The 57,417-nt window shown below is 65.0% G+C and carries 56 protein-coding genes and 1 tRNA gene (2 of these 57 only partly in view); 36 read left to right on the plus strand and 21 right to left on the minus strand.

Translation table 11 applies throughout. The annotated features are described in order from the left end of the window. From R4P47_RS17790 to R4P47_RS17835, 10 genes are all read left to right on the plus strand, one after another. Window positions 1-1,466: the 3' portion of a carboxylesterase/lipase family protein gene (locus tag R4P47_RS17790; RefSeq protein ID WP_269595602.1), read on the plus strand. The gene continues 112 nt to the left of window position 1, outside the view; 1,466 of the gene's 1,578 nt are visible here — the last part of the coding sequence; its start codon lies beyond the left edge, outside the window; it ends in the stop codon at window positions 1,464-1,466. Window positions 1,467-1,674: 208 nt separating this feature from the next. Then, the gene (locus tag R4P47_RS17795) at window positions 1,675-3,189 is read left to right on the plus strand and encodes an ATP-dependent DNA ligase (RefSeq protein WP_317785325.1); all 1,515 of its coding nucleotides are present in this window, start codon (window positions 1,675-1,677) and stop codon (window positions 3,187-3,189) included. Window positions 3,190-3,293: 104 nt separating this feature from the next. Beyond that, window positions 3,294-4,133 carry a nitrilase-related carbon-nitrogen hydrolase gene (locus tag R4P47_RS17800; protein WP_197477958.1) on the plus strand — a complete coding sequence of 280 codons (840 nt, stop codon included), beginning with the start codon at window positions 3,294-3,296 and terminating at the stop codon, window positions 4,131-4,133. Continuing rightward, entirely contained in the window at window positions 4,133-5,554 is a 1,422-nt protein-coding gene (hydA, locus tag R4P47_RS17805; protein ID WP_149408067.1) for a dihydropyrimidinase, read from the plus strand. Before R4P47_RS17800 ends, hydA begins: the two co-directional genes overlap by 1 nt. A 3-nt stretch (window positions 5,555-5,557) precedes the next feature. Continuing rightward, a complete protein-coding gene (locus R4P47_RS17810) occupies window positions 5,558-6,589 on the plus strand; it encodes a TIGR03842 family LLM class F420-dependent oxidoreductase (RefSeq protein WP_149408066.1) in 1,032 nt (343 codons plus the stop codon). Beyond that, entirely contained in the window at window positions 6,586-7,521 is a 936-nt protein-coding gene (locus R4P47_RS17815; RefSeq protein WP_317785326.1) for an ABC transporter permease, read from the plus strand. The genes R4P47_RS17810 and R4P47_RS17815 overlap by 4 nt, the downstream gene beginning before the upstream one ends. After that, a complete protein-coding gene (locus tag R4P47_RS17820) occupies window positions 7,518-8,297 on the plus strand; it encodes an ABC transporter ATP-binding protein (RefSeq protein WP_149408064.1) in 780 nt (259 codons plus the stop codon). Before R4P47_RS17815 ends, R4P47_RS17820 begins: the two co-directional genes overlap by 4 nt. After that, window positions 8,294-9,052, plus strand: coding sequence for an ABC transporter permease (locus tag R4P47_RS17825; RefSeq protein ID WP_149408063.1), 759 nt, complete (start codon window positions 8,294-8,296; stop codon window positions 9,050-9,052). Before R4P47_RS17820 ends, R4P47_RS17825 begins: the two co-directional genes overlap by 4 nt. Continuing rightward, window positions 9,049-10,185 (plus strand): ABC transporter substrate-binding protein, encoded by a 1,137-nt coding sequence (locus R4P47_RS17830; protein ID WP_317785327.1) that lies wholly within the window; start codon window positions 9,049-9,051, stop codon window positions 10,183-10,185. Before R4P47_RS17825 ends, R4P47_RS17830 begins: the two co-directional genes overlap by 4 nt. Then, complete coding sequence (locus tag R4P47_RS17835; RefSeq protein WP_149408062.1) at window positions 10,186-11,496, plus strand: aspartate aminotransferase family protein; 1,311 nt, start codon at window positions 10,186-10,188, stop codon at window positions 11,494-11,496. Here the strand turns inward: R4P47_RS17835 and R4P47_RS17840 are convergent, their stop codons facing one another. The 3 genes from R4P47_RS17840 to R4P47_RS17850 form a co-directional block, all read right to left on the minus strand. After that, complete coding sequence (locus tag R4P47_RS17840; RefSeq protein ID WP_149408061.1) at window positions 11,497-12,879, minus strand: FAD-binding oxidoreductase; 1,383 nt, start codon at window positions 12,877-12,879, stop codon at window positions 11,497-11,499. A 90-nt stretch (window positions 12,880-12,969) separates the two neighbouring features. After that, complete coding sequence (locus tag R4P47_RS17845) at window positions 12,970-13,506, minus strand: DUF3558 domain-containing protein (protein WP_317549861.1); 537 nt, start codon at window positions 13,504-13,506, stop codon at window positions 12,970-12,972. 4 nt (window positions 13,507-13,510) lie between these two features. Continuing rightward, window positions 13,511-14,026 (minus strand): DUF3558 domain-containing protein, encoded by a 516-nt coding sequence (locus R4P47_RS17850; RefSeq protein WP_269595613.1) that lies wholly within the window; start codon window positions 14,024-14,026, stop codon window positions 13,511-13,513. A 192-nt stretch (window positions 14,027-14,218) separates the two neighbouring features. Between R4P47_RS17850 and R4P47_RS17855 the strand changes: the two genes are divergently transcribed. Continuing rightward, a complete protein-coding gene (locus R4P47_RS17855; RefSeq protein WP_068048371.1) occupies window positions 14,219-14,530 on the plus strand; it encodes a hypothetical protein in 312 nt (103 codons plus the stop codon). Window positions 14,531-14,554: 24 nt separating this feature from the next. Here the strand turns inward: R4P47_RS17855 and R4P47_RS17860 are convergent, their stop codons facing one another. Next, entirely contained in the window at window positions 14,555-15,199 is a 645-nt protein-coding gene (locus R4P47_RS17860; RefSeq protein WP_149408058.1) for a Type 1 glutamine amidotransferase-like domain-containing protein, read from the minus strand. Continuing rightward, window positions 15,196-15,645, minus strand: coding sequence for an HIT family protein (locus R4P47_RS17865; protein WP_394855348.1), 450 nt, complete (start codon window positions 15,643-15,645; stop codon window positions 15,196-15,198). Before R4P47_RS17865 ends, R4P47_RS17860 begins: the two co-directional genes overlap by 4 nt. Window positions 15,646-15,890: 245 nt before the next feature. Between R4P47_RS17865 and R4P47_RS17870 the strand changes: the two genes are divergently transcribed. From R4P47_RS17870 to R4P47_RS17880, 3 genes are read left to right on the plus strand one after another with little or no spacing between them, the layout of a single operon-like run. Further along, a complete protein-coding gene (locus R4P47_RS17870) occupies window positions 15,891-17,009 on the plus strand; it encodes a Re/Si-specific NAD(P)(+) transhydrogenase subunit alpha (protein ID WP_068048363.1) in 1,119 nt (372 codons plus the stop codon). After that, window positions 17,009-17,332: an NAD(P) transhydrogenase subunit alpha gene (locus tag R4P47_RS17875; RefSeq protein WP_068048360.1), complete on the plus strand. Its 324-nt coding sequence runs from the start codon at window positions 17,009-17,011 to the stop codon at window positions 17,330-17,332. The genes R4P47_RS17870 and R4P47_RS17875 overlap by 1 nt, the downstream gene beginning before the upstream one ends. Beyond that, window positions 17,332-18,753, plus strand: coding sequence for an NAD(P)(+) transhydrogenase (Re/Si-specific) subunit beta (locus R4P47_RS17880; protein ID WP_149408056.1), 1,422 nt, complete (start codon window positions 17,332-17,334; stop codon window positions 18,751-18,753). Before R4P47_RS17875 ends, R4P47_RS17880 begins: the two co-directional genes overlap by 1 nt. Before the next feature lie 43 nt (window positions 18,754-18,796). On the opposite strand, the gene R4P47_RS17885 is transcribed toward R4P47_RS17880, so the two are convergent. Then, window positions 18,797-19,510: a hypothetical protein gene (locus R4P47_RS17885; RefSeq protein WP_317534193.1), complete on the minus strand. Its 714-nt coding sequence runs from the start codon at window positions 19,508-19,510 to the stop codon at window positions 18,797-18,799. A 593-nt stretch (window positions 19,511-20,103) separates the two neighbouring features. Here R4P47_RS17885 and R4P47_RS17890 point away from each other — a divergent pair. Both R4P47_RS17890 and R4P47_RS17895 read left to right on the plus strand, forming a co-directional pair. Further along, window positions 20,104-20,418, plus strand: coding sequence for a hypothetical protein (locus R4P47_RS17890; RefSeq protein ID WP_149408054.1), 315 nt, complete (start codon window positions 20,104-20,106; stop codon window positions 20,416-20,418). A 114-nt stretch (window positions 20,419-20,532) separates the two neighbouring features. Next, window positions 20,533-21,558 carry a phosphotransferase family protein gene (locus R4P47_RS17895; protein WP_094669475.1) on the plus strand — a complete coding sequence of 342 codons (1,026 nt, stop codon included), beginning with the start codon at window positions 20,533-20,535 and terminating at the stop codon, window positions 21,556-21,558. 4 nt (window positions 21,559-21,562) lie between these two features. On the opposite strand, the gene R4P47_RS17900 is transcribed toward R4P47_RS17895, so the two are convergent. Further along, a complete protein-coding gene (locus tag R4P47_RS17900) occupies window positions 21,563-22,036 on the minus strand; it encodes an acyl-CoA thioesterase (RefSeq protein WP_149408053.1) in 474 nt (157 codons plus the stop codon). A gap of 10 nt (window positions 22,037-22,046) precedes the next feature. Continuing rightward, window positions 22,047-23,264, minus strand: coding sequence for a benzoate/H(+) symporter BenE family transporter (locus R4P47_RS17905; RefSeq protein WP_317785328.1), 1,218 nt, complete (start codon window positions 23,262-23,264; stop codon window positions 22,047-22,049). 182 nt (window positions 23,265-23,446) lie between these two features. On the opposite strand from R4P47_RS17905, the gene R4P47_RS17910 reads away from it, so the two are divergent. Beyond that, window positions 23,447-24,190 carry a GntR family transcriptional regulator gene (locus tag R4P47_RS17910; protein ID WP_170945949.1) on the plus strand — a complete coding sequence of 248 codons (744 nt, stop codon included), beginning with the start codon at window positions 23,447-23,449 and terminating at the stop codon, window positions 24,188-24,190. 2 nt (window positions 24,191-24,192) lie between these two features. Here R4P47_RS17910 and R4P47_RS17915 read toward each other — a convergent pair whose 3' ends face one another. Then, entirely contained in the window at window positions 24,193-24,654 is a 462-nt protein-coding gene (locus tag R4P47_RS17915) for a PTS glucose transporter subunit IIA (RefSeq protein WP_149408051.1), read from the minus strand. Continuing rightward, window positions 24,651-24,881 carry a PTS glucose/sucrose transporter subunit IIB gene (locus tag R4P47_RS17920; RefSeq protein WP_317785329.1) on the minus strand — a complete coding sequence of 77 codons (231 nt, stop codon included), beginning with the start codon at window positions 24,879-24,881 and terminating at the stop codon, window positions 24,651-24,653. Before R4P47_RS17920 ends, R4P47_RS17915 begins: the two co-directional genes overlap by 4 nt. A 175-nt stretch (window positions 24,882-25,056) precedes the next feature. Here R4P47_RS17920 and R4P47_RS17925 point away from each other — a divergent pair, with 175 nt between their 5' ends. From R4P47_RS17925 to nagB, 3 genes are read left to right on the plus strand one after another with little or no spacing between them, the layout of a single operon-like run. Further along, the gene (locus R4P47_RS17925; protein ID WP_068048343.1) at window positions 25,057-26,304 is read left to right on the plus strand and encodes a PTS transporter subunit EIIC; all 1,248 of its coding nucleotides are present in this window, start codon (window positions 25,057-25,059) and stop codon (window positions 26,302-26,304) included. Next, window positions 26,301-27,485: an N-acetylglucosamine-6-phosphate deacetylase gene (locus R4P47_RS17930; protein ID WP_317534195.1), complete on the plus strand. Its 1,185-nt coding sequence runs from the start codon at window positions 26,301-26,303 to the stop codon at window positions 27,483-27,485. Before R4P47_RS17925 ends, R4P47_RS17930 begins: the two co-directional genes overlap by 4 nt. Beyond that, window positions 27,486-28,331, plus strand: a complete 846-nt coding sequence (nagB, locus tag R4P47_RS17935) for a glucosamine-6-phosphate deaminase (protein ID WP_317534196.1) — start codon at window positions 27,486-27,488, stop codon at window positions 28,329-28,331. It begins immediately after the preceding gene. A 1-nt stretch (window position 28,332) separates the two neighbouring features. On the opposite strand, the gene R4P47_RS17940 is transcribed toward nagB, so the two are convergent. The 3 genes from R4P47_RS17940 to R4P47_RS17950 all read right to left on the minus strand — a co-directional run bounded on the left by R4P47_RS17940 (window position 28,333) and on the right by R4P47_RS17950 (window position 30,896). Then, entirely contained in the window at window positions 28,333-29,160 is an 828-nt protein-coding gene (locus R4P47_RS17940) for a shikimate 5-dehydrogenase (protein ID WP_094669477.1), read from the minus strand. Between the two features lie 10 nt (window positions 29,161-29,170). Then, window positions 29,171-29,893, minus strand: a complete 723-nt coding sequence (locus tag R4P47_RS17945) for an HNH endonuclease family protein (RefSeq protein WP_317785330.1) — start codon at window positions 29,891-29,893, stop codon at window positions 29,171-29,173. Window positions 29,894-29,990: 97 nt separating this feature from the next. Beyond that, complete coding sequence (locus tag R4P47_RS17950) at window positions 29,991-30,896, minus strand: NADP-dependent oxidoreductase (protein ID WP_317785331.1); 906 nt, start codon at window positions 30,894-30,896, stop codon at window positions 29,991-29,993. Window positions 30,897-30,975: 79 nt separating this feature from the next. On the opposite strand from R4P47_RS17950, the gene R4P47_RS17955 reads away from it, so the two are divergent. The 7 genes from R4P47_RS17955 (at window position 30,976) to R4P47_RS17985 (ending at window position 40,025) form a co-directional block, all read left to right on the plus strand. Next, window positions 30,976-33,807, plus strand: a complete 2,832-nt coding sequence (locus R4P47_RS17955) for a DEAD/DEAH box helicase (protein ID WP_317785332.1) — start codon at window positions 30,976-30,978, stop codon at window positions 33,805-33,807. Beyond that, a complete protein-coding gene (locus tag R4P47_RS17960; RefSeq protein ID WP_317534199.1) occupies window positions 33,807-34,559 on the plus strand; it encodes an SWIM zinc finger family protein in 753 nt (250 codons plus the stop codon). The genes R4P47_RS17955 and R4P47_RS17960 overlap by 1 nt, the downstream gene beginning before the upstream one ends. Before the next feature lie 77 nt (window positions 34,560-34,636). Continuing rightward, window positions 34,637-36,145: a CoA-acylating methylmalonate-semialdehyde dehydrogenase gene (locus tag R4P47_RS17965; RefSeq protein WP_317785333.1), complete on the plus strand. Its 1,509-nt coding sequence runs from the start codon at window positions 34,637-34,639 to the stop codon at window positions 36,143-36,145. A gap of 7 nt (window positions 36,146-36,152) precedes the next feature. Beyond that, window positions 36,153-37,292, plus strand: coding sequence for an isobutyryl-CoA dehydrogenase (locus R4P47_RS17970; RefSeq protein WP_269595634.1), 1,140 nt, complete (start codon window positions 36,153-36,155; stop codon window positions 37,290-37,292). Next, complete coding sequence (locus tag R4P47_RS17975; RefSeq protein ID WP_317549848.1) at window positions 37,289-38,347, plus strand: enoyl-CoA hydratase/isomerase family protein; 1,059 nt, start codon at window positions 37,289-37,291, stop codon at window positions 38,345-38,347. Before R4P47_RS17970 ends, R4P47_RS17975 begins: the two co-directional genes overlap by 4 nt. Next, window positions 38,344-39,252 (plus strand): 3-hydroxyisobutyrate dehydrogenase, encoded by a 909-nt coding sequence (gene mmsB, locus R4P47_RS17980; protein WP_317534202.1) that lies wholly within the window; start codon window positions 38,344-38,346, stop codon window positions 39,250-39,252. Before R4P47_RS17975 ends, mmsB begins: the two co-directional genes overlap by 4 nt. Then, window positions 39,249-40,025 carry an enoyl-CoA hydratase gene (locus R4P47_RS17985; RefSeq protein ID WP_149408040.1) on the plus strand — a complete coding sequence of 259 codons (777 nt, stop codon included), beginning with the start codon at window positions 39,249-39,251 and terminating at the stop codon, window positions 40,023-40,025. The genes mmsB and R4P47_RS17985 overlap by 4 nt, the downstream gene beginning before the upstream one ends. An 11-nt stretch (window positions 40,026-40,036) precedes the next feature. Here R4P47_RS17985 and R4P47_RS17990 read toward each other — a convergent pair whose 3' ends face one another. From R4P47_RS17990 to R4P47_RS18025, 8 genes are all read right to left on the minus strand, one after another. After that, on the minus strand, window positions 40,037-40,861 hold the full coding sequence (locus R4P47_RS17990; RefSeq protein WP_317785334.1) for a hypothetical protein: 825 nt from the start codon (window positions 40,859-40,861) through the stop codon (window positions 40,037-40,039). A gap of 102 nt (window positions 40,862-40,963) precedes the next feature. Beyond that, complete coding sequence (locus tag R4P47_RS17995; protein WP_317785335.1) at window positions 40,964-41,497, minus strand: MarR family transcriptional regulator; 534 nt, start codon at window positions 41,495-41,497, stop codon at window positions 40,964-40,966. 35 nt (window positions 41,498-41,532) lie between these two features. Beyond that, on the minus strand, window positions 41,533-42,876 hold the full coding sequence (locus tag R4P47_RS18000) for a DUF2254 domain-containing protein (RefSeq protein ID WP_317785336.1): 1,344 nt from the start codon (window positions 42,874-42,876) through the stop codon (window positions 41,533-41,535). A gap of 71 nt (window positions 42,877-42,947) precedes the next feature. Beyond that, complete coding sequence (locus R4P47_RS18005; RefSeq protein WP_317785337.1) at window positions 42,948-43,535, minus strand: class I SAM-dependent methyltransferase; 588 nt, start codon at window positions 43,533-43,535, stop codon at window positions 42,948-42,950. A 14-nt stretch (window positions 43,536-43,549) separates the two neighbouring features. Beyond that, complete coding sequence (locus R4P47_RS18010; protein WP_317785338.1) at window positions 43,550-44,434, minus strand: hypothetical protein; 885 nt, start codon at window positions 44,432-44,434, stop codon at window positions 43,550-43,552. Window positions 44,435-44,494: 60 nt separating this feature from the next. After that, window positions 44,495-44,567 (minus strand) — tRNA-Arg (locus tag R4P47_RS18015). A 68-nt stretch (window positions 44,568-44,635) separates the two neighbouring features. After that, window positions 44,636-45,358 carry a DUF305 domain-containing protein gene (locus R4P47_RS18020; RefSeq protein ID WP_317534205.1) on the minus strand — a complete coding sequence of 241 codons (723 nt, stop codon included), beginning with the start codon at window positions 45,356-45,358 and terminating at the stop codon, window positions 44,636-44,638. Then, on the minus strand, window positions 45,358-46,239 hold the full coding sequence (locus tag R4P47_RS18025) for a DUF3105 domain-containing protein (protein ID WP_068048298.1): 882 nt from the start codon (window positions 46,237-46,239) through the stop codon (window positions 45,358-45,360). Before R4P47_RS18025 ends, R4P47_RS18020 begins: the two co-directional genes overlap by 1 nt. 231 nt (window positions 46,240-46,470) lie before the next feature. On the opposite strand from R4P47_RS18025, the gene argS reads away from it, so the two are divergent. The 9 genes from argS to R4P47_RS18070 form a co-directional block, all read left to right on the plus strand. Further along, window positions 46,471-48,123: an arginine--tRNA ligase gene (gene argS, locus R4P47_RS18030; RefSeq protein ID WP_317785339.1), complete on the plus strand. Its 1,653-nt coding sequence runs from the start codon at window positions 46,471-46,473 to the stop codon at window positions 48,121-48,123. Then, window positions 48,120-49,541: a diaminopimelate decarboxylase gene (gene lysA / locus R4P47_RS18035; RefSeq protein ID WP_317785340.1), complete on the plus strand. Its 1,422-nt coding sequence runs from the start codon at window positions 48,120-48,122 to the stop codon at window positions 49,539-49,541. Before argS ends, lysA begins: the two co-directional genes overlap by 4 nt. Beyond that, window positions 49,538-50,839, plus strand: coding sequence for a homoserine dehydrogenase (locus R4P47_RS18040; protein WP_317785341.1), 1,302 nt, complete (start codon window positions 49,538-49,540; stop codon window positions 50,837-50,839). The genes lysA and R4P47_RS18040 overlap by 4 nt, the downstream gene beginning before the upstream one ends. Then, entirely contained in the window at window positions 50,836-51,903 is a 1,068-nt protein-coding gene (gene thrC, locus R4P47_RS18045; RefSeq protein ID WP_317785342.1) for a threonine synthase, read from the plus strand. Before R4P47_RS18040 ends, thrC begins: the two co-directional genes overlap by 4 nt. A 19-nt stretch (window positions 51,904-51,922) precedes the next feature. Continuing rightward, window positions 51,923-52,855 (plus strand): homoserine kinase, encoded by a 933-nt coding sequence (thrB, locus tag R4P47_RS18050; RefSeq protein ID WP_300516037.1) that lies wholly within the window; start codon window positions 51,923-51,925, stop codon window positions 52,853-52,855. Between the two features lie 371 nt (window positions 52,856-53,226). Beyond that, window positions 53,227-55,290, plus strand: coding sequence for a transcription termination factor Rho (gene rho / locus R4P47_RS18055; RefSeq protein ID WP_411567351.1), 2,064 nt, complete (start codon window positions 53,227-53,229; stop codon window positions 55,288-55,290). Between the two features lie 198 nt (window positions 55,291-55,488). After that, the gene (gene rpmE, locus R4P47_RS18060; RefSeq protein ID WP_008715081.1) at window positions 55,489-55,722 is read left to right on the plus strand and encodes a 50S ribosomal protein L31; all 234 of its coding nucleotides are present in this window, start codon (window positions 55,489-55,491) and stop codon (window positions 55,720-55,722) included. A gap of 97 nt (window positions 55,723-55,819) precedes the next feature. Beyond that, on the plus strand, window positions 55,820-56,896 hold the full coding sequence (prfA, locus tag R4P47_RS18065; RefSeq protein WP_068048269.1) for a peptide chain release factor 1: 1,077 nt from the start codon (window positions 55,820-55,822) through the stop codon (window positions 56,894-56,896). 106 nt (window positions 56,897-57,002) lie between these two features. Then, window positions 57,003-57,417: the 5' portion of an SHOCT domain-containing protein gene (locus R4P47_RS18070; RefSeq protein WP_317785344.1), read on the plus strand. Its footprint extends 404 nt past the window's final position; only the first 415 of its 819 coding nucleotides appear in the window; its start codon is at window positions 57,003-57,005; its stop codon lies off the right edge, out of view.

Raw genomic sequence — 57,417 nt, forward strand, 5'->3', positions numbered from 1 at the left:
GGAGGGGTATTCCCTACGCGACGCCGCCGGTGGGCAAGCTCCGGTTCCGTGCGCCGCGTCCGTTGCAGCCCTGGTCGGGAGTGCTCGACGGCCTCGAGTTCGGTGCGATGGCTCCGCAGGGTCGCGACAGTCCGGTGCCGATCGATCCGTCGCTGTCGATTTCCGAGGACTGTCTCACGCTCAACATCTGGGCTCCCCGTCCCGGCGCGGAACTGCGGCCGGTGCTGGTCTGGATCCACGGCGGTGCGTACTCGCTCGGATCGTCCGCCCAGCGGGTCTACGACGGGAGGAACCTCAGCGAGAACGGCGACGTGGTGGTGGTGACCATCAATTTCCGGCTGGGCCCGTTCGGGTTCCTCGACCTTTCCTCGTTCTCCACCGACGAGCACACGTTCGAGACCAATTTGGGGCTGCGAGATCAGATTGCCGCACTGCAGTGGGTCCGCGAGTGCATCTCTGCGTTCGGCGGTGATCCCGATCAGGTGACGGTGTTCGGTGAATCCTCTGGGGGAGCGTCGGTCACCACGTTGATGACTTCTCCCAAGGCCGAGGGGCTGTTCCAGCGCGCTATCGTGCAGAGCGCGCCTGCGACCTCGGTGTACGGCCCCGACCGCGGAGCCGCGGTGGCGTCGAGATTCCTCGAATTGGTGGGCGTCGACCGGAAAGACATCGGCGAATTGTTCGACATGCATTTCACCAGGCTGGTCACCGCCGGCGACACGCTCTGTTACGAGATCCCGACGACAGTTCCTGGGACACTTGGTCTTTCGCCGGTCGTCGACGGCGATATCGTTCCGCGTTATCCCGTGGCTGCCTTCCAGAAGGGGCTCTCGCACAAGATCCCGTTGATCATCGGCACCAACCACGACGAGCCCTCGATCTTCCGATTCATGAAGTCTCCGTTGATGCCGATCACCTCGGACACCGTCTCCGAGATGTTCCGCGCCATCGCGCACGACCACGCGGATCTGCCGGCCTATCGTGTCGCCGAAATCATGGCGGCGTATCCGGACAGGGACAAACCCGCTGGAGCACAAGCTATTTCGCGGGACGCAGGATTTCTCATGCCCAGTCTGTGGATCGCCGACGCGCACAGCAGGCATTCGCCGACATGGATGTACCGATTCGATCATGCGACGCCGATGCTCAAGGCCGCACGGGTGGGAGCGGGACATGCGACCGAGCTGCCGTACGTCTTCGGCAACTTCGGAACGCTCAACCGAGACCCCACCTTCTGGCTCGGTGGCCGAAAGCCCGCGATGGCGGTGTCCGCGCGGATGCAGAGACGCTGGCTCGCTTTCGCGCGGTACGGTGTCCCCGCCGCGCTCGATGCGTCCAAGCATTGGGCTCCGTACACCGAGAAGACGCGCTGGACGCTGGTAATCGATGCATCCGACACTCTCGTCGACGACCCCGACGGCGACATGCGCGCGGCGTGGGGCGACCGCGTTCTCGGGTTCAGCTGACACGTCGTCCATGCAACGGAGTCGTTCCGCAGGCTCCACTCCTGCGCGTTCTGTCGCACGGACGTGGCTGACATGAATCGAACGTAACAGCAAGAACAGTGGTCGCTCGAGTCACACCGGTAACAATTGGATGTCAGCGCGCGGGAGTGGAGCCTGCGGAATGACCTGATCAGGCGGGTCTGTCGGTGGGGGCGGTTATGTTCGATGTGTGTTGATGTCGAGGATCGTCGAAACGTCCCGTGCAGTGTCGGCGACGCGTTCGCGCAAGATCAAGATCGGGCAGATCGCTGCCCTGCTCGCCGAGGCCGAGACCGACGACATCGAGCCCGCTGTGTCGTGGCTTTCGGGGGAATTGCCGCAGGGGCGGATAGGAGTCGGCTGGCGCACCCTGGCCGATCTCGACGTGGCGGCCGCTGCCGACTCGACGCTGACGGTTGCCGAGGTAGACGAGGCGATATCTTCGGTCGCGGCGACGTCGGGGGCCGGTTCTGCTGCTCGGCGGGTAGCGATACTGACCGACCTGTTCTCGCGCAGCACAGCCGAGGAGCGTCGGTTTTTGATCCGGCTCGTCACCGGCGAGCTGCGTCAGGGCGCGCTCGAAGGAATCATGGTCGACGCTGTTGCCGCGGCCACGAACCTGCCGCAGGCACCGGTGCGTCGCGCATTCATGCTCTCGGGTCGTTTGACTGCGACGGCCAATGCCGCCATCAGCGGTGGCGTCGACGCGCTCGATGCATTCCGGCTCGAGGTCGGTCGCCCGGTCCGTCCGATGCTTGCCTCTCCCGCGGAGTCTCTACACGCTGCCTGGGAACAGTTGTCCGGCGACCTCACCGTCGAATACAAGCTCGATGGTGCGCGAATTCAGGTGCACCGCTCCGGAACCGACGTGAGCATCTACACGCGAACCCTGCGCGACATCACTGCGAGTGTGCCCGAGTTGGTGGAACTGGTTCTCGCGCTGCCGTGCGATTCGGTGGTCCTGGACGGGGAGACCCTCGCGCTCGACGACAGCGGACGGCCGAGACCGTTCCAGGAAACGATGAGTCGGTTCGGTGCGGAGAGTGCACACGAGCTGCTGCTGCAGCCCTACTTCTTCGACTGCCTGCACCTCGACGGCGCGGACCTGCTCGATGCCCCGCTGGAGCAGCGCCTCGCCGCACTGGACCGGGTAGCGCCAGGGCACCGAATTCCGAGTGTAGTTCGGCCCGATGCGGACGCAGCAGCGGCCCACTTCGACGCTGCACTCGACGCCGGGCACGAAGGAGTCATGCTCAAAGCGCTCGGTGCGACGTACGCCGCAGGCCGCCGCGGAAAGAGCTGGCAGAAGGTCAAACCCGAACACACCCTCGACCTCGTCGTCCTCGGAGCCGAGTGGGGATACGGGCGTCGCACCGGTTACCTGTCCAACCTGCACCTCGGAGCTCGCGATCCCGACGGCGGTGACCCGATCATGGTCGGTAAGACATTCAAGGGCCTGACCGACGTTCTGTTGCAGTGGCAGACCGAGGAATTCCCGAAACACGAGCGCGAGCGCGACGAGCACACGGTGTACCTGCGTCCCGAGCTGATCGTCGAAATCGAACTCGACGGTGTGCAGGTCAGCCCGCGCTACCCGGGCGGCGTGGCCCTGCGATTCGCGCGAGTACTGCGGTATCGCCCCGACAAGGACCTCGCCACCGCGGACTCCATCGACGCCGTGCGCGCACTCCTTCCACACTCGTGAAAACAGTCCCGACGATTAATACATACGAAACCGGCCGAACGACCCCGTAACACGGCGCAAAATATTCTCGAGGGTGCAAGCCAGCGAGAGATGGAGTGCCAATGATGTCCACAGTTCGAGCTGCTCTGGTCCAAAGCAAGTGGACCGGTGACAAAGAATCGATGATCGCGGCACACGAGGGGTTTGCTCGGTCCGCCGCCGAGCAGGGCGCGAAAGTCGTCTGCTTCCAAGAACTTTTCTACGGTCCGTACTTCTGCCAATTGCAGGACGCGAAATTCTACGAATATGCCGAATCGGTACCTGGGCCTACCGTCGACCGTTTCGCCGCGTTGGCCAAAGAACTCGGCATCGTGATGATTCTGCCCGTGTACGAGCAGGAACAGCCCGGACTTCTGTACAACACCGCTGCCGTGGTGGACGCCGACGGCACCTATCTCGGCAAGTATCGAAAACACCACATCCCCCACGTGAACGGATTCTGGGAGAAGTTCTACTTTCGCCCCGGCAATCTGGGGTGGCCGGTGTTCGACACCGCGGTCGGGCGTATCGGTGTCTACATCTGCTACGACAGGCATTTTCCGGAAGGTTGGCGGGCGCTCGGTCTTGCCGGTGCCGAAATCGTCTTCAATCCGTCGGCCACCTCGCGTGGATTGTCGAACTATCTGTGGAAGCTCGAACAGCCCGCTTCGGCCGTCGCCAACGAGTACTACGTGGGCGCGATCAATCGAGTCGGAATCGAATCCGAATACGGTGACGACGATTTCTACGGGACCAGCTATTTCGTGGACCCCGAAGGCAAATTCGTCGGCGAAGTGGCGTCGGATACGGAACCCGAAATAATCGTGCGTGACCTCGACATGGACCTGCTCAAGGTGGTACGCGACCGGTGGGCCTTCTATCGTGACCGCAGGCCCGACGCATACGGACCGCTGGTGCAACCCTGATGGCCACCACCTTCGTGCACGGCGGAACCGTGGTATCCACCACCGGCGCACAGGAATTGGATGTGCTCATCGACGGTGAGAGCATCGTCGCCGTGCTGGCACCAGGATCGGTCTCCCTGGCCGCGGACCTGAAGACCTCGGCGGACGTCGTCGTCGACGCGACCGGCAAATACGTCATTCCCGGTGGGGTCGACGGACACACGCACATGGAGATGCCGTTCGGCGGTACGTTCGCCTCCGACACCTTCGAAACCGGAACGCGCGCAGCCGCATGGGGCGGCACGACGACGATCGTGGACTTCGCGATTCAGACACCCGGTCAGCGCGTCCAGGACACTCTCGCGCAATGGCACGACAAGGCCGCGGGGCAATGCGCTGTCGATTACGGCTTCCATCAGATCATCGGCGATGTCACCGACGATTCGCTGAAAGCCATGAGCGAGTTGGTATCCGAGGGCGTCACCAGCTTCAAGCTGTTCATGGCCTATCCGGGCGTGTTCTACTCCGACGACGGCAAAATCCTGCGCGCGATGCAGTCCGCCGCCGAAACGGGTGCACTGCTGATGATGCACGCGGAGAACGGCATCGCGATCGATGTACTCGTCGCTCAATCGATCGCGCGTGGAGACACGGCCCCGTACTTCCACGGCACGTCGCGGCCGTGGCAGCTCGAGGAGGAGGCGACGCATCGAGCCATCATGTTGGCCGACGTCACCGGTGCACCGCTCTACGTCGTGCACGTCTCGGCCAAGCAGGCTCTGGAACAGATCGCGCAGGCCCGGGGTAACGGGCAGAACGTGTTTGCCGAGACATGTCCGCAGTACCTCTATCTCTCGCTCGAGGAACAACTCGGTGCACCGGGCTTCGAAGGTGCCAAATGGGTCTGCTCGACGCCACTGCGGTCGCGAGCCGAGGGACATCAAGACGAGTTGTGGCGGTACCTGCGCACCGGTGACGTGTCGACCGTCAGTACCGATCATTGCCCGTTCTGTATGAAGGACCAGAAGGAGATGGGTGTCGGCGATTTCTCCAGGATTCCCAACGGGATCGGTTCGGTGGAACACCGCATCGATCTGATGTTCCAGGGAGTCAAGAGCGGCAAGATCACGCTCGAGAAGTGGGTCGATGTCTGCTGCACCACTCCGGCCAGGATGTTCGGGATGTATCCGAGGAAAGGCGTCATCACTCCGGGTGCCGACGCGGACATCGTGATCTACGATCCGAACGGACACACCAGCATCGGCGTCGACAAGACCCACCACATGAACATGGACTATTCGGCGTACGAGGGTTTCGAGATCGACGGGCATGTCGATACCGTGATCTCGCGTGGCCGGATCATCGTCGACGGTGGATCCTATTCCGGCACTGCGGGACACGGCCGATTCGTCCGACGCGACCTGTCTCAGAATCTGATCTGAGCCATGGACATCGGGGTAGTGCTCCAGTGCAATCCGCCGGCGTCACGTGTTGTCGACCTGGCCAGACAGGCAGAGACACATGGTTTCTCGCATGTGTGGACGTTCGATTCGCACCTGCTGTGGCAGGAACCGTACGTCATCTACAGCCAAATTCTGGCCGCGACGAGGCGGGTGACCGTCGGCCCGATGGTCACCAATCCCGCCACCCGCGACTGGACGGTGACGGCATCGACGTTCGCGACGCTCAACGACATGTTCGGCAATCGGACCGTCTGCGGCATCGGCCGCGGTGATTCGGCCGTCCGTGCCCTCGGCGGCAAGCCGACAACCCTTGCAACGCTGCGGGAATCGATAGAGGTGATCCGTAACCTGGCCAACGGGCGGAGCGCCCGGGTCGGTGAGACGACGGTGCAGTTCCCGTGGGCGGAGCGGTCCCGGCTCGAGGTATGGGTTGCGGCGTACGGACCCAAAGCCCTCGAGCTTACCGGTCAGGTGGCGGACGGGTTCATTCTGCAGCTGGCCGATCCCGATATCGCGGCCTGGACGATCGGTCGGGTCCGCGCTGCGGCCGAGCAGGCGGGTCGCGACCCGGATTCGATCTCGATCTGCGTTGCAGCTCCCGCCTACGTGACCGACGGTACCGACGCAGGGCTCGAACACGCCCGAGATCAGTGTCGTTGGTTCGGCGGGATGGTCGGCAACCACGTCGCCGATATCGTCTCGCGATACGGCGGCGATGGCGGTGGTGTTCCGCAGGCTCTCACCGACTACATCGCAGCGCGCAAAGGGTACGACTACAACGAGCACGGTCGAGCAGGAAACTCGCACGCAGAATTCGTTCCGAACGAAGTGATCGACAGGTTCTGCCTACTGGGCACCCCGGCCGATCACATCGCCAAGCTGAAAGAGCTGGAAACACTCGGCGTCGACCAGTTCTCGGTGTACCTGCAGCACGACGCCAAGGCCGCGACACTCGAGGCCTACGGAGAGAGCATCATTCCGCAGATCCGCCCGAGCGTGACGGCAACGTCGTGACGAGTCTGCTCGATCAGGCTGCGGTGGTGGCACCCACTTCCGCCGGTGCGAATCGAGGAGTGCGGCGTCCGGTGATGGCAATGGTGGCCGTCGGCTCGTTGCTGGCGGTCTGGGAGCTGGTGAAAGTGCTCGTCCCCGAGAACGGGGTGAGTGTCGCCGGAGTGCGGGTGCTGCCGCGCACCGACGACGGTGCACTACCGCACGTGTGGTCGGTGTTGGCGGCGCTGACCGAGCCCGAGGTGAACGTCGCCGGCGCTCGCAGTGTCGGTGCCGCGATCGTGTCCAGTGGCCTGTTCACGTTCGGGCTCGCCGTACTCGGGTTCGCGCTGGGGACGGTGGTCGGGCTGTTGCTGGCCGTGACGATGCAACGGTTCGTGTGGGTCGAGCGGTCCGTGTTGCCGTATGTGATTGTCTCGCAGACGGTTCCGCTGATCGCGTTGGCACCGCTCGTCGCGGGCTGGGGCGGGAAGATCGCCATCGGCGGTTACGCCTGGCAGGCGTGGATGAGCATCACAGTCATCGCGTCGTATCTCGCGTTCTTCCCGGTGGCGGTGGGAATGCTGCGCGGCCTGCGTGCACCCGATCGGGCAGCACTCGATCTGATGCACAGTTACGCGGCCGGATGGTGGAGCACCCTCGTTCGACTTCGCCTGCCCGCCTCTGTGCCGCATCTGATTCCGGCGCTGCGTCTGGCTGCTGCCGCCGCCGTGATCGGTGCCGTGGTCGCCGAAATCTCCACCGGAACGACCGGCGGTATCGGTAGGCAGATCATCGTGTTCTCGCAGCAGGCAACTGGAGACGCGTCCCGCCTGTACGCCGCTGTTCTCGGCGCAGCGGTGCTCGGGTTGGTGGTGACCGCACTGGTATCGCTGCTCGATATCGCGCTCGGCCGTTATGCGGGCCGCTCGCCCGGTCGAAAGGATCGGTCATGACCGAGCATGCGGTACTCGTCGAGGGCGTGGGGAAGACGTTCGACGGGGGAGTGACTGCGCTGGAGGATGTATCGCTCGCGATCGCCCCCGGTGAATTCGTCTCGCTGATCGGGCCTTCGGGGTGCGGTAAGTCGACGTTGCTCCGCATCGTGGCCGATCTCGAGCAACCGACGTCCGGTTCGGTATCGGTGTTCGGCCTGTCTGCTCGCCGAGCCCGCGTCGAACAGAAGTACGGCATCGCCTTTCAACAGGCAGGGCTGCTCGATTGGCGCACAGTGCAATCGAACGTCGCATTGCCGCTGGAACTGCACAAGGTTCCCAAACGCCAGCGGGCAGAACGGGTTCGCGAGTTGCTGAACCTCGTCGGACTCACCGATTTCGCAGAGAAATTTCCCAGCCAGCTGTCCGGTGGGATGCAGCAACGAGTGGCGATCGCACGGGCGCTGGCTCGAACGCCGGGACTGTTGTTGATGGACGAACCGTTCGGGGCCCTGGACGAGATGACCCGTGAGAAGATGCAGAACGACCTACTCCGCATCGCCGAGGAGTCCAGCGCAGCAGTGGTGTTCGTGACCCACTCGATTCCCGAAGCGGTGTACCTGTCCGATCGGGTGGTTGTCATGTCCCCTCGGCCGGGACGGATCGTCGACGCACTCACGATCGACAGTTTCGATGCGAACGGGGATCCACGCGAATCGGCGGAGTTCTTCGCGTCCATCACCGCGGTTCGTGACGCATTGCACGGCCGTGCGGTTCGCAGTGCGGATCTGCGATGAAGCTCTGGCTGCCACCGGTGGTGTTCGGCGCGGCGGCGCTCGCACTGTGGCAGTTGCTCACGGTCGTCGCGGGGGTTCCGTCGTTCCTGCTGCCGTCGCCGAGCGCCATCGCCGAGCAATTCGTGCGCAACCTCGGCAACATCGGATCGGCAAGTCTGGCAACGGGAACCAATGCTCTCGTGGGGTTGATTGCAGGTTCGGTCCTGGGTCTCCTCGCAGCAATGGCCGCGGTTCGCCTGCGGATCGTCGACGAACTGCTCACCCCGTTGGCGGCGGGTGCCGCAGCCGTTCCCATCGTCGCTCTTGCGCCGGTGTTCAACTCGATGTTCTCCTCGACCACCGACCTACCGCGGCGACTCGTGGTGACCATCGTCGTGTTCTTCCCGGTATTCGTCAGCGCGGCAAAAGGACTGCGGCAGGTCTCGGCTGTGCACCACGACCTGATGACGTCGTATGCCGTCGGCGGTTGGCAGTTCACCCGCATCGTTCGCCTCCCATCCGCCGTTCCGCACATCTTCACCGGGTTGCGGGTTGCCGCTCCCAATGCTGTCATTGCTGCCATCATCTGCGAGTACTTCGGTGGACTGCAGAACGGTTTGGGGTCGCGGATCACCTCCGCCGCGGCGAACACGGCCTACCCCCGGGCGTGGGCCTACGTGATGGGTGCCATCGCAGTCGGTTTGCTCTTCTTCGTGGTTGTTCTGTTGCTCGAGAAACTCGTGTCCCGGCGTCGTCCCCAGGAAAGATGGATATGAACATCACTCGAACCCCCCGACCCCTTCTCGCCGTCGTCATGGCTCTGGCGGTGGTCGCCTCGGCCTGCAGCACCACCACGACCGACACCGACACCGCGGCCGACGGGAACACCACGATCAAGCTGCAACTGCAGTGGTTCAAACAGGGCCAGTTCGCGGGCTACCTCGCCGCCGTCGATCAGGGTTTCTATGCGGAACAGGGGCTGGACGTCGAAATCCTCGACGGTGGAACGGATATCGTTCCGCAAACCGTGCTCGCCCAGGGGCAGGCCGATTACGCCGTCGCGTGGGTACCCAAGGCGCTCGCATCCCGTGAGGCCGGAGCCGGCATCACCGACGTGGCCCAGATCTATCAGAAGTCGGGCACATTGCAGGTCTCGTTCAAGGATCAGAACATCGCCACACCGGCCGACCTCCAGGGCAAGACCGTCGGAAACTGGGGCTACGGCAACGAATTCGAGCTGTTCGCCGGTATGACCAAGGCCGGGGTCAGTCCCTCCGACGTGACGTTGGTGCAGCAGCAGTTCGACATGAACGGCCTTCTGTCCGGAGATATCGCCGCAGCCCAGGCGATGTCCTACAACGAGTACGCCCAGTTGCTCGAGACCGTGAACCCCGCAACCGGTGCGCTCTACACCGAGGACGATTTCACGTCGCTGAACTGGAACGACGACGGCGTCGCGATGCTGCAGGACGCGATCTGGGCCAATACCGACAAGCTCTCCGACGAGGCGTACCGGGAGCAGACCGTCAAATTCTTGGCGGCATCGTTGAAGGGCTGGATATTCTGCCGCGACAACGTCGAGACGTGCCGCGACATCACCGTCGCTGCGGGCTCGACACTCGGCGCGAGTCATCAGTTGTGGCAGGTCAACGAAGTCAACAAACTGATCTGGCCGTCCGCGGACGGGATCGGAATGATCGACGAGGCGGCCTGGCAGCAGACGGTCGACATCGCGAAGTCCACCCGGAATGCCGAGGGATCGACCGTGCTGACGGCCGACCCCGACGCCGAGGCGTACACCAACGAGTACGTCACCGAGGCTTTGGATTTGTTGAAGGCCGACGGTGTGGACGTGACCGGAGAGTCGTACGCTCCGATTGAGGTCACACTGGAGGAAGGCGGCAAGTAGATGGATCACGTGTTCTACTCCTGGTCGGCGCAGGCCGAACTGAATCCGATCACCGTCGAGGGTGCGGAGGGATCGTGGTTCTGGGACGACAAGGGCAAGCGATACCTGGACTTCTCGTCACAGTTGGTCAACGTCAACCTCGGACATCAACACCCTGACGTCGTCGCCGCCATCGTCGAACAGGCCCAAGTTCTGACGACCATCTCTCCGACCGTGGCCAACAACAAGCGCAGTGAACTCGCGGCGTTGATCGCCGAACGTGCGCCGGGTGATCTCGACCGAGTGTTCTTCACGACCGGTGGCGCAGAAGCCGTCGAGCACGCGGTGCGACTGGCGCGACAGCACACCGGACGCACGAAGATGCTTGCGGCGTACCGCTCGTACCACGGTGGAACCGGAGTTGCGATCGGTCTCACCGGTGAGCCGAGGCGTTGGGGCACCGAACCCACCAACGTCGATGTCGTCCGGTTCTTCGGGCCGTATCCCTACCGGTCACCATGGGGGACAACGACTCCCGAGGACGAAACGGCCGCAGCACTGGCACACCTCGAACAGGTCATCGTGCTCGAGGGTGCGCAGAACATCGCCGGACTGATCCTCGAATCGGTCATCGGCACCAACGGTGTGCTGATCCCGCCGCCCGGATATCTGGCCGGCGTTCGGGCGCTGTGCGACAAGTACGGAATCGTCTACATCGCCGACGAAGTGATGGTCGGGTTCGGGCGAATCGGCGAATGGTTCGCATGCCAGGCCTGGGATGTGACACCGGATCTGATCACGTTCGCCAAGGGCGTCAACTCCGGGTACGTGCCTCTGGGCGGGGTGGTCATCTCGGAGAAGATCGCCTCGCAGTTCGATCACAAGCCCTATCCCGGCGGGTTGACCTATTCCGGTCACGTGCTCGGGTGCGCGGCCGGCGTGGCATCCATCGGAGTGTTCGAGCGCGACAAGATTCTTCCGCACGTGCGTCACGTCGGCGAGGACGTACTCGGGGCGGGCCTGTCGAAGCTGGCCGAATCTCATCCGAGCGTGGGCGAGGTGCGCGGCAAGGGATTCTTCTGGGCAGTCGAATTGGTCAAGGACGGCCAGACGAGGGAACCGTTGGTGCCGTTCGCCGCGTCGGGCAAGGACGCGGCGGCCATGGGCACGGTGACCGCAGCGGCGAAGTCCCGCGGTCTGTGGCCCTTCGTATCGGGCAATCGCCTCCAGATCGCGCCGCCGCTGACGACGTCCGAGGACGAGATTCGTCAGGGACTGGAAATCCTCGACGAGGTGTTGACGGTGGCGGACGGGTTCACCGTCGACGGGTGATCACAGCACCGCACCGGGGTTGAGGATGCCCGCTGGATCGAGGGCAGTCTTGATCCTGCGGGTGAGTTCCATGACGTCCTCACCGACCTGATCGGGCAGCCAGGCCTTCTTGAGGCGACCGACGCCGTGTTCGCCGGTGATGGTGCCGCCCAACGAAATCGCCAGATCCATGATCGCGCCGAAGGCGATGTTGGCGCGCCGTGTCATGTCGGCGTCCTCGGGGTCGAAGACGATCAAGGGGTGGGTGTTGCCGTCACCGGCGTGGGCGATGACCGCCACCAGCACATCGTATTTCGTGGACAGCTCGGCGATTCCGTCGACGAGGGCCGGAAGTGCGGGCAGTGGAACGCCGACGTCCTCGAGCAGCAGGCTGCCGAGTCGCTCGACCGCGGGAATGGCGAATCGCCGTGCGGCAGCGAAGGCCTCACCCTCGTCGGGGTCGTCGGTGGTGAAGACATCCGATGCGCCGGCCTCGGTGCACGCGGCCGCCATGATCTCGATCTCGCGACCTCGGTCGGCGCCGGGGGAGTCGGACCGAGCAATGAGCATCGCTGCCGCCTCGCGATCGAGTCCCATGTTCATGGCATCTTCGACGGCACCGATGGACGCGCGGTCCATGAACTCGAGCATCGACGGCCGCAGGTTCCGGGTGATGGCCAGAATTGCGGCGGTCGCGTCGTGCACCGACGCGAACGACGCGACCACCGTACTGGCGGGAGGTTGCGCCGGGATCAGTCGAAGAGTGATCTCGGTGATGATGCCCAGCGTGCCCTCGGAGCCGACGAACAGCTTCGCAAGGGACAGGCCCGCAACATCTTTCAGGCGTGGCCCACCCAGTCGGACGGCGGTACCGTCGGCCAGGACGACCTCGAGACCGAGAACGTAATCGGTGGTGACGCCGTACTTCACACAGCACAGGCCGCCCGCATTGGTGGCCGCATTGCCTCCGATGGAACACATCTCGAACGAGGACGGGTCCGGTGGGTACCAGAGGCCGTGTTCTGCGACGGCCTTCTTGACCTCGACGTTGAGCAGCCCGGGTTGTACGACGGCGATGCGGGTCACCGGGTCGACGGCGATCTCACGCATCAACTCGGTGGTGAGCACGATTCCGCCGTCCACGGCGGTGGCACCACCGGACAGGCCCGACCCGGCGCCGCGTGGGACGACCGCCACGTTGTGCTCCGTGGCCCACCGCATGACGGCACGAACGTCCTCGGTGGATTGTGCGCGCACGACGGCCAGTGGGGTGCCGGCGTCGGGATCCTTCGCCCAGTCGCGGCGGTAGCCCTCGGTGATGTCCGGGTCGGTGACCACCGCGCCGGGTGACAGCAGGGATTCGAGCTCGCTCAGGCGGGCATCTGTATCGGTCGTCACCGACATCTCGGTCTCCTCACATCGAAATTGTGACCGTCGCCACTCGAGTGTGTCACGGCCGCGTGTGCGGTGGAGTCGGGGCCGGTCGGCGCTCGGTCACTGATTGCGTTGCAGCGTCAGTTCTGCGAGTTCGGTGGCGGCGGCGCACGGGTCGGCCGGACTGGCGCCTCGGTACTGCACCCACCAGGTGATGACACCCGAGTACGCCGCGCTGATTCCGCACGACGACGGATCGTCCGGCCGTCGTGACAGGAACGCCGTGGTGCCGGCAACGGCGACGTCTTCGGTCGCGTAGCCGAGCCGATCGGCCAGGTCTCGCTCGCGCGAGAGTGCATCGTCCTCGAACCAGGCGAAAGTCACATCGATGAGTCCGCCGCCGCCGATGCCGGTCCACATGCACACTGCACCGTAGAAGTACTGCTCGACGAGGTCGGCACCCACTGTTTCGGCGATGGTGGGATCGGGGACGGCGATGCACTCCTCGAGCAGCTTGTCGAACTGCCCACTGCCGCCGGATCGAGCGGGCACGGCCGTACCGGTCACGGTGGTGGTGCATCCGGTACCGACGGCCGCAGTGACGAGGACAGCGGCGACGACGCGGCGGGTGGAATCGGCGGAGCGGAATGTCGAAATCGGGCTACTTCGCCTTCGAGATCGTGATTCTGGCCAGATCCTCGACGACGTCGCAGGAATCGCGGGGGCCGTCGACCACGAAGTTGACGGACCAGTGCACGAAGCCGTCCCCGTTCTCGACTCCGGCCTCGCACGACGCTCCCGACGCCGCGGCGGTGAATCCAGGGTGACCGTCCACATCGATGCGCTCGATGGTGCGACCGACGGCCTCGGCCACGGAACTCTCTCGGTCGATGGGGCTGCCGCGGTACCAGGTGAACATCGCGTACGCGCCGCTCGTGGATTCCCAGCGGCAACGAATGGCGTTCTCGGACACCGCCGTCAGGTCGGATACGGCCGTGAGTTCCTGCACTTCTGCGTCGTCCATCGAGCCGCATTCACCGACGAAGAGTTCTTCGGTGATGGGTCGGTCGGCCGTCTCGGACGTATCCGGACCGGCCTCGGTGGCCGGCGTGTTCGAGCATCCGAACAGCCCGCATGCGACCGCAGCGATCAAGGCTGCAACGGCTCGGGTGCGCACGAACTCGGACTTTACCCACCCCGTCGGGGAGAGGGTGAGCGTTTGATGGAAGTGAGTCACATCAGTAACACCAGCCTCAGGCGTTACCAGATCGATGCGTCGTCGACACGTAAATTTGTAGTTCGCCACGCTAGCGTCCAGCGCAGCGAACCTCGCACTCCACGCGGTGCGAGTCGACAAGGAGGCTGCACCATGATCGATCCCGGAAGTGACTCCTGGAACTACGTGGCCGCGATGTTCTCGTACGAATTTCTCGGGGGCGGAATCGAATACGACACCATCGAGCGCATTCACCGAGGCGAGATCGACGAGTGGGTTCAGGCGTTGACACAGTCGGGGCTCTTCGATCGAGCAGCCATCGCGCAGATTGCCGACTCGTGGCATCAGGCCCCTCGCCAGTTGTTCGACATGCTGGTGCTCGACGCGGACGAAATGACCGCCAGACGGTGCTCGCTGGCGTGGTCCTCGCTGGACCGGCTCGCTCCACTTGCTCGCCTGGGCTGAAGACTCGCCCGGGCCGAAGGACGGTCAACTACCGAGCACACGCGTTCCCGACGCATCGACGACGATGGCCTGTTCGTCGGTCAACCCACGGCAGTCGATGCCGTCCCTGCGCAGGCGCTGCATCGTTGCTTGCCCCGAATCGTTCTCGTCCAGAACGGAATTCAGGTGCGGGACGATCGAGAAACCGACCAGGCCCAGTCCGGTCCACACCGGATCGACACCTGTTGCGGGCCGAACCTCGCCGGGGTCGTCCGCGTCCTCGACGCCGATCAACGACGGTGCGGCAACACACGCGCCCGCGCTGTATCCGCCGTACACGATCGATCCTCGCCGAACACGCTCGGCGATGACCTCGTCTGCGCCCGAGCGGGCGAGTTGAGCGCGCAGGACGAACGTATTGCCCCCGCGAACCCACACCGCGCCGAAGTCGTCGAGGGCGCGCTCGAGAGCAGCGGGCCGACCCACGTACTCGCGCAGATCCAGCTCGGCAGGCCGATACCCGAGCGCCCGCAGCGGAACGAACTCGCTTGTGAGCGAGGATTCGCGAGCGGCGCGCGGCCACGCGTCCGATGCGTTCGCAATCACGGCGAGATCGGACGGTGGGCCGGTGAGCTCGACGAAAGCGTCGGAGTGGCCACCGAATCGGTACGACGACAGGAACAGCTTCATGCCGTCGGTTCGCCATCGAGCCGGGCCAACCCGACACGAACGGCGTCCGCGACACGCTCGGGCTCACTCAGACGACGTGTCACGAAGCCGGCCGCGAACCGGAAGCGGTCCCGATGCCAACGAGGCACCACGTGCAGATGCAGGTGGAAGACCGTCTGAAATGCGGCCTTACCGTCGTTGATCACGAGATTGGCTCCGTCGGCGCGCAGGTCCGAGTGCCGGACCGCGCGCGCCAGCGTGTGCCCGACGCGAAACACGTCTGCGGCCGCGTCCGGGTGGGTCGCATTCAGATCGGTGGCGTGCTCGCGCGGAACGACGAGCAGGTGGCCGCGAGTGACCGGCCGAATGTCGAGAAACGCGACAGCATGGTCGTTCTCGAACACGCGATGCGCGGGAGCGTCGCCCGCGACGATGGCACAGAAGATGCAAGGTTCCACGGTTGTCACTGTAGGGTCCGTTCATCACCGATAGACCCATATGGCGCGCATCACAATTGCGCTCCCCGTGGCCGAGGAATGTCGAAACGGACTCGATTCAGAACGAATCGGACTGTGTTCCGGGCTACCCGCGGTCTGTCTCCTCTGGCTACTATCAGGGACCTTGTGCCTTGTCGCATGGGTTCGTCCGCTCGTCGCAGGCTCGGAGCCGTTGGTCGATTCGTGGACACCATTCAACGCAGGAAGACGGAGATTTGGATACATCGCAGAGCACTGAGAAGGGTTCGGGATCCACGACTGTCGTCGGTGTGGTTCGGGAATCGGGGGAGGGCGAACGTCGTGTCGCTCTGGTGCCCAAGATCGTTGCCTCCCTGGCGGGCAAGGGCGTCGAGATCGTCGTCGAGTCCGGCGCCGGTCTCGGCGCTCTGATTCCCGACGAGTTGTACGTCGCCGCCGGAGCGACCATCGGTGATCCATGGTCGGCCGACGTCGTGGTGAAGGTCGCGCCGCCGTCCGACGCCGAGATCGCCAAGCTGACGTCGGGTTCGACGCTCATCGGATTTCTGGCACCGCGCAACGCGGAGAACAGCATCGGGGCGTTGAAGGCGGCCGGAGTACAGGCTTTCGCCGTCGAGGCGATCCCGCGGATCTCACGGGCGCAGGTGATGGACGCACTGTCCTCTCAGGCCAACGTCGCCGGCTACAAGGCCGTGCTGTTGGCAGCGTCGGAGTCCACCCGGTTCTTCCCGATGCTCACCACCGCTGCGGGCACCGTCAAGCCCGCTACCGTGCTGGTGCTGGGCGTCGGCGTGGCAGGTCTGCAGGCGCTCGCCACCGCGAAGCGTCTCGGCGGCCGCCCCACCGGATACGACGTGCGTCCGGAGGTGGCAGATCAGGTTCGATCCGTCGGCGCGCAGTGGCTGGATCTGGGGATCGACGCCGCTGGCGAGGGCGGATACGCGCGTGAGCTGACCGAAGACGAGCGGGTGCAACAGCAGAAGGCTCTCGAAGAGGCCATCAAGGGATTCGACGTGGTCATCACGACCGCGTTGGTTCCCGGACGCCCTGCCCCGCGATTGGTCACGGCCGCGGCCGTCGAGGGCATGAAGCCGGGCAGCGTCGTGGTCGACCTCGCAGGGGAAACCGGTGGCAACTGTGAACTCACCGAGCCCGGCGAGACCGTCGTCAAGCACGACGTCACCATCTGCTCCCCGTTGAACCTGCCGGCCTCGATGCCCGAGCACGCCAGCGAGCTGTACTCGAAGAACATCTCGGCATTGCTCGAACTCATGTTGGTCGACGGCAAGCTCGCTCCGGATTTCTCGGACGAGGTTCTCGCCGGTGCCTGCGTGACACGTGAGAAGGAGAACTGATGTACACCCCGCTGCTCGCGAACATCGCGATCCTGGTGCTGTCCGGGTTCGTCGGCTTCGCGGTGATCTCCAAGGTGCCCAACACCTTGCACACCCCGTTGATGTCGGGAACCAATGCCATCCACGGCATCGTCGTGCTCGGTGCCCTGGTGGTTCTCGGCAAGGTCGAGGATCCGTCCATCGGCCTGCAGGTCATCCTGTTCGTCGCTCTCGTATTCGGAACGGTCAACGTCATCGGTGGATTCGTGGTCACCGACCGCATGCTCGGCATGTTCAAGTCCAAGCCCGTTCCTGCCAAGGCCACGAAGGGTGCTGACTCCTGATGGACAATCTCGTCAACATTCTCTACATCGTCGCCTTCGGCATGTTCATCTACGGACTGATGGGTCTGACCGGACCGAAGACAGCCGTGCGTGGCAACCAGATCGCCGCTGTCGGCATGTTCCTCGCCGTCGTGGCGACGTTGATCTCTGTTCGCGATACCGAAAACTGGATTCTGATCGTCGTCGGCCTGGTCGTCGGCGTCGCGCTCGGTATCCCGCCTGCTCGCCGAGTGAAGATGACCGCGATGCCACAGTTGGTGGCCCTGTTCAACGGCGTCGGCGGTGGAACGGTTGCGCTGATCGCGTGGGCGGAATTCCTCGACACGTCGGGATTCTCGAACTTCAAGCACGGTGAATCGCCGACGGTCCACATCGTCATCGGGTCGCTGTTCGCGGCCATCATCGGGTCGATCTCGTTCTGGGGATCGCTGATCGCGTTCCTCAAGCTGCAGGAGACCCTGCCCGGCTCGCCCATCACCATCGGCAAGTTGCAGCAGCCGCTCAATGCTCTGCTGCTGATCGGTGCTGTGGGCGCCGCCGTGGTCATCGGCATCAACGCCACTCCGGGCGGCGGGGTGTCGCAGTGGTGGATCGTAGCGGTTCTCGTACTCGCCGGAATTCTCGGTCTGACGGTCGTGCTGCCCATCGGCGGCGCAGACATGCCGGTCGTCATCTCGCTGCTCAACGCTCTGACCGGTCTGTCTGCGGCGGCCGCAGGCCTGGCGCTCAACAACACTGCGATGATCGTCGCCGGCATGATCGTCGGCGCGTCCGGCACGATCCTGACCAACCTGATGGCCAAGGCCATGAACCGTTCCATTCCGGCGATCGTCGCCGGTGGATTCGGCGGGGGCGACGCTGCTGCAGGTCCTGCGGGTGCAGGCGGCGGAACGGCGAAGGCCACCTCCGCAGCCGACGCTGCCATCCAGATGGCGTACGCCAACCAGGTCATCGTCGTTCCCGGATACGGCCTCGCCGTTGCGCAGGCGCAGCACGCGGTCAAGGACATGGCCAAGCTGCTGGAATCGAAAGGCGTCGAGGTCAAATACGCCATTCACCCCGTCGCCGGTCGCATGCCCGGGCACATGAACGTGCTCCTTGCCGAAGCCGACGTCGCATACGACGCGATGAAGGAGATGGACGACATCAACGACGAGTTCGCCCGTACCGACGTCACGTTGGTCATCGGCGCGAACGACGTCACGAACCCGGCGGCGCGCAACGATCCGTCGAGCCCGATTCACGGGATGCCGATCCTGAACGTCGATCAGTCGAAGTCGGTCATCGTTCTCAAGCGGTCGATGTCGTCCGGATTCGCAGGCATCGAGAACCCGTTGTTCTTCGCCGAGGGAACCTCGATGCTGTTCGGCGACGCGAAGAAATCGGTTTCGGAGGTGACCGAGGAGCTCAAGGCTCTCTAGTCACGGGCAGTCAGCAGTACCGATGGGGCGCTCCGGTTGTTCGTCACCGGGAGCGCCCCGTCTTGCGTCGAACGGCCAGAGCGGCCGTATCGATCGGGTTGCGCGCTTCACGGGCAGCTGCATCGGGCGAGAAGAGCATGACGATCGAGCACGCCGGCCACCACACGAACACGATCGATGCGGCGCTCACGATGCCGGTAATGGACGCGGATCCGACGATCAGGGCGGCCGCCGCCACCGCGAGTGTTGCGACGGTTCCCAGACCGAGGATCACGGGCCGCCACGCCGCGGACGCCACCATGGATGCAGCTCCGAGCAGCGAGGCCACGGCGACGAGTTGACCGCTAGGAAGGTCTGCGGACGGCATCGACGCTCCCATGATCTCGCGAGCGATCGCACTGGTCACGACGGCACCGACGGTGCAGGCGATCACCACCCCGATTCCGTACGGCAGCTTGCGTATCAGCGCCACGACGGCGAGCGCGGCTACGGCGATCAACACCGCGGTCACATCGATCGCATCGAGTAGATGAGCGGCCAGTGCCGCGGCCGGGGTCGATTCCCAGGACGTCGTGGTTGCGAGGTGTGGTGCCCACATCAGGAAGATCAGCAGCAGGACCGCAGAGGCGCCTGACACGGCCGAGCGCGCGATGACGGCTCGCCTGCGTCTGCGGCTCGAGGTGCTGGACGGCAGCGCAGTCGTCTCTGCGTCGGTCGACGCGCGAATCGGTCCGGAGTCCAGGCTCGGTGGTGGCATGGGTGCCACGGTGCCAGAACCTGCTGAACGGAGGATGTGAGGAACTTGGGAACCGGCTGATCGCTGCTCTGGTAACGATTCGATCACACCGGGTCGCGTGTGCGGAACCATGAATCGTCGAGGGGCAGAGTCCGCCTCGTCAAATTCTCGAAGTTTGTTTCAGCGTCAAATGCAGGTGCACGAGCATGTTTTCATGCGTCCGAACAATCCTCTGACCTGCAACGGAGCGGAGTGGATTCGATTCGGTGGTGCTCATGTCCGAGTGCCGAACAGCACCCCGGGTCGGGCCTCGGCCCTCTCAGCTGGGCGTTTGTACTCGCATTGTTCCCCGTCACAGCAGTTCGTAAAGCGAACTATGACTTCGTTGCAAAGCGTTGATCGGATGGGTAAATCCGTGTGACGATACTCACATAGTCCAGTTCACCCTGGGCGAGACCCACCGGAAAGGCGTAGTTTCAGCCGCATCGGAAACCCGCATTCGACCGTTACAGCCCGAACGATAACGATCTGGAAACGGACCGTGCTACCCGTCGTAACCCGTCGGCACGGGGTATTCGACAACTACGGACGCCGGACACTCGAAGGAGAAGAACATGACCGCAATGTCTCAGGGACAGCTCGACATGGTCCGCGCCTTCTTTTGCAACGAGTTCGAGGCGGACTCTCTCGACCGATCCACGGTGCCCGAGCCCACCGCCGAGGCCGTCGCCGAGTGGATCGATGCGCTGACCAACAGCGGCCTCTTCGCTCCGGCCGAGGTGCGCAACATCTCCTCGGTGTGGGCGGCCCAACCGGAGACGCTGGTCGCAATGCTGATCGGTGAAGTGGACGAAATCGCCGCCAAGCGCGGCGCAGCGGTGCCGGCCGCAGCACCGGATCTGGTCCCCGCGTTCGTGCGCGCCAGCTGACTCGTCCCGGGCCCGGAGTCTTTCGCATCAGGGCAGGTTCCGCTTCGCTACTATCGGTCGAATTCCGATGACGGCAGTCGACAACGGTGTCGCGCGGCGAAGAGAGGGTTCTGTATGGGCGCAGTGGGACTGGACGAAGACGCAGTATCGACCTGGATCGCAGGATTGGGGATAGGCGCAACCTCGCCCCTCACCTTCCAGCGGATCGGCAACGGTCAGTCCAATCTCACCTACGCCGTCCGCGACGCCGGTGGCAGTAACTGGGTGCTTCGACGCCCACCACTGGGGCATCTGCTGGCCTCCGCACACGATGTCGTGCGCGAACATCGAATTCTGTCCGGCCTGCAGAACACGGCGGTGCCGGTTCCGAAGATGATTGCGATCACCGAGGATCCTTCGGTGTCCGAGGTCCCGCTCGTGCTGATGAGTTTCGTCGACGGGATCGTCGTCGACTCGGTGGCGGCAGCCGAACAACTCGACCCCGATCACCGACGCCGCATCGGACTCGGCCTCACGGTGGCGCTGTCCGACATCCACCGCGTCGATCTCGACTCCGCGGGTCTGGCAGATCTGGCCAGTCACAAACCGTACGCCGCTCGCCAACTCGCCCGGTGGACGAAGCAGTGGCAATCCTCGCGCACTCGCGACGTACCCGGTATCGATTCGCTGGCAACTCGATTGGCAGCGGGGATTCCTCCGCAGCACGAGGTGACCCTGGTGCACGGCGACTTCCACCTCAGCAACGTCATCACGGCCCGCGAAGACGGCCGTGTCGCGGCGGTCGTCGACTGGGAGCTGTGCACACTCGGAGATCCGTTGGCGGACCTCGGCGGTCTGCTGGCCTACTGGCCGCAAGCCGACGACGGGGTCGCCGGTCCGTTCATGGCGTCGACTCTGCCGGGCTTTCCCACCAGGGCCGAGCTTGTCGAGTCGTATGCGCAGCACACCGGGCGCGACGTCTCCGACGTCGGATTCTGGCAGGTGTTGGCGCTGTGGAAGCTCTCGATCATCGCCGAAGGCGTCATGCGGCGGATGGAAGCCGACTCGCGAAACCGGGCCGTGGCAGGCGGGCCGACCACGACGCTCATCGACGACATCGTCACCAGGGCATTGCGTACGGCCGACGAGATCGGCCTCTAGTCGGTCAGCTCGACGCGGTCCCGATCACCAAAGTGCGCGCTGCGCTCTCGATTTCGGGCGGAATCGCCACCGGCTTACGGGTGACCCCATCGACGTACACGTGTACGAATCGACCCCTCGCCGCCAACTCCAACGCATCGTCGCCGGCCTCGCGGAACAACCCGAGCGAGTACACGATGCTTCGTGTGCCCAGCTTCTCGACGGCCAAGCCCACCTGAAGGCGATCCGGAAAGCTCAGCTCGGACAGGTAGCGGCACGAGGTTTCGGCGACGACTCCGATCGCCGGCAGTGTCCGGATATCGAGTCCCGTCGTCTCCATCAACCAACCGTTGACGGCGGTATCGAAATACGCGTAGTAGGTGACGTTGTTGACGTGACCGTAGTGGTCGTTGTCGTCCCATCGCGTCGTCACGGGCCACAGAGCCGGAAAGTCCGATGCGTGCGACAACTCCGGCCCTGGGTTCACCTGATCGGTCATGAACGTGACCCTAACCAGTGGCGTCGGGAGCGGGCGTCGCCGGGGACCGACGACGCAGGATCGCACGGACCACCAGCCCGACCACCAGTGCCCAGAATGCGGAGCCGATTCCTGCGAATGTCAGGCCGGAAGCGGCGACGAGGAACGTCAGAACGGTCGCCTCCCTGTCCGATGCATGTTCGAGTGCACCGAACAACGACGCCGCGAGAGTTGCCAACAAGGCAAGTCCGGCAACGGTTTCGACCACGCCTGCAGGCGCTGCGGCAACCAGGGTTGCCAGTGCCGCGGACAGCAGCGCCAACACCAGATACGAGGAGCCCGCGGAGAAAGCCGCGACCCAACGCCGCTTCGGGTCCGGATGGGCACCGGGATTCGCCGCGAGCGCAGCGCTGATCGCGGCGAGGTTGATCGTGTGCCCACCCGCGAAAGCCCCGAGGACGGTTCCGGTTCCGGTGACGGTCATCGACGCACGCCAAGGAATTCGGTAGCCGAACGACGCCATGACGGTGGTGCCCGGGATGTTCTGCGACGCCATGGTGACGATGTACAGCGGCACCGCGATACCGACGGTCGCCTGCCACGTCCAGTGCGGAATCGTCCAGTCGATTCGAGGAATCAGATCGGACGCCGCGATGGGTGTGCCGCCGCCGATCAAGTTCGCTGCGATGACTGCAGCCGCCGCGAGGAACGCAGCGGGCACCGCCCAGCGCGCACTGAATCGAAGTACCACGAGCCAGACGAGTACCACCGGTGCTATCCGAGCGGGTGAGTCGGCAAATGCACCGACCGGTGCCGCGCACAGCGGTAGCAACACTCCGGCCAACATCGCCTGAGCGAGTGGTATCGGAATCTTCGAGACCGCGGCGCCGAGTCTGGGCCACAGGCCCGTCAGGACGATAAGCACCCCGACGGTGACGAAGGCACCCACTGCAGCGGGCCACCCTCCGACCACCATGCCGGTTCCGGCGAGCAGCGCAGCGCCCGGCGTCGACCACGCCAGCGTGATGGGCTGTCTGTATCTACGCGCGAGCCACATCATGCCCACGGCCTGGGTGACACACAGTGCCAGCAATCCGGAGGCCGCCTCGGTCGGGCTGGCCCCTACCGCCCGCAGGCCCGTCAGCACGACGGCGAACGAGCTGGTGAAGCCGACCAGTGAGGCCACGATTCCCGCGCTGATGGGGGTCGAGAGCGGCGTCGGTCTGTCGGCGGCGTCGGCAGTGGTCACGACTGACGATGATGCACTGTGGGCCGTCGCCTGTCGCGTCGTTTCCCGTCGAGCCGGGTCGGCGCTCCGAGTCGGTGGCCGAACGCTGTCGGGGCACGGTCGACGTGACGTAGTCTTTGGGTTGGACCGGACCAGTCCGTACCGCTGGGTCGGCGAGTGACGGAAAGGCCGGCGCAGTGGTGATGCCCGTACATCTGAGGGACAGTCAGGTTCCGAAGCACGAACAGCTTCGCGCGATTCTGTTGCACCGCTGCACCAAGGAGTTGCAGCCCGGCGATCTGATGCCCAGCGAGCGAAAACTGATGGAGGACTACGGCGTCAGCCGCATCACCGTCCGCGAGGCCATCGGCCAGCTCGTCAACGACGGTCACCTGGTTCGGGTGCGTGGCAAGGGCACGTTCGTGGCCAGTCGCACCGTGCAGTCTCGTTTGCACCTGGCGTCGTTCTCGGAGGAGATGCGCGCGCAAGGATTGACGCCTACCACGGTGGTGCTGTTCGCACGGCTCGAAAGCCCTTCGGCGGCAACGACTCGCGCCCTCGGCCTGGCCGACGGAGAACAGACCTACCACGTCAAGCGTCTACGACTGGCCGACGCCGAACCGGTCAGCGTCGACGATGCGTGGTACCGGGCTTCCCTGCTCCCCGGCCTCATCGAGCACGACCTGAGCAAATCGGTGTACGAGGCCGTGCAGATCCATTACGGATTGACCATCGACCGGGCCGAGCAGACCGTCAAAGCCACTGCAGCAGACAGTGATACCGCCACCCTGCTCGGCACCAAGCGCGGTGCCCCCGTGCTGTACTTCGACCGTGTCTCCTTCAGCGGCGACGAGCCGCTCGAACATACCGAGAGCTGGTACCGCTGCGATCGGTATCAACTGTCGATGGAAGTCGAAGGCGGGCGACGCACCCCGCAGCGTCGGTGAGATCAGGGCAGCTCGAACAGAAGGTCGCCCACTGCCACGGTGTCGTCGATGCTCGCACTCGTGACCGAATCCGGCTTCGAATCCATCAACACCACCGGAACGACATCCGAGTAGCCCGCCGCCGCGATCGCTGCGGGATCGTAGGTGACGACGAGGTCGCCGGCCTCGACTCGATCGCCCTCTGCTGCAACGAGTTCGAAGCCCGCGCCCTTCATCTTCACGGTGTCGATGCCGATGTGCACCAACACGCCCGCCTTGTCCTCGGTGAAGACGACGAACGCGTGCGGGTGAAGTTTGAGAATCGTCCCCGCGACCGGTGAACGAACCTCGACGGACCCGTCGCTCGGAGCCGGGCGTAGCGCGACACCGGAGCCGACCATCTGCGCCGAGAACACCGGGTCGGGCACGTCGGCGAGCGAGATGACCTGCCCGGCAACCGGGCTGAGGATCGTCCTTGTGCTCACAGGATGTCGCCGATGTCTTCGGCGAGCGTGTCCGCTTCGGGACCGACGATGACCTGAACGGCGGTTCCCTTGTGAAACACGCCGTGGGTACCTGCCGCCTTGAGCGCCGCCTCGTTCACCAACGACCCGTCCTTCACCTCGGTGCGCAGCCGAGTGATGCACGCTTCGATCTCGACGATGTTGTCGGCACCGCCGAGGCCTTCGACGATCGCGTCCGCTTTGGACATGTGGATTCTCGCTTTCTGTCGGCTTGTATCTGTCGGGTGGATCACACGGCCGGGTTGACACGAGCCTGCCACCTGGCCAAACTACAACTGGTAATGACCGGACAGTACCCCTGATGGCATCCGGTCACAACAGCGAAATCGCCCTCGAAGGACCAGCCTCGAAGAGAAGGTCGCCATGACCCCGAAGAAGACGGACTCGATCGATACCGAGCCGAAGAAGGAATCACGATCATTGGCCGGGCTGCAGCGGTTCGGTCGCAGCCTCATGCTGCCGATCGCTGTTCTGCCTGCCGCCGGAATTCTCCTGCGGCTCGGTCAGGACGACCTGCTGGGGAGATTCAGCGCACTGGAGACCACTGCTGCGGTCATCTCCGCCGCCGGTCAGTCGGTTTTCACCTGGCTTCCCCTCATCTTCGCGGTCGGTATCGCCATCGGCTGGGCCAAGAAGTCCGATGGTTCGACCGCGCTCGCAGCGGTGGTCGGCTACATGGTGATGAACGGCGTCTTCACGGCAATGTCGCCGGTCGTGCTCGACGGAGAGGTCGATGCCAACGGTGACCCGGCCGTGATCGACTACGGCGTGTTGGCAGGAATCGTCATCGGACTGCTCTCGGCAATTCTCTGGCAGCGTTTCTATCGCCAGAAGCTGCCGGACTATCTCGGCTTCTTCAGCGGCCGTCGTCTGGTGCCGATCATGACGGCGATCACCGGACTCGTCGTCGCCGTGATCATGTCGTTCGTGTACCCACTCTTCTACAGCGCTCTACAATGGGTGGGCAACACCGTCGCCGACCACAGTGTGGTGGGCAGCGGAATCTACGGCTTCGCCAACCGCATGCTCATTCCCACCGGGCTGCACCACATTCTGAACTCCGTCGTCTGGTTCCTGGTGGGGGACTACCAGGATGCAAGCGGTCAATTGGTCCGCGGCGATCTGAACCGGTTCTTCGCCGGCGACCCGTCCGCCGGAGTGTTCATGACCGGATTCTTCCCGATCATGATGTTCGCCCTCCCCGCTGCGGCATTCGCGATCTACCGCAACGCCAAGCCGTCGCAGAAGAAGATCGTCGGCGGAATCATGTTGTCCACCGGCCTGACTGCCTTCGTCACCGGAATCACCGAGCCGCTCGAATACTCGTTCATGTTCGTGGCCTGGCCGCTCTACATCATCCACGCAGTGTTGACCGGAACCTCGATGGCGTTGACCAATGCCCTCGGAATCCACGACGGCTTCTTCTTCTCCGCCGGTGGCATCGACTACCTGCTGAACTACGGAATCGCCACCAAGGCATGGCTCCTCATTCCGATCGGCCTGGTGTACGCGGTGATCTACTACTTCCTGTTCAGCTTCGTCATCAAGAAGTGGAACCTGCGCACCCCCGGACGTGAGGACGACGCCGTGCTCGAACCCGATCGAGCATGACCGCATCCACTGCGACGACGCACCGGGGACGGGTCGTCACGCGCGACCGAGTGATCGAGGACGGCGTCGTCGCATCGACGGGAGACCGGATCTCGTGGGTCGGGCCGACATCGGCGTGGCCCGGTGAGGCCGTACCGCAAACGAATTCGACGATCCTCCCCGGGTTGGTCGATCTGCACTGCCACGGTGGAGCTGGGGCGTCGTTTCCGGATTCACCGGCCGTCGATCTCATGACGGCGGTACGGCATCACCGCTCTCGCGGGACCACGACGATGCTCGCCTCACTGGTGTCGGCACCGCCGGATCGGCTGATCGCGCAGACGTCGCTGTTGGCCGATCTGTACGAATCCGGTGACATCGCAGGCGTCCACCTCGAGGGGCCGTTTCTCGCCGTCGCACGCTGCGGCGCACAGGATCCGGCCTCGCTGCGCAGTGGAGATCCCGGACTGCTCCGCGACCTACTGGACGCGGGCCGCGGCGCGGTGCGGTCGATGACCCTGGCACCCGAGATCGACGGGTTCGCGGTCATCGCAGAGATGTTGCGGGAGAACGGAATACTGCCGAGCATCGGGCACACGGACGCCGACGCGCTCACCACCCGACGCGGTATCGAGTCGTTGGGGAACGGCCCCATGACTGCAACGCACCTGTTCAACGGAATGCCGACCTGGCATCATCGGTCGCCGGGCCCGGTGAGCGAGTGCCTGGCGGCCGCGGCACGCAGCGTGATGGTGCTCGAATTGATCGGCGACGGAGTGCATCTCGCCGACGAGACCGTGCGTGCGGTGTTCGATCTCGTCGGCGGCGCACGGATCGCGCTGGTGTCCGACGCGATGGCCGCAGCCGGCATGCCGGACGGTCGCTATCGACTCGGCCCACTGGATGTGACCGTCCACCACGCGGTTGCACGGTTGTCCCGCGACGCAGACAACGAGACCGCTCCGATTGCAGGCGGAACCGCTACCGTGCTGGACCTGGTGCGCCGAGCCGTGCTGGACGCCGGCGTGCCCCTGGTCGAGGCCGTGCGGGCTGCATCGTCGACTCCGGCAGCCTCGATCGGCCTCGACTCCGAGATCGGTTGCCTCGAACAGGGCATGAGAGCCGACGTCCTGGTGGTCGACGCGGCGTTCGAGCCACTGCAGGTGATCAGAGGCGGAACTGCAATCGGAGAGGACAGCTAGATGGAGGTAGTGATCCTAGAGGGGGTCGACGCAGTGGATCGAACGGCCGCCGACATCGTCGAACGAGTAGTACGAGCCGGCTCCACCGGCAACCTGTGCCGTTCCGCCGGCTCCACTCCTGCGCCCCTGGGTCGTTCCGCCGGCTCCACTCCTGTACTGGGCCTCGCAACCGGATCGACCCCGGTGGGCACGTATCGCGAATTGGCGCGGCGGCATCGGGAGGACGGCCTGTCGTTCGCGCACTGTCGTGCCTTCCTCCTCGACGAGTACATCGGACTGCCGAAAGCCGCTGAGCAGTCGTACTTCTCGTTCATTCGAGACAACTTCGTCGACCACGTCGACCTGGACGACGCCGCGGTCTTCTCGCCCGACGGCGAAGCGGACGACATAGCGGCAGAGGCGCAGCGGTACGACGCCGCGATCGCGGCCGCAGGTGGCGTCGATGTCCAGATCCTCGGAATCGGCACCGACGGGCACATCGGCTTCAACGAGCCCGGATCTTCACTGAAGTCGCGGACGCGGGTGAAGACGCTGACCGAACAGACGCGCGTCGACAATGCCCGGTTCTTCGATTCTCCCGAGGACGTACCGCATCACGTACTGACGCAGGGGCTGGGCACCATCGACGAGGCGCGCCACCTCGTGTTGATCGCAACGGGGGAGTCGAAAGCGGACGCGGTGGCGGCGGCCGTCGAGGGACCGCTGTCGGCGTACTGTCCGGCGTCGGCCGTTCAATGGCACCCGCACGCAACGGTGCTGTTGGACGAGGCCGCGGCGTCGTCGCTCGCACTCGCGGAGTACTACCGGTACGCCTACGCCAACAAGCCCCGGTGGCAGCACCTGTGAGTCACCTGCGCGAGAACTCCGATGCGCGCGCGATCTGTTCGTCCGACGGCCGGACTCCGGTGTAGAGGACGAACTGTTCTGCCGCCTGCAGGGCGATGACCTGAGCGCCGGTGATCACGGGTTTGTCGGCGGCCCGAGCGGCGACGATCAGGGGCGTCTCCGACGGCATGGCGACGACGTCGAACACGGCTTTCGCCGCGTCGATCTGCTCGTCGGTGAACGGTGCCGAATCAGCGTCCGGTCCACCGGCCATACCCACCGGGGTCACGTTCACCAGCAGGTCTGCGCCCACCGCTTCGGCGGACCAGTCGTAGCCGTAGGTCTCGGCGAGGGCAGGGCCGGTGTTCGAGTTGCGGGCGACGACGGTACCCCGGGTGTAACCCGAATCCCGCAGCGCGGCAACGACAGCTTTGGCCATACCGCCGCTGCCGGTGACCGCCACCGAGTAATCGGTGGAGAAGCCACTCGCGCCGAGTAGGTTCGCGACGGCCTGGTAGTCGGTGTTGTATGCGTGCAGGACGCCGTTCTCGTTGACGATCGTGTTGACGGATTCGATCGCGCTGGCGGACTCGTGCATCACGTCGACCAATTCGATGACATCTTCCTTGAACGGCATGGAGACGGCGCAGCCTCGAATGCCCAGCGCGCGTACGCCTCCCACCGCTGCGGCGAGGTCGGTGGTGGTGAACGCCTTGTAGACGAAATTCAGGTCCAACTCGTCGTAGAGGTAGTTGTGGAAACGTGTTCCGATGTTGCTCGGTCGGCCGGACAAAGACATGCAGAGCTGTGTCTCACGGTCGAGGAAGCTGCGCGCGTGTGCTGGTGCCATCGCTGAGACGTTACGCCGCGCACGTCGAGGCGACCGAAGCGAGAACACCCTGATCGGCCTGGGTGATCGGCAACTCGTACTGGGCGGCGACCGACAAGTACTTTCCTGCATAGAAGCAGTGGTAGGCCTCGTTCGGCGGTAACCATTGCGAGGGTGTCTTGTCGCTCTTGCTCTGATTGTCGGCTCCGTTGACCGCGAGCAGATTGAACGCCACGTCGTTGGCGAACCGAATTCGCTTGTCGGGCAACCACGTGTTCGCGCCCATGTCCCACGCGGCGGACAGGGGGTAGACGTGATCGATCTGAATCTTTCCGGCATCGGCCTTGGTGAACTGCATCGGCTCACCGGAGTACGGATCTGCGAGCGAACCCGACAGCACGACGCAGTCGCGGGTGCCGGCCCGGAACTCGACTTCCGTCATCGACAGCGCCAGGACGTTGTCGCGGGTACCGCAGCCGTCGTGACCACCCGGCCCGTCGTAGTCGTCCGTCCACGCCGGGCCGAACACACACCCTTCGCCGCTCTTGCATCCGCGCTCGTAGCCGAGGGCGTCGGGCCTGGCGGCGACCACGCGAACCAGCGCGAGCAACTGCTCGACCTGAGTGCGAGTGGGACTACCCGGAGCGGGTTCGGCGGGGGAGAAACCGGGGACGATGGGCCGGTCGCACGAGCCGAACACTGCCATCACGGCCGCAGCGATCACCAGCAGTACCGCCACCCACAGCTTTCTCACGCACGCCCCATCGTCGATCTCGGTACTCGGTCGTCGTTCCTTGTCATAGCAGTGTGCCGGAACGCACCGACAGTTCTCCGCTCCCGCGAACCCGGCATCAGCGAACCTCGACCACGACCTTGCCGAGCACGTGCCCGTCCTCGACCAGGGCGAGAGCCTCACCCGCACGCTCGAGCGGGAACACATGGTCGATACGCGGACGAATGATGCCCGACGCGGTCAGGTCTGCCAGCCGCGCGAATGCCGAGGTGGTGCGGTCGCGATCGACACCGGAACCACCCCACTGCGCCGCGAGCACCGGGTCTGCAACGCTGACGATCGGTATCCCCGCCGTCACAGCGGTCGCCGCGGCGCGCAAGCTCTCGCCCCCGACGAGATCGATGATGCCGTTCACCGGTCGTGACAGCGAGTCGACAAAATCGGCGCCGGACGCGAGAAATTCGGCTCCGAGGCTCTCGATCCACTCCTGCTTGCCCGTACTCGCGACTGCGAGAACGTCGATACCGTCGGCTCGCGCGAGTTGCAGAACGGTCGAACCCACGCCGCCGCCCGCGCCGAGCACCAGGATGGAATCACCCGCGCCCACGGCGAGCCGCGCCAGCGCGTCGTATGCGGTCCCGGCGGCCACCGGCAGAGTGGCTGCGGCCGCCCAGGACACGGATTCGGGCTTGTGGGCTGTGCTCGACGCGTTGAGCACGGTGTACTGCGCATAGCCTCCGTATCCCGACGCGGTGGCTCCGAACACGTGGTCGCCCACCGAGAAGTCGGCCACACCGGCACCGGCCGACACGACCGTGCCCGATACTTCCCGGCCGAGAACCGCAGGCAGGGTGATCGGCACGGTGTCCTTGCGATTGCCCGCCCGCACCTTCCAATCCGCGGGATTGACGCCGGCGGCGTGGACCGCGACGAGAATCTGGCCAGATCCCGGCTCGGCGACGGGTAGGTCCAGAAGGTATTCGGTGTCGGGTCCGCCGTATTCACTGAAGCCGTACGCGATCATGTACATACTGTGCCTCACCCAGCGACTCGCTCGAAGCGCTCACCTGAAGTCTGTCGGTGCTTGCTGATTGGATGGACCGATGCTGCACGGTCTCTGGTCTCCCGGTGCCGGGCTGATGCTGTGGGACGACGAGATCACCACCGGGGATGAGCCCGACTTGCCGCCGACCCACGCGCACGTGCTCACCAGAACGTTTCGGCACCGTGCTGCGGTGTCGTTTCCGGCACCCGGACGCGCCGCCACCGCGCAGGCCCCGGTGCAGGTTCCGGCCATCGCACTCGCCCCGCACGACGGTGCCGATCTGCTGTTGCGGACGCCGCCGGACCACGCGGCGATCTCCGGTGACCTCCGTTACCTGGCGCATGTCGCCCGCGGAATCGAACGCTGGGTCCGCGGCGGTCGCGTCGTTCCGGCCCTGAAGTTGATGGACGGGCAGTGGTGGCCACGGTGGCGTCTGGTCGGGGGCGAGCGTCAACGTGCCTGGCTCAGCGAACTCGCCGTCGCGATGCCGTCGGTGCAGCGCGCAGGTGAGCGGCCCAAGAAGATTCTCGACGACATGGTGGAGGAGCTCACCGATCCGATCGTCAGATCGGTTCTGGGTAGACCCGACTCGGAGCATCCACTGTTGTCGGCTCTGGTTCGCGACGACCCGTATGCCGATGGCACTCAACAGATGTCGACGTTGCTCGAGAAGTGGCGCGGAAGCCTCACCGTCGACGAACCCTCGCTGGTACTCCGGCTGCTCGAACCCGATGACGACGACGCCGTCGACAGTTCCTCCGAGGAAGCAGTGGAGTCGTACTGGACGCTGCAGGTGTGTCTGCGCGCGGACGGCGAAGCGCCGCGACCGGTTCCGATGAGCCGCAAGGTCGATGCCACGCTGCTCTCCATCGCCGTCCGCAAGCTCGGTGAGGCCGTGGCGGCGTACCCGAGACTGCGCGATCTGCCGTCGCAGGAAGGCACCCTGGACCTGTTGCTTCCGACGTCGGTGGTCATCGATCTCGTCGAACACGGTGCGACGGCACTGCAGGCCACCGGAACCACGGTTCTGCTTCCCCGGGCCTGGACGAGGCTCGATCCGTCGATGAGATTGCGCGTCGATTCACCGGCGGTGACGAAAGCGGCAGCCGATCGGGCGGTCGGCATGGACGAACTGGTGTCCTACGACTGGCAACTCCAACTCGGCGACATGGTGCTCACCGAGGCGGAGATGAGCAGGCTCGCCGTCTCGAAGGGCGATCTCGTGCGGCTCCGCGGTCAGTGGGTGCTCGCGGACGGCGGTCAGCTCGCGCGAGCCGCCAAGTACGTCGCCGAGCATCACGGCGACGGGACTGCGCTGAGCACGCTGATGCGCGAGATGACTCTGGCCGACCCACCGCCGGCTCCGGTCCAGGACATTCGTGCCTCGGGATGGGCGGCCACGTTGCTCGAGCCCGGTGCGGTGCCGGAGACGATCCCAGTGCCCGACGGTGTGAACGCGACTCTGCGGCCCTATCAGCAACGCGGACTCGACTGGCTCGCGTTCATGAGCCGGCTCGGTCTCGGGGCGGTACTCGCCGACGACATGGGGCTGGGCAAGACGCTGCAGGTGCTGACACTGCTCGCGTACGAGAAGAGTTCGACGCCTACGCTGCTGGTGGCACCGATGTCGGTGGTCGGCAACTGGCAGCGTGAGGCGGCGAAATTCACTCCGGCACTGCGGGTCCTGGTACACCACGGTCCGACGCGACTACGCGACGAGGAGCTCGACCGGGCGATCGCCGAGCACGATCTGATCGTCACCACGTACGCGCTGATGGCCAAGGATCGCGCGCAGCTGGCGGAGCAGACGTGGCGTCGTGTGGTCCTCGACGAGGCGCAACACATCAAGAACTCGGGCACCGTGCAGGCCAAGGCGGCGCTCGCGATCCCCGCGGATCACAAGCTGGCGCTCACCGGAACGCCGGTCGAGAATCGTCTCGACGAGCTGAGGTCCATTCTCGACTTCGCCAATCCGGGCATGCTCGGTAGGCCGTCGGATTTCCGAAAGCGATTCTCGGTTCCGATCGAGCGCGAGAACGACGAGAACGCGGTTTCCCGTCTGCGCGCCATCACGTCGCCGTTCATTCTGCGCCGTGTCAAGACCGATCCGACGGTCATCTCGGATCTGCCCGAGAAGAACGAGATGACCGTGCGCGCCAACCTCACGGCCGAGCAGGCTGCGCTGTACAAGGCGGTCGTCGACGAGATGATGGCGCAGATCGCCGACGCGAAGGGCATGAAGCGCAAGGGCGCGGTGCTGTCCGCGCTGACTCGCCTCAAACAGGTGTGCAATCACCCCGCCCATTTTCTGTCCGACGGCTCGCCGGTGCTCAAGAGGGGGCAGCATCGTTCCGGCAAGATCGGCTTGGTCGAGGACATGCTCGACTCGATTCTCGGCGACAACGAGAAAGCGTTGTTGTTCACGCAGTTCCGGGAGTTCGGTGAGCTCGTGGCACCGTACTTCGCCGAACGGTTCGGCACCGAGGTGCCGTTCCTCCACGGCGGGGTGAGCAAGGCCAAGCGCGACGAGATGGTGGAGAAGTTCCAGAGCGACGACGGTCCACCGATCATGATGCTCTCGCTCAAGGCCGGCGGCACCGGGTTGAACCTCACGGCCGCCAACCATGTTGTTCATCTCGATCGTTGGTGGAATCCGGCGGTGGAGAATCAAGCGACGGACCGGGCCTTCCGCATCGGGCAGCGCAAGAACGTCGAGGTGCGCAAACTGCTGTGCGTGGGCACCGTGGAGGAACGGATCGACTCGATGCTCGTCTCCAAGCAGGACCTGGCGAATCTGGCGGTGGGCACCGGCGAGAACTGGGTGACCGAGATGGACACCGCGGAGCTCCAGGAACTGTTCCGCCTCAGCGAGGATGCGGTGGGGGAGTGATGGTCGACTTCTCGCAGTACGGCAAGCGTCGAAAAGCCAAGGGCGGCATCGAGTCCAGAAACAAGCGCGGTGCCTTCGGACAGACGTGGTGGGGCAGGCATTTCGTGGCGGCCATGGAAGACCTCGCGGATCCGGGCCGGATCGCTCGGGGTAGAACGTATGCGCGCCAAGGGCAGGTGCTCACTCTCGGGGTCGAGCGCGGGCAGATATACGGCGAGGTGCAGGGCAGTCAGCTCGAGCCGTTCTCGGCCTCGGTCACCGTGGATCCACTGACGAAGGGTGAAGTGGCCGCGCTCGTCGATCGGGTGCGATCGAATCCTGGGATGCTGGCCGAGTTGGCCTCCAACGCGATCCCGCAGGCGCTGGCGTCGGTGTTGCTGCCGCACGACAAGGGGCAGCTCGATTTCGACTGCACGTGCCCCGACGACGGGTGGCCCTGCAAACACGCGGCGGCTCTGATGTACATCGCCGCTGAGCACATCGACGCATCCGCCGCCACCATCCTGACGCTGCGTGGAGTCGATCTCGATCAACTGATCGAGGGCGTCGGCGACGGGGACGACGAGTTCGACCCCGATGACTGGTTCGGCGATCGCGCGTCGTTCCCCGAACTTCCCCAGGTGTCGTTCGCTCCCGCGATGGACGATCTCGATCCGTTGATCCTGCGTCGAATCTTCCGCGCCGACGGCTCCTCCGAGGCCGAGGTCAGTCGCGCCGGTGCCGATCTGAGGCAGTTCTACGACCGAATGTGACGACTTCTGGACTTACGTGGACATCCGACTATAGGATGGGCGTACTTCACTTCCACGCTCGAGGACGGACAAACTCCATGGCTCGCGAACTCACGCACTTCATCGGCGGCAAGTATGTCGCCGGCACCTCCGGAAACTTCGGGGACGTGTTCGACCCCAACACCGGCGAGGTTCAGGCCCGTGTTCCCCTGGCCGACGTATCCGAGGTCGAGGCCGTCATCGCCGATGCCGAACAGGCCCAACGTGAATGGGCCAAGTGGAACCCGCAGCGCCGAGCGCGAGTCCTGATGAAGTTCCTGGCGCTCGTCACTCGCGACACCGAGGAACTGGCCCGCCTGCTGTCCTCCGAGCACGGCAAGACGATCGCCGACGCCAAGGGCGACATCCAGCGCGGCGTCGAGGTCGTGGAGTTCGCCGTCGGCGTCCCGCATTTGCTCAAGGGTGAGTACACCGAGGGTGCAGGCGGCGGAATCGACGTCTACTCGATGCGTCAGCCGCTCGGCGTCGTAGCCGGAATCACCCCGTTCAACTTCCCCGCGATGATTCCCCTGTGGAAGGCCGGCCCGGCCATCGCCTGCGGAAACGCGTTCATCCTGAAGCCCTCCGAGCGCGACCCGTCCGTCCCGCTCAAGCTCGCCGAGCTCTTCCTCGAAGCAGGACTGCCGCCGGGTGTGTTCAACGTCGTCAACGGTGACAAGACCGCCGTCGACGTACTGCTCACCGACGACCGCGTCAAGGCGATCGGGTTCGTCGGCTCGACTCCCATCGCGCAGTACATCTACGAGACCGCAGCGAAACACGGCAAGCGCGCACAGTGCTTCGGTGGAGCCAAGAACCACGCCCTGGTGATGCCCGACGCCGATCTCGACGAGGTCGCCGACGCCCTTCTCGGTGCCGCCTACGGTTCCGCGGGCGAGCGTTGCATGGCCATTTCCGTCGCGGTTCCGGTGGGTGAAGAGACCGCGGATGCGCTCGTCGCCAAGCTCACCGAGCGGGTGGCGAAGCTGAAGATCGGTCGCTCCGACGACGAGGACGCGGATTTCGGCCCGCTCGTGGGTAGCGATGCGTTGAAGCGCGTCAACGACTACACCCAGATCGGTGTCGACGAGGGTGCCGAGTTGGTCGTCGACGGGCGCGGTTTCAGCCTCGAAGGCCACGAGGGTGGATTCTTCGCGGGCGCCACACTGTTCGACAGAGTGACGACCGACATGCGGATCTACAAGGAAGAGATCTTCGGGCCCGTCCTGATCGTCGTTCGTGCGAAGGACTACGAGGACGCGCTGCGCCTGCCCACCGAGCACGAATACGGCAACGGCGTGTCCATTTTCACCCGTGACGGCGACACTGCACGCGATTTCTGCTCCCGCGTCCAGGTGGGCATGGTCGGGGTCAACGTGCCGATTCCGGTACCGATCGCGTACCACACGTTCGGTGGTTGGAAGCGTTCGGGATTCGGTGATCTGAACCAGCACGGACCCGATTCGATCCGCTTCTACACCAAGACCAAGACCGTCACGCAGCGCTGGCCGTCGGGCACCAAAGAGGCTGCGGCACAGAATCACTTCGTCATTCCGAACATGGACTGATTCGGCGATGTTCACATTGAACGAGGACGAGCGGGCGATCAACGACACCGCTCGTGAATTCGCCGACGAGTTTCTGGCCCCGAACGCGATCGAATGGGACCAGAGCAAGCATTTCCCCGTGGACGTGCTGCGCAAGGCAGCGGGACTGGGAATGGGCGGCATCTACATTCGCGAGGACGTGGGCGGATCGGGTCTGACCAGAGTCGATTCGGTGCGGATCTTCGAGCAGCTGGCCACCGGTGACCCGTCCATCGCGGCATACATCTCCATTCACAACATGGTCGCCTGGATGATCGACACCTACGGAACCGACGAGCAGAGGCAGCGTTGGCTGCCGGGCCTGTGCACGATGGATCAGCTGGGCAGCTACTGCCTCACCGAGCCAGGCGCGGGATCGGATGCCGCGATGCTCGGCACCAAGGCGGTGCGCGACGGTGACGAATACGTGTTGGACGGCGTCAAGCAATTCATCTCCGGCGCAGGCACTTCCGAGGTGTACGTCGTCATGGCGCGCACCGGTGCACCGGGCCCTCGTGGCATCTCCGCGTTCATCGTGCCGAAGGACTCGGCGGGACTGTCCTTCGGAGCCAACGAGAAGAAGATGGGGTGGAACGCTCAACCCACCCGGCAGGTCGTTCTCGAAGGAGTCCGCATTCCGGCCGAGAATCTGCTCGGCAACGAGGGCGACGGGTTCCGTATCGCCATGAACGGACTCAACGGCGGACGCATCAACATCGCCGCGTGCTCGATCGGCGGAGCGCAGTCCGCCCTCGACAAGGCCGTTGCGTACCTCGCCGAGCGCAAGGCGTTCGGGGCACGGTTGCTCGATGCACAGGCGCTCCAGTTCCGACTGGCCGATTTCAAGACCGAACTCGAAGCCGCCCGCACGCTGCTGTGGCGGGCCGCGGACGCGTTGCAGAACGACGCTGCGGACAAGGTCGAGATGTGCGCGATGGCGAAGCGTTTCGGAACCGACACCGGTTTCGAGGTCGCCAACGGCGCGTTGCAGCTGCTGGGTGGGTACGGCTACCTCAGCGAGTACGGCGTCGAGAAGATCGTTCGTGACCTCCGAGTGCACCAGATTCTGGAAGGGACCAACGAGATCATGCGAGTGGTTGTGGCGCGTTCGATCGTGGGTGCCGCATGAGCGACGTCATCCTCGAGGTCTCCGGCGGAATCGGTCGGATCACCCTGAACCGCCCCAAAGCGATCAATGCGCTCGATCATGCGATGGTGCGTGAGATCGCGCCGGCGTTGGCGCAGTGGGCAACCGACGACGCTGTCGATGTCGTCCTTCTGACCGGAGCCGGTGAGCGAGGACTGTGCGCAGGCGGAGACATCGTCTCCATCTACCACGACGCCAAGGACGGTGGCAGCGGCAGCAAGGATTTCTGGCGCGAAGAGTACATCCTCAACGCCGCGATCGCTCGATTCCCCAAGCCGTTCGTCGCCATCATGGACGGCATCGTCATGGGCGGAGGCGTCGGGCTCTCGGCACATGCCAACACTCGCATCGTCACCGAGCGATCGAAGATCGCGATGCCCGAGGTCGGAATCGGTTTCGTTCCGGATGTGGGTGGTACGTACCTACTTTCGCGTGCCCCGGGCGAGATCGGCACCCACTTCGCGCTCACCACGGCGCGGATGAATGCCGGCGACGCCATCGCAGTCGGTTTCGCCGATCACTACATCCCGTCCGACAAGCTGGAAGACTTCTACTCGGCACTCGAGACGGTCAGCGTCGGAGAGGCCGTCGCGACGTTCAGCGAGCCGGCACCGGAGTCCACGATTGCCGGTCAGCAGGGATGGATCGACGAGTGCTACGCAGGCGACGACGTCCAGGGCATCGTCGACGCTCTGGCAGCCAGCACGGTGCCGGAGGCGCAGAAGTCCGCAGAGGACATCGCGTCCAAATCGCCTGTGTCGCTGGCCGTGACGCTGAGGTCGCTGCGCCGGGCGGCCACGCTGCCGACGCTGGAGTCAGTGCTCGACGAGGAGTACCGCGTGTCGGTCGCATCCCTGAGCAGTCACGATCTCGTCGAAGGAATTCGAGCACAGGTGGTCGAGAAGGACCGCAACCCGCAATGGCAACCGCGTACGTCGGCAGACGTCACGCCCGAGGACGTCGACCGGTACTTCGCACCTCTCGGGGACGCGGAACTGGGCCTGTCGAACGCACACACAGAAGGTGAGCAGTCATGAGCGAGAAGACGATCGGCTTCATCGGCCTCGGCCACATGGGTGGACCGATGGCCGCCAATCTGGCTGCGGCCGGCTACACGGTGCAGGGCTTCGATCTGGTGCCCGCCGCGCTCGAGCAGGCCACGAAGGACGGCGTCACCGTGGTCGAATCGGCCGTGGCCGCCGTCGCCGATGCCGACATCGTCATCACGATGCTGCCCAACGGCAAACTGGTACTCGGGTTGTACGCGGACCTGCTGCCCGCTGCCGCGCCGGGCACGTTGTTCATCGACTCCTCGACCATCGACGTCGCCGACGCGCACACCGCGCACAAGCTGGTGCACGAGGCAGGCCACCGCAGTCTGGACGCACCGGTCTCCGGTGGTGTCGGGGGAGCGGCGGCGGGAACGTTGACATTCATGGTGGGCGGTTCCGAAGAGGATTTCGCCTCTGCTGCAGCAGTTCTCGACGTCATGGGTCGCAAGGTGGTGCACTGCGGCGCAGCGGGCAACGGCCAGGCAGCCAAGATCTGCAACAACATGATTCTCGGAGTATCGATGATCGCCATCAGCGAGGCGTTCGTATTGGGGGAGAAACTCGGCTTGAGCAACCAGGCGTTGTTCGACGTGGCCTCGACTGCGTCCGGTCAATGCTGGGCACTGACGACCAATTGCCCGGTGCCCGGTCCCGTACCGACGAGCCCCGCCAACAACGAGTACAAGCCCGGCTTCGCCGCGGCGCTCATGGACAAAGATCTGGGCCTGGCCGCCAATGCACTGCGCGACAACGGTGTCGAGGGTGTCCTGGGCCTACGGGCGGCCGAGTTGTACGCTCGCTTCAAGGAAACAACCGGGGGCGGCACCGATGTGGACTTCTCCGGCATCATCAACGACATCCGCGAGCGCTCGAACGGAGCAGACCTGTGAGTGACTACGAGACCATTCTGCTCGAACGTCGGGGACGCGTCGGCATCATCACGCTCAACCGTCCCAAGGCGTTGAACGCGCTCAATTCCCAGTTGATGCGCGAGGTCGTCTCGGTGGTCGAGGAACTCGACGCGGACTCCGACATCGGTGCAATTCTCATCACCGGTTCCGAACGGGCCTTCGCGGCCGGGGCCGACATCAAGGAGATGCAGCCCAAGTCCTACATGGACGTGTATCTCGACGACTTCTTCGCCGCCTGGGACCGATTGGCATCGGCTCGAACGCCGTTGATCGCGGCGGTGTCCGGTTATGCACTCGGCGGCGGGTGCGAACTCGCGATGCTGTGCGACGTTCTGATCGCCTCGGACACCGCGGTATTCGGGCAACCCGAGATCAAGCTCGGCGTTATTCCGGGAATCGGCGGGTCGCAGCGCCTGACGCGTGCAGTGGGCAAGGCCAAGGCCATGGAGATGTGCTTGACCGGTCGCAACATGAAGGTCGAGGAAGCCGAGCGAGCAGGGCTGGTCTCGCGCATCGTGCCGGTCGCGGATCTCCTCGACGACGCCATCGCGACCGCCACCACCATCGCCGAGATGTCGCTGCCGGTCGCCATGATGGCCAAGGAAGCAGTGAACCGATCGTTCGAGTCGAGCCTTCGCGAGGGTGTTCTGTTCGAGCGCCGCGTGTTTCACTCGACCTTCGCCACCGAGGACCAGAAGGAAGGCATGTCGGCCTTCATCGAGAAGCGAACGCCGAACTTCCAGCACCGGTAGGGCCGGCGATCCTACCTGTCGGGGGACAGGAGGGCGGCCCCGCGGGCCGAGACCAACTCCGGCATCGACGGCACCAGCGTCGTCAGGCCGGTTCGCAGCTCGAGTGACCGCGCGATCGAGGTGATGTTCGCGCCGCCGCCCACCACGACGATGGACTGCGGTCTGGCACCGGACAATTCGATGGTCTGCTCCACCAGCATGCCCGCGTACCGCACCGGTCCGGCGATCAGATCGTCGAAGTCGCGTCGGGTCAGCACATGCCGCGCGGCACCGGATGGATCGGTGGTGCTGACGACGGAGTCGACGCTCAGCTGCTCCTTGATGGACCGGCTGGCGTCGATTCCGATACGAACACCGTTGGACGAGAGCAGCCGCCGAACCGAGTGATCGAGATCGTCGCCGCAGAACGTGGCCGTTCGCCGCGTCATGAGGGTGCGAGTGGACGCCAGGTCGATGACGGTGACAGTGGTTCCGGTGCTTCCGATATCGCACAACACGGTGACGCCGTGATTGGGCACCAGCCCGATGAAACGCAGATAGCGCACCTGCGCAGCGGTTTCCGGAACGAGCGAGGCCGTGCGGGACGTACCGCTGGTGGCGACCGAGCCTGGATCGGTGGCAACCCGATAGGCGATGGCGGAGAACTGAACCGGGAGCGACATCGTCGCGGCGATGGAGTGGATGGCGTCGACGCCGGTGGCGATCGTGGTGGACAGCGACTGACCCGGGGCTCGGCGCACCGTCCTGGACACGATGGGTGTGCGGTGGGGGCTGTCCAGATACGTCAGAATTGCGCGTGCGCCGTGCGCACCCGCCCCGACCCCCAAAACCAGCACCCCGCCCCGCCCTTCAGCAGATCGGCTCCGACCTGTTCCTGGAGCAATTGCACCACGAACGGTACGGGTGTGCCATTGTCTTGTGACGAGTCACGATCGAACTCAGAACGATGTAGTGATCTCGTCACTGTCGAAATCGCCTGCATCCGAACGGAGTTCCGCCAAGATCCGAACGAGCGCCAGTAATTTGTCCCGTGCCAGACCGGGGCGTGCGAACACCAGTGAGTTCAACCGCTCGGTGGCCTCGACGGCCAATGTGCGTCCCTGCTCGGTGATTTCGACCAGTGTGGTGCGCCGATCGCTCGGATGCGGGATGCGTCGAACGTATCCCACGGACTCGAGACGATCGACAGCGTTGGTCACGCTCGTGGGATGCACCTGCAGACGTGCGCTCGCCTTCGCCATCGGCAGAGCCCCGTTCTTGGTGAAGGTCAACAACGTCAGCAGCTCGTATCGCGAAAAGGTCAGTCCCGTCGGCTTCAACGCTTCCTCGACTCGGGCGAGCATGATCTGCTGCGCGCGCATCAACGAGGTCACTGCGGCCATACCGTCGGCGGCGTCAGACCATCCGTGTCTGGTCCACTGGCGGTGTGCCTCTGCAATGGGATCGAGGGGAAGCGGAGACGGTGCTGGCATACCGACCATCCTCCCACGGTGTCCGGTTGCGGCGTCTACCGAATGACGACGCGAGGTACTGCGAGCGGAACCCGATCCGTGATCGCGGCGCGGGCAAGCGAGATCTGCTCGCGGGCTTCGGCTGTGCGGGCGGTATCGGTGTCGCCGGAGGCCAACGCGCGGTCCAGCAAATCCAGTTGAGTCAGTACGGCGTCGACGTTCTCGGAATCGTGTGCCGCACGACCCACTCGCTCGGCGAGGCGAATTCCGGCCTGCACCACCATGGGGCTGCCGGTGCCGTAGATCCGCACCGCATCGAGGGCATGGTCGATCAGTGACGGAACCGCGACGCGGCGGGTGATCACCCGCACGGTGCCGTCGGAGCCGCACCGAGCACGGGAGGGCCTGGGACGCTGGACGACCGCGACCAGTCCGACCGTGAGATCGTCGATGGCGTTGCGTGCCGTGTACGGGTCGTTGACGCCCGTCGACAGGGCGCGCACAGCCATTTCGGTCATCTGCTCGACGGCGAAAGCGATGTCGTGCCGCGGTGTTCGACTGGTGCCGATGGTGAACGACCCTCGAACCCGTCCGACCGCGTCGGCTGAGATGTTCGCCGATCGATCGGCCAGAACATCGGCGAGCGGTTCACCGGCAACGACATGTTCACCGGGCACTCGATGAACATCGATCACGGTGTCGGTGTCGCCAACGATGTTCAGCACTGCGTCTTCGTCGATGTCGATGATCACCCCGGACTCCTCGGCCAGCACCGTCGTGTAGACGGGCGGCTTGACGATGCCCTCTGCCGACGCCGCATCGGCGGGCTGCTCGGGCGGGTAGAGCGCGTCGACGGACTCCGACAGTTCGTCTCGGACGCGGCCGGACAGCGTCGCCACCTGGATCGACTGCGCGATGTGATGAATGAAGTAGACGAGCACACCCACGTCGACCACCGCGAGTGCGACGGCAACGTTGACGGCGATGTCCGGCACGAAGACCGAGCCGTCGGATTCGATCGATCGAATCGACCGCAGCACCATCAGCGAGTACAGGAACGTGGCACCGAAGATGCCGAGCACCACCTGGTTGCCGCGATCGGCCATGAAATTGCGCACCAGGCGGGGGCCGTACGAGGAACTGGCGGTGGCGAGGACGGAGATGGTGATGGAGAACGACGTCGCAGCCACGCCGAGCATGGACCCGCCGATGGCACCGAGGATGTCTCGGCTGCCACTGGCACCCACGTGGTAGAGCAGCGAACCCGTCAGATCGACCCGGGTATCGAGCAGATAGCGATCGAGACTCACCAGAGCCTGCGCGAGGACGAGTGCGACAACCCCGAGGACGGCGGGAATGAACCAGAACGATTCCCGCAGCTTCGCCATGTGTTCCTTCATGACGCACAGTCTTCCCGTAGGCGTCCGAATCAACCCTCGGTATCGAATCCCGTCGCTCGATTCAGGCCGTGTCAGGCCAGCAGGGCCGGCTTTCGTGCAACGGTGACCGCCCAGTCCGCGTCGGTGCGCCACGGCCGCAGATCCCACGTCGAGAATCGGTGCTCGAGGTCGAAGCCGACCGCCGCCAGATCCTCGTCGAGCATGTCCACGGTGTACTCCCGATCGGTGGCGAATCCGGTGACGAACACTCCGCCTTCGGTCAGGTGTGCCCAGATGCGTTGGAGCGCAGTGCGTTCGGTACCGGGCTTCATGAAGACGAGTACGTTGCCCGCTGCCACGGCCGCGTCGAACGTCCGTCCCAGATCGAGCGTCGTCAGATCGGCGACGTGGACGTCGAGTTCGGGATGCGCTCGCGCGGCCTCGGCCAGAACGGGATCGAGATCCACTGCGGTCACACGATGTCCGCGTCGGGCCAACTCGACACCGAGGCGGCCGGTCCCGCATCCGGCATCGAGAATGCCCGACGCGGGGGAGACCACCGCGTCGACCATGCGGGCCTCGCCGTGCAGATCCACGCCGCGTTCGGCCAGGCGGTCGAATCGCTCGATGTAGCGCGCGGAATCGTCTGCGGAGTTCTCGGCTTGCCAGCGTGTGGTCACCCCGCCAGGGTAGGTCAGGTCAGGGAGTCGAGGGCCGACCGGGCTTCGGCCACGCGGATGCGGGCCGCCTCTAGTGCCGCCGCCGTCGACTCCGCCCGTTCGACACTGGCCTCGTGTGCTTCTCGCGCAGCCTGCGCTCGGGCTCCGGCAGCCTTCAGCTCGGTCTCGATTCGCTCGATTTCTTCTGCAGCGCTGCGTAGTTCGGACGCTTTTCGTTCGGTGTCCGCTTGGGCTTCGTCGACTTCGGTTCGCGCGGTATCGAGATCGGATTCGGCCGACTCGAGTTCGGCGAGCAGTCGGTTCCGTTCGACTTCGTCGGTTTTCTGCTGTTCGTCCTCGACCTCGGGAGAAACCGGGTCGTCATCGCCGTCATCGTCATCGTCGGGAGAGTCCGGAACGATCGAGAGCAGCGCAGGCCCGAAGCCGCTGTACGTTTCGGCCACCACGGTTCTGCCCGCGCGGACGCGGTCGCGTATCTCCGCATCGGCCATCGCCGCGTTCAGGGTGTTGGAGACCTCGCGGGCAGCGTTGTCGCCGACGGTCGCCCCGAGGTCACGTCCCAGCGAGAACGCTCGATCGGTCAGGGCGCGTATCGAAGTGCTTCGGGCAGTGGACAATTCACGCAGTCGGGGGCCGTCGCCGCGCTGCTGGGCTCGTTCGAGTTGCTCACCCAGATCGAACAGTTCCGCCAGAGCCGATTCGTCTCGGCGAGCCAGGGTGTTCACCAACCACGCCACGACCGTGGGCTTGCGCAGGGCACCGATTCGGGTGGCACCGACCTTGTCGCCGGCCTTCTTGAACCGGGTTACGTATGCCGCACGATGCGAGACGAAATCAGCGGGAGGGAGTGAGTACAGGTCGTCGACGACGGTCTCGACTCGGGGGAGATTCTCGGACATCGAAGTCCACCGTCTCGTTCGAGCAGCCACCGTACGACGGCGACATGCGTGAAAGATGTGTGCCCCCGGCAGGATTCGAACCTGCGGCCTTTCGCTCCGGAGGCGAACGCTCTATCCCCTGAGCTACGGGGGCGCACCGGACGAACCGGTGTGCCTGTTGGGCTGTACGAAAGACTAGCGCATCCGCTGCCCGAGCCGAAATCACCCCTCGGGCAGCGGCTGCGCACCCTTCTCGGCGAGCATCTGCTTCATCAGCGTCGACTCGCTGGTCTGGGTGGCGACCATGGAGTTCGCCAGATTGATCACCGCCGGTGACTGCGCGTGAGTCTGCGCGTACTCCATCATCGCCAGGCCGCCCTCGTGGTGGCGCAGCATGAGTTGCAGGAACATCACGTCGACATCCGAGCCGGTGGCTTGGCGAAGCGCGGCGAGCTCAGCGGAACTGGCCATGCCGGGCATGGCCCTGGTGGGATCCGAGGATCCGGGATCCATGGACATCCCGCCCATCGAGTGAGCGTGAGAGTCGTCCTCGGCCATCCAGGTCATGTAGCCGTCGGTCGAGATCGGCGCTCGGTCCCACAGGGCCAACCAGCCCTGCATCTGTCCCACCTGGTTCTGCTGCGAGGTGAGCATGTCGAACGCCAGGCTCTTGACGGCCTGATCCGGCGCGTTGGTCAACGCCACCGCCGCCATCTCGATCGCCTGGTTGTGGTGCACGGTCATGTCCTGCGCGAAGCCGACGTCCACCGAGTCCGCAGCAGGTGCGGTGTTGTCGTCCCGGAACGGACTCTGCACCAGAAAGCCCAGCGCGAAACCGATCGCCAGGACGGCGATCAGCGCCAGCGCAACCAGCGCGGTGCGCTGGCTCGGCTTGGTGGCGGACGCGGTGGCGTCCGCGCTGTCGTTTGTCGTCGGCTCGGTCATCAGTTGGTGGGGACCTGAAGATCGCTCGGCAGCTGAACTCCGCCGGTCCCGCCGGTCTCGCTTGCATCGGGGGTGATGCCGGCACCGTCCATCGGTACCGCGTCCGCGCCGGGTGCAGAGGCGTCGAACAGGGGCGGGTTGTCCGGGTCGAAGGCGTTGTCACCGGTTCCCGGCACCGATGCGCAGCTGGCCCCGACCTCGGGGTAGGCGAAACGGTTGAGGCGCAGGGCGGAGATGAACTGGCCGATGCGTTCGTCGTCCACACTGTCCAACTTGAGCTGGTGGCCCCAGGACTGCAGCGAGACCGGGGAATCGAGGCCGGGGTACGGCGACATCATCATCTGCGTTTCACCGTCGACGCGATCGGCCAGCGACTGGACCTGGTCCTCGTTCAGATCGTCGGGGTTGTAGGTGACCCAGACGGCACCGTGCTCGAGCGAGTGCACGGCATTCTCGGTACGAATGGCCTCGGGGTACACGATTCCCGTGCAGGTGGCCCACACAGCATCGTGCGGTCCACCGAACGGCGGCGACTGGTCGTAGGCGACCCGCTGTGTGCGCCCGACGTGCAGAGCCGCGGGGTACTCCTGGATCGCGACACCCTCGATGCCGGTCGACGGATCCTGATTGGCCTCGCTCGGCGCGAACTTCTGCGCCTCGGCGCGGTCCTGGTACTTCGGATACAGATTGATCCCGAGGCCCGCAACGAGACCGACAACGACAACGACACCGGCAACTGTCAGCCAGGGAATCTGCCTGCCCGTCGCGGTGGGCACGCCGCCCTTCTTCTTGCGAGCTGACTTCTTGTTGGCTGCATTGATGGCTTTGTCTGCCTTCGCAGCCGACTTGTTCTGACTGCCTTTGTCGGGACCCGTTGGCATCGCTGTAGTTGCTCTCTCAGTCGAGGAAAGGTGGTGTTCGGTTGCGCTGGTGATGCGTATCTGCTGGTGACAGCATCGTCCGATGACCATCAGCGCAGAGCGCCCTCACTGTACGTTCTCTGCCTGAGAGCGTGCTCAGAGCCTGCGCGGACCGCGCAGTCCGAGGTTGCTCGCCGGCAGACGGGCAGTGGATGCGAGTACGCCGCGCACCAGCCAATAGGATAGCTACCTGTGACTCCCGCCGATCTTGCCGAACTGCTTCACGCGACCGCCGCGAAGGTGCTTGCCGACCGCGGCCTGGATGCATCAGTCCTCCCTGCGAAGCTGACCGTCGAGCGTCCCCGAAATCCCGAGCACGGCGACTACGCGACCAACGTGGCACTCCAGGTCGCGAAGAAGGCCGGAGCCAACCCCCGCGACTTCGCCGGCTGGCTCGCGGAGGCTCTCGCTGCCGACGCAGCCATCGCCGACGCCGACGTCGCAGGCCCCGGATTCCTGAACATCAGGCTGGCCGCTGCAGCACAGGGCGAAATCGTTGCCCGCGTGCTCGCCGCAGGCGCGGCCTTCGGCAGCGGTTCCTCGATGACGGGCAAGAAGGTCAATCTCGAGTTCGTCTCGGCCAACCCGACCGGGCCGGTGCACCTCGGCGGTACCCGATGGGCAGCCGTCGGCGATGCGCTCGGACGCATCCTGACCGCCCATGGCGCAGAGGTCACTCGCGAGTACTACTTCAACGATCACGGCGCACAGATCGCCCGCTTCAGCCGATCCCTGATCGCCGCGGCCAAGGGTGAACCCGCTCCGGAGAACGGCTACGCAGGCGAGTACATCGCCGAGATCGCCGAGCAGGTGCTGGTGCAGGAGCCGGAAGCGCTCGCGCTGGCCCCCGAGGCCCAGGAAGAGACGTTCCGAGCGATCGGCACCCAGCTGATGTTCGACCGGATCAAGGCCAATCTGCACGAGTTCGGCGTCGACTTCGATGTCTACTTCCACGAGAATTCGCTGTTCGACTCGGGTGAGGTCGAGAAGTCGGTCGAGTACCTCAAGAGCTCGGGGAGCCTCTACGAGGAGGACGGTGCCTGGTGGCTACGGTCCACCGAGTACGGCGACGACAAGGATCGTGTTGTCATCAAGAGCGACGGCAACGCCGCCTACATCGCCGGCGACATCGCCTACTTCCAGAACAAGCGGCAGCGCGGCTTCGATCTGTGCATCTACATGCTCGGAGCGGACCACCACGGATACATCGGACGGCTCAAGGCGGCCGCAGCTGCGTTCGGAGACGACCCCGCGACCGTCGAGGTGCTGATCGGCCAGATGGTCAACCTGGTGCGCGACGGCGTGGCCGTGAAGATGAGCAAGCGTGCCGGAACCGTCATCACCCTCGACGACCTGGTCGAAGCCATCGGCGTCGACGCCTCCCGGTACGTCATGATCCGTTCGTCCGTCGACTCCAGCATCGACATCGACCTCGCCCTGTGGGCGAGCGCCAGCAACGAGAACCCGGTGTACTACGTCCAGTACGCCCACGCCCGCCTGGCCTCACTCGCGCGCAATGCCGCCGAACTGGGAATCGTTGCTGATGAACCGGATCTGAGCCTGCTCACCCACGAGCAGGAAGGCGAGCTGATCAGGACGATCGGCGAGTACCCGCGCGTGGTGTCCAGCGCTGCCGAACTACGCGAACCACACCGGATCGCCCGCTACCTCGAAGAGCTGGCGGGTGCTTACCACCGCTTCTACGGTGCGTGTCGAGTACTTCCACAAGGAGACGAGGAGCCCGGACCTGTGAACACCGCACGACTGGCGTTGGGTAACGCGACCCGGCAGGTCCTGGCCAACGGCCTCGAACTGCTCGGGGTCAGCGCACCGGAGCGCATGTGAGCGCACATCCGGCAGGACCCAAGCATGCCGATGCCCCCGCGAAGGAGTCGATGTCCCATCGCCCGGCCGACGCCTCGGAGATGACGACGCTGCCCGAGCAGGTGTGGCCCCGCAACGCCGAGCGCGGTGAGGACGGAACCGTCCGCCTCGCCGGAGTGTCGGTCACCGATCTCGCGGAGCAGTACGGCACACCGTTGTTCGTCATCGACGAGGACGACTTCCGTTCGCGCTGCCGTGAGATGGCCGCCGCATTCGGGGCACCCGAACGAGTTCACTACGCCTCCAAGGCTTTCCTGTGCGGCGAGATCGCACGCTGGGTGGCCGACGAAGGGCTCTCACTCGACATCTGCTCCGGAGGCGAGCTGGCCATCGCGTTGGCTGCCGGATTCCCGGCCGACCGAATTGCCATGCACGGCAACAACAAATCGGTAGCCGAGCTCGAGGCGGGCGTGCGCGCAGGCGTCGAACATGTGGTGCTCGACTCCAACATCGAGATCGACCGTCTCGACGGCGTCGCCGGTGCGGCCGGTGTGGTGCAGGACGTTCTCATTCGCATCACCGTCGGTGTCGAGGCGCATACCCACGAGTTCATCGCCACCGCGCACGAGGATCAGAAGTTCGGATTCTCGCTCGCCGACGGCTCTGCGCTCGACGCCGTCCGGCGCGTGTTCGCTGCCGACAACCTTCGCCTCGTCGGACTGCACAGTCACATCGGTTCGCAGATATTCGAGGTCGACGGCTTCGAGTTGGCAGCGCACAAGGTCATCGGTCTGCTGCGAGACATAGTCTCGGAGTTCGGCGTCGACAAGACCGCGCAGATCTCGACACTGGACCTCGGTGGCGGCATGGGTATTTCGTACGTGCCGAGTGACGATCCGCCGCCGGTGGAGCAGCTCGCGGCGAAGTTGACCACCATCGTGGAGACCGAGTCCGCCGCAGTGGGTCTACCGGTCCCGACGATCGCCGTCGAGCCGGGCCGCGCCATCGCCGGACCGGGCACCGTCACGCTCTACGAGGTCGGCACGATCAAGGATGTCACCGTCGACAAGTCGACGCGCAGGCGCTACATCAGCGTCGACGGCGGCATGAGCGACAACATCCGAACCTCGCTGTACCAGGCCGAATACGACTGCCGGCTGGTCTCGCGCTCGAGCGATGCCGATGCCGTCGTGGCTCGGGTTGTCGGAAAGCATTGCGAGAGCGGCGACATCGTCATCAAGAACACATGGATGCCGGCAGACGTCGGGCCGGGTGACCTGCTCGCGGTAGCGGCCACCGGGGCCTACTGCTACTCCATGTCCAGTCGCTACAACCTGCTGACGCGGCCCGCTGTGGTTGCGGTCAAGGACGGGCACTCACGCCTGATCCTGCGGCGGGAAACCATCGAAGATCTGCTCAGCTTGGAGGTTCAGCCATGACATCGAAGCCGATAGGCGTCGCCGTACTCGGACTCGGAAACGTCGGCAGCGAGGTCGTTCGAATCCTCACCGAGAACGCCGACGACTTCGAGGCGAGAGTAGGTGCGCCACTGGAGATTCGGGGCATCGCTGTGCGTCGGGTCGACGGCGATCGTGGAGTTCCGGCCGAGCTGCTCACCGACGACCCGGCCGACCTCGTGGGCCGCGACGACGTCGACATCGTCGTCGAGGTTCTCGGCGGCATCGACATTCCCCGCAAGCTGGTGCTCTCCGCCCTGGAGAAGGGTAAGTCCGTCATCACGGCGAACAAGGCCCTACTGGCCGAGTACACCGGAGAACTGGCCGACGCGGCCGAGAAGTCGCGTGCCGACCTGTATTTCGAGGCCGCCGTGGCCGGAGCCATTCCCGTGGTCCGCCCGCTGATGCAGTCCCTCGCGGGTGACCGCGTGAACAAGGTTGCCGGCATCGTCAACGGCACCACCAACTTCATCCTCTCGGCCATGGACGAGACGGGCGCGGACTACGCCGAAACCCTCGCCGAGGCAGGGCGTCTGGGCTACGCCGAGGCCGACCCGACCGCCGACGTCGAAGGCTACGACGCTGCATCGAAGGCCGCCATCCTGGCGTCCATCGCATTCCACACGCGAGTCACTGCCGGTGACGTCTACCGCGAGGGCATCAGCAAGATCACCTCGGACGATCTCGAAACCGCGAAATCCCTGGACTGCACCATCAAGCTGCTGGCCATCTGCGAGCGGATCGTCACGCCCAAGGGCAAGGAGCGAATCTCCGCTCGGGTCTACCCCGCGCTCGTTCCGCTGAACCACCCGTTGGCGTCGGTGAACGGTGCGTTCAACGCCGTGGTCGTCGAAGCAGAGGCCGCCGGCCGCCTGATGTTCTACGGCCAGGGTGCAGGCGGAGCGCCGACCGCGTCCGCAGTACTCGGCGACCTGGTGATGGCCGCTCGCAACAAGTTCTACGGCGGACGGGGCCCACTCGAATCCAAGTACGCCAAGCTCAAGGTGGCCCCCATGGGTGACATCCTCACTCGCTACTACGTCAGCATGCAGGTAGCCGACAAGCCCGGCGTTCTCGCCACCGTAGCGGCCGAGTTCTCCAAGCGTGACGTCAGCATCTCCACGGTGCGTCAGCAGGGCTCGGGTGACGGAGCCAGGCTCGTCGTCGTCACGCACCTCGCGGCCGACTCCGCACTGTCCGACACCGTTGCATCCCTCGAGCAGCTCGACGTCGTCGTTCACGTCGCCAGCGTTCTCCGATTGGAAGGCACCACCGTATGAGCGTCCACACCCCCTGGCCCGGTCTGATCGAGGCATACCGTTCGCGTCTGGCGATCGGCCCGGATTGGAAGACCGTCACGCTGCGCGAGGGCGGGACCCCGCTGTTGCCGGCCGGGCACCTGTCCGAACTGACCGGGTGCACAGTGCATCTCAAGGTCGAGGGACTCAACCCCACCGGCTCCTTCAAGGACCGCGGGATGACCATGGCCGTCACCGACGCGCTCGCCCGAGGTCAGGAGGCCGTCCTCTGCGCCTCGACCGGCAACACCTCGGCCTCCGCAGCTGCCTACGCGGCCAAGGCCGGAATGAGCTGTGCCGTCTTGGTTCCGCAGGGCAAGATCGCCATGGGCAAGCTCGCTCAGGCAGTGATGCACGGAGCCAAGATCATTCAGGTGCAGGGCAACTTCGACGATTGCCTCGAACTGGCCCGCAAGACCACGGCCGAGTTCCCGACCATCGGTCTGGTCAACTCCGTCAACCCCGTCCGCATCGAAGGCCAGAAGACCGCGGCCTTCGAGATCTGCGACGCCCTCGGCGACGCACCGGACATCCACGTACTGCCGGTCGGCAACGCAGGCAACATCACCGCGTACTGGCGCGGTTACTCGGAGTACTTCCGTGACGGTCTCACCACGCGCAAGCCGCGGTTGCTCGGAGTCCAGGCCGCGGGCGCTGCTCCGCTGGTTCACGGTGCGCCGGTGAAGGATCCGGAAACCATCGCCACCGCGATCCGGATCGGCTCGCCCGCATCCTGGAACGGCGCCGTCAACGCCAAGGAAGAATCGAACGGAGCATTCCGCGCCGCGACCGACGAGGAGATCCTCGAGGCGTACCGGCTGATCGCCAAGACCGAGGGCGTGTTCGTCGAGCCCGCCTCCGCCGCCAGTGTCGCCGGGCTCCTCGCAGCTCGAAAGGAAGGCTGGCTCGAACCGGGCCTGACCGTCGTGTGCACGGTCACCGGAAACGGCCTCAAGGATCCTGATACAGCGCTGTCGGGAATGCCTGTCGTAGAACCCATTTCGGTCGATCCCGTCGCTGTCGCGGCTGCGCTCGAGCTGGCCTGAGTTGACGGAATCTCCGGCCATGACGACGACACTCCCCATCGGGCTCACGGTCACCGCGCGCGTCCCGGCGTCCAGTGCCAACATCGGACCCGGATTCGACAGTCTCGGAATCGCTTTGGGGCTGTACGACGAGATCGAGGTCACGACCACCGCGTCGGGACTGCGGATTCACGTCGACGGTGAGGGTTCGGCGGACGTGCCGTGGGGTCCGACGCATCTGGTCGTACGCGCCATCGAGCGGGGTCTCGAAGCTGCCGGAGTGTGGGCCGACGGCTTGGATGTCCACTGCCGCAACGTGATTCCGCACTCCAGGGGGCTCGGTTCCTCGGCGTCGGCTGTGGTCGGGGGCCTCGCTGCCGCCAACGCACTGGCCGCGAAAGTGGATCGCTCGCTCGCGCTGTCGGAGGGTCAGCTGGTCCAGCTCTCATCGGAATTCGAGGGTCATCCCGACAATGCGTCGGCGAGTTGCCTCGGCGGTGCGGTGGTGTCGTGGAGCGAACCGCCCAATGCCAGTGTCACGGCGCGGAAGTACGCAGCCGTACGGCTGGAGGTGCACCCGAGCATCAAGGTCGTCGTGCTCGTACCGTCCGAACGCTCGTCGACGTCGCACACCCGGGGACTGTTGCCCGAGTTGGTGCCCCACCGTGATGCGGCGTTCAACGTCAGCCGCAGTGCACTCGCGGTGGTGGCGCTGACCGAGCGCCCGGATCTGTTGATGTCCGCGACGGAGGACCTGCTGCATCAAGGTCAGCGCGCCCAGGCGTTACCCGACACCACTCGCTGGATCAGCACCTTGCGCGCGCGGTCCATCGCGGCCGTGGTGTCCGGTGCGGGCCCGACGGTCATGGCGCTGTGCACCGAGGAGTTTCCCGCCGATCTGCGCGAGGCCGCATCGGCCGAGGGATGGCGGGTGCTCGACCTCGACGTGGCCGACGGAGTCACCGTCGCGTGACAAACGCGTCAGTAGGGTTCTTGCCGAGTGGGGACAACGGCGCTATGGTGAACCCTGTCCGTACATCGTGCGCTTCAGACGCCGGTTTCGTCAGGGCATTCAGGTCGCTGTATTCGGGGGATTCATACGTCCGAGTGATGTGACGCTCCTGACTCGATCCTTCCCGTGGTTCTCTGCGGTCCGGATCGATGGTGTCGTCGACGGGGTGCGTCGAACATGAACGGCAATATCCGAGCTCGGCAGAACGCCGAATTGCGGAACGAACCCTCGGCTGCGCATCGAGCGAGCGAGGGAAGGAAAGGACCTCCGTGACCGATACGGAACTTATCTCTGCGCCCGAAACGTCACGCCGACGTGCTGGCCTGTCCGGAATGGTTCTCACCGAGCTCCGCAGCCTCGCTGGTGAACTCGGTATCAAGAGCGTTTCCGGGATGCGCAAGGGCGATCTGATCGCTGCGATTTCCGAGCGTCAATCGGGTAGCGCACCGGCCAAGACGGACGCACCGAAATCCGACGCACCCAAGTCGCGTCGCGCCGCTGCATCCGCGCCGGTCGTCGAAGATCGGCCAACAGCCGAGGCGGCACCGAAGCAGTCGGCTCCAGAAGCGCCGTCCTCGGACGCGCCAACGACGCAATCGGGCGATTCTGCCGATGCCGCTCCCGAGACGGGCCGCCGAACACGCGGACGTCGTGCCGCAGGTCGGCGAGCCGGTGCTCCCGAACAACTCCCACTCGACGACAGCAACGATTCGGCCGGATCCGCTCCCGCGGCGACCGATTCGCCCGCAGTCGCGCCGCAGGCGGAGAAGCCGGACGAGACCGGCGACAGCGCCGCCACCGAGCGCCCGCGCCGTAGTCGCGGCGACCGCAACCGCCAGGACGGGTCGGAACGCGAACCCCGTGACGCCGAAGGCAACCGCGACAACGCGAACCGCGACTCCGGAAGCCGCAATCAAGGCGACCGGGACGGCTCCAACCGCGAGAACGGTAACCGTGACAACGGAAACCGGGACAACGGAAACCGCAATCAGGGTGACCGCGACAACCGCGACGGTGGCGGTCGTAACCAGAGCGGACGCAATCGCAACCAGGGCGACGGTCGCAACGACAACCGCAACGAGGATCGCAACAACGGTCCGCGCGACAACCGCGACAACAACCAGGACGACGACGGCGAAGGCCGCGGACGTCGGGGACGTCGGTTCCGTGAGCGCCGTCGCGGACGCGACCGTGGCGAAGGCAACGACGGTGGCGGTGGCCGCGAGCGCGATACCGAGATTCGCGAGGACGATGTTCTTCAGCCGGTAGCCGGCATCCTCGATGTTCTCGACAACTACGCGTTCGTCCGTACCTCCGGCTACCTCGCCGGACCCAATGACGTCTACGTGTCGATGAACCTGGTTCGCAAGAACGGCCTTCGCCGCGGCGACGCGGTGACCGGTGCGGTTCGGGTGGCACGCGAAGGCGAGCAGTCCAGCCAGCGGCAGAAGTTCAACCCGCTAGTGCGTCTGGACACCGTCAACGGGGGAGAGGTCGAGGCCGCGCGCAAGCGTCCGGAGTTCGGCAAGCTCACTCCGCTGTACCCCAACCAGCGGTTGCGTCTCGAGACTCAGCAGAACATCCTGACCACGCGCATCATCGACCTGGTGATGCCGATCGGCAAGGGGCAGCGCGCACTCATCGTCAGCCCGCCCAAGGCAGGCAAAACGAGCGTCCTGCAGGCCATCGCCAACGCGATCGCCATCAACAATCCCGAGTGCTACCTGATGGTCATCCTCGTCGACGAGCGTCCCGAGGAAGTGACGGACATGCAGCGCTCCGTCAAGGGCGAGGTCATCGCGTCGACGTTCGACCGGCCGCCGGGCGACCACACCGCGGTGGCCGAGCTGGCGATCGAACGGGCCAAGCGTCTGGTCGAAGCCGGCCAGGACGTGGTGGTTCTGCTCGACTCGATCACCCGTTTGGGACGTGCGTACAACAACAGCTCACCTGCATCGGGCCGAATCCTGTCCGGTGGTGTCGACTCGACCGCTCTGTACCCGCCGAAGCGGTTCCTCGGCGCGGCTCGCAACATCGAACACGGTGGTTCGTTGACGATCATCGCCACGGCAATGGTCGAGACCGGATCCACCGGTGACACCGTGATCTTCGAGGAGTTCAAGGGCACCGGCAACGCCGAGCTCAAGCTCGATCGCAAGATCGCCGAACGCCGCGTGTTCCCGGCAGTGGACATCAACCCGTCGAGCACCCGCCACGACGAGTTGCTCCTTGCTCTCGACGAGGCCGCCGTCGTACACAAGCTGCGGCGCGTGCTGTCCGGACTGGACTCGCACCAGGCCATCGACCTGCTGGTCGACCGTCTGAAGAAGAGCAAGAACAACCTCGAGTTCCTGATGGAAGTCTCCAAGACTGCGCCGGGCGGGGCGAACGACTGACAATTGTTTCCCGGATCTTTCGTCCGGGGAACAAGCCGACAGGTGCGCGCGTTGTAAGCATCTGTCGGCACAGAAGTACCGGCGATTAGCAGGTCAGATGCACGCTCTGGCATAATCAACGGCCGAGTCCGGTTCCGGTTCACGTCTTCGATCGGCGAAGACGACCCGGCGACCACTAGAGAGAACGGTAAGGACACCATGAAGGCAGGAATTCACCCCGACTACACACTGACGACAGTCGTCTGTGGTTGCGGCAATACTTTCGAGACCCGAAGCACCACCGACAAAGAGCGCATCAGCGTCGAGGTCTGCTCGCAGTGCCACCCCTTCTACACCGGCAAGCAGAAGATTCTCGACACCGGCGGTCGCGTCGCTCGCTTCGAGGCTCGCTACGGCAAGCGCGCCGGCAAGAAGGCCGACGCAGACAGCTAGCTGTTTCGCCGACGCCCGTCCTGTGCATCACAGGACGGGCGTCGGCTTTTTTGTGTCCACATTCAGTTGCACCGGCGTTCGAGAGTGAGTCATCAACATGGCGAGAACAGACAAGCCTTCGGCCATCGACGACATCCTCGCCGAACACTCCGGACTCGAGCAGCAACTCGCCGACCCAGCTCTGCACAACGACCCGTCCGCGGCCCGCAGAGCAGGCAAGAGGTTCGCCGAACTGGCCCCCATCATGTCCGCGCACACCAAGCTGACCTCCGCGCAGGACGACCTCGAAGCCGCGCGTGAGCTCGCCGCCGACGATTCCTCGTTCGCGTCCGAGATTCCCGAGCTGGAGGCGACCGTGTTGCACCTCGAGCAGACCCTCACCGACCTGCTCGCACCACGCGACCCGCACGACGGCGACGACATCGTGATGGAGGTCAAGTCGGGGGAGGGCGGCGAGGAATCGGCGCTCTTCGCGGCCGATCTCGCGCGGATGTACGTGCGCTACGCGGAACGCCGCGGGTGGCGGGTCGAGGTGCTCGACGCGAACGTCTCGGACCTGGGCGGATACAAGGACGCGACGCTGTCGATCAAGACCAGGGATCCCCTCGACGGCGTCTGGGCCCGGCTGAAGTTCGAGGGCGGCGTCCACCGCGTGCAACGGGTACCGGTGACCGAATCGCAGGGGCGCGTGCACACGTCCGCGGCCGGCATCCTGGTGTACCCCGAACCCGATGAGGTGGAAGAGGTTCAGATCGACGAGACCGATCTGCGCATCGACGTCTACCGCTCGTCCGGCAAAGGTGGCCAGGGCGTCAACACCACCGACTCCGCAGTCCGAATCACGCACCTGCCGACCGGCATCGTGGTGACCTGTCAGAACGAGCGGTCTCAGCTGCAGAACAAGGCACGCGCGATGCAGGTACTTGCAGCTCGCCTGCAGGCAGCCGCAGAAGAAGCGGCCGACGAAGAAGCATCGGCAGGCAGGGCCAGCCAGGTGCGCACCGTCGACCGCTCGGAGCGGATCAGAACCTACAACTTCCCCGAGAACCGCATCACGGACCACCGGATCGGCTTCAAGGCACACAACCTCGACTCACTTCTGGACGGCGAGATGGATGCGTTGCTCGACGCGCTGGCCAAGGCGGACCGCGACGCGCGCATGCAAGCAGAGTAGCTGCGGCACATAGCTTTACAGATTTCGCCGGGCTGCTGCACCGATAGGTGCGATACCCTGGCGGCCAGGTTCGACCCCGCAACAGCGCCCGAGAGGCACACCAGACATGAACCAGGCCCTGACCCCCGCAGGCGAGAACGCCGTGTCCGAGCTGTCCTCGCGCTACGGCATCTCGACCGATGCCGTCCGCACGATGCTCGACGCCGTCAACAACGGCCGCGGCAGCATGGCTCAGTTCAACATCCCCGAGCTCGGCGGCAGTGGGCAGTGGATGCGCGGCGGAATGACCATGGTGGGCAACATGTTCGACCACGGACTCAAGAGCCGGGTCGACGGCCTCTGCCGAGACCTGTCGGCGGTGCTGTCGCAGCATCAGGTGTACCCGCCCAGGGGGACCGGCAGCAGCTCGTTCGGTGGCAACTCGTTCGGCGGCGGCTCGTGGTGGCCGTCGGACCTCGGTGCGCCGAGCTCGAGCGGTGGCCAGAACGGCTCGCAGTACGCAGTGTTCCCGGGATCTCGAC

The organism is Rhodococcus sp. IEGM 1370, assembly GCF_033142325.1.
In the GTDB taxonomy this organism is placed as follows: Bacteria; Actinomycetota; Actinomycetes; order Mycobacteriales; family Mycobacteriaceae; genus Rhodococcoides.

Bases quoted from the DNA above. Each gene is read 5' to 3' on its own strand.
- R4P47_RS17800 (WP_197477958.1), top strand. From the start codon at position 3,294: ATGTCCACAGTTCGAGCTGCTCTGGTCCAAAGCAAGTGGACCGGTGAC.
- hydA (WP_149408067.1), top strand. From the start codon at position 4,133: ATGGCCACCACCTTCGTGCACGGCGGAACCGTGGTATCCACCACCGGC.
- R4P47_RS17810 (WP_149408066.1), top strand. From the start codon at position 5,558: ATGGACATCGGGGTAGTGCTCCAGTGCAATCCGCCGGCGTCACGTGTT.
- R4P47_RS17820 (WP_149408064.1), top strand. From the start codon at position 7,518: ATGACCGAGCATGCGGTACTCGTCGAGGGCGTGGGGAAGACGTTCGAC.
- R4P47_RS17825 (WP_149408063.1), top strand. From the start codon at position 8,294: ATGAAGCTCTGGCTGCCACCGGTGGTGTTCGGCGCGGCGGCGCTCGCA.
- R4P47_RS17830 (WP_317785327.1), top strand. From the start codon at position 9,049: ATGAACATCACTCGAACCCCCCGACCCCTTCTCGCCGTCGTCATGGCT.
- R4P47_RS17835 (WP_149408062.1), top strand. From the start codon at position 10,186: ATGGATCACGTGTTCTACTCCTGGTCGGCGCAGGCCGAACTGAATCCG.
- R4P47_RS17840 (WP_149408061.1), bottom strand. From the start codon at position 12,879: ATGTCGGTGACGACCGATACAGATGCCCGCCTGAGCGAGCTCGAATCC.
- R4P47_RS17855 (WP_068048371.1), top strand. From the start codon at position 14,219: ATGATCGATCCCGGAAGTGACTCCTGGAACTACGTGGCCGCGATGTTC.
- R4P47_RS17860 (WP_149408058.1), bottom strand. From the start codon at position 15,199: ATGAAGCTGTTCCTGTCGTCGTACCGATTCGGTGGCCACTCCGACGCT.
- R4P47_RS17875 (WP_068048360.1), top strand. From the start codon at position 17,009: ATGTACACCCCGCTGCTCGCGAACATCGCGATCCTGGTGCTGTCCGGG.
- R4P47_RS17880 (WP_149408056.1), top strand. From the start codon at position 17,332: ATGGACAATCTCGTCAACATTCTCTACATCGTCGCCTTCGGCATGTTC.
- R4P47_RS17885 (WP_317534193.1), bottom strand. From the start codon at position 19,510: ATGCCACCACCGAGCCTGGACTCCGGACCGATTCGCGCGTCGACCGAC.
- R4P47_RS17890 (WP_149408054.1), top strand. From the start codon at position 20,104: ATGACCGCAATGTCTCAGGGACAGCTCGACATGGTCCGCGCCTTCTTT.
- R4P47_RS17895 (WP_094669475.1), top strand. From the start codon at position 20,533: ATGGGCGCAGTGGGACTGGACGAAGACGCAGTATCGACCTGGATCGCA.
- R4P47_RS17900 (WP_149408053.1), bottom strand. From the start codon at position 22,036: ATGACCGATCAGGTGAACCCAGGGCCGGAGTTGTCGCACGCATCGGAC.
- R4P47_RS17910 (WP_170945949.1), top strand. From the start codon at position 23,447: ATGCCCGTACATCTGAGGGACAGTCAGGTTCCGAAGCACGAACAGCTT.
- R4P47_RS17920 (WP_317785329.1), bottom strand. From the start codon at position 24,881: ATGTCCAAAGCGGACGCGATCGTCGAAGGCCTCGGCGGTGCCGACAAC.
- R4P47_RS17925 (WP_068048343.1), top strand. From the start codon at position 25,057: ATGACCCCGAAGAAGACGGACTCGATCGATACCGAGCCGAAGAAGGAA.
- R4P47_RS17930 (WP_317534195.1), top strand. From the start codon at position 26,301: ATGACCGCATCCACTGCGACGACGCACCGGGGACGGGTCGTCACGCGC.
- nagB (WP_317534196.1), top strand. From the start codon at position 27,486: ATGGAGGTAGTGATCCTAGAGGGGGTCGACGCAGTGGATCGAACGGCC.
- R4P47_RS17940 (WP_094669477.1), bottom strand. From the start codon at position 29,160: ATGGCACCAGCACACGCGCGCAGCTTCCTCGACCGTGAGACACAGCTC.
- R4P47_RS17950 (WP_317785331.1), bottom strand. From the start codon at position 30,896: ATGATCGCGTACGGCTTCAGTGAATACGGCGGACCCGACACCGAATAC.
- R4P47_RS17955 (WP_317785332.1), top strand. From the start codon at position 30,976: ATGCTGCACGGTCTCTGGTCTCCCGGTGCCGGGCTGATGCTGTGGGAC.
- R4P47_RS17960 (WP_317534199.1), top strand. From the start codon at position 33,807: ATGGTCGACTTCTCGCAGTACGGCAAGCGTCGAAAAGCCAAGGGCGGC.
- R4P47_RS17965 (WP_317785333.1), top strand. From the start codon at position 34,637: ATGGCTCGCGAACTCACGCACTTCATCGGCGGCAAGTATGTCGCCGGC.
- R4P47_RS17970 (WP_269595634.1), top strand. From the start codon at position 36,153: ATGTTCACATTGAACGAGGACGAGCGGGCGATCAACGACACCGCTCGT.
- R4P47_RS17975 (WP_317549848.1), top strand. From the start codon at position 37,289: ATGAGCGACGTCATCCTCGAGGTCTCCGGCGGAATCGGTCGGATCACC.
- mmsB (WP_317534202.1), top strand. From the start codon at position 38,344: ATGAGCGAGAAGACGATCGGCTTCATCGGCCTCGGCCACATGGGTGGA.
- R4P47_RS17995 (WP_317785335.1), bottom strand. From the start codon at position 41,497: ATGCCAGCACCGTCTCCGCTTCCCCTCGATCCCATTGCAGAGGCACAC.
- R4P47_RS18000 (WP_317785336.1), bottom strand. From the start codon at position 42,876: ATGAAGGAACACATGGCGAAGCTGCGGGAATCGTTCTGGTTCATTCCC.
- R4P47_RS18010 (WP_317785338.1), bottom strand. From the start codon at position 44,434: ATGTCCGAGAATCTCCCCCGAGTCGAGACCGTCGTCGACGACCTGTAC.
- R4P47_RS18020 (WP_317534205.1), bottom strand. From the start codon at position 45,358: ATGACCGAGCCGACGACAAACGACAGCGCGGACGCCACCGCGTCCGCC.
- R4P47_RS18025 (WP_068048298.1), bottom strand. From the start codon at position 46,239: ATGCCAACGGGTCCCGACAAAGGCAGTCAGAACAAGTCGGCTGCGAAG.
- R4P47_RS18040 (WP_317785341.1), top strand. From the start codon at position 49,538: ATGACATCGAAGCCGATAGGCGTCGCCGTACTCGGACTCGGAAACGTC.
- thrC (WP_317785342.1), top strand. From the start codon at position 50,836: ATGAGCGTCCACACCCCCTGGCCCGGTCTGATCGAGGCATACCGTTCG.
- thrB (WP_300516037.1), top strand. From the start codon at position 51,923: ATGACGACGACACTCCCCATCGGGCTCACGGTCACCGCGCGCGTCCCG.
- rho (WP_411567351.1), top strand. From the start codon at position 53,227: ATGGTTCTCACCGAGCTCCGCAGCCTCGCTGGTGAACTCGGTATCAAG.
- rpmE (WP_008715081.1), top strand. From the start codon at position 55,489: ATGAAGGCAGGAATTCACCCCGACTACACACTGACGACAGTCGTCTGT.
- prfA (WP_068048269.1), top strand. From the start codon at position 55,820: ATGGCGAGAACAGACAAGCCTTCGGCCATCGACGACATCCTCGCCGAA.